We start from the raw sequence: 57,671 nt of genomic DNA, 5'->3' as shown, positions 1-57,671 counted from the left end.
CCCGGCTCTTCAATGTCGGTGATACTGGTTTCGAACAGAACGTAGTGGAGTGCTGACCTATGACGAGGGCGGTTCATGTCTCGTGGGCTCTCATGGAAGCGCACCATACATCGATTGACGTGGGCAGTGGCGTGCTCCCGAAGCGCTACCGGGCTGGGCCCCTGGCCGGCCCCTACCCCTTGCCTCCATCTCATCGACTGGTAGTAGCAAAGGAGGGTAACGAATGCTCCATGTAGGTGCCGCAGACAGATTCTGAAACCGCTCATGAGCATGCCTGTCTGAACTGAACCCGTGCCGTGCTCGTTGACGGCGTGGATGACAAAGCCCCACCGTCTCCGAACAGACAACGGAATCAGGTCGACCAACCCTCACGTCTCGCTGTACTGGTTTCACGTGAAACACCGGAGTGCTGTGGCGACCTGGGTCACCACGCTTTGTATCAAGCGAGCAATGGAGCCCCGTGCGCTTGGCCATCGGCGTTGCTGGATCTTCCACGCCCGGCACCTCATGCCCCGGTCCGGTAAACGGTTGGTGCGGAGGAGGAGTTCCAGGGCTGCGGCTTCTTAGCTGTGCCGATACTGACGTCTCCTCCAGCAGCTCGGCTGCCCTTTCCCGTTAGCTCGTTGTAGGCCGTACTCGAAGGCCATCTCGGCCTACCACTATCGAAGAAACGACTGCGGGGTGTCGTTTCACGTGGAACGTCAGACGGCCTATTTAATCGACGGTGACGAGGATGATTGGCACATCATCGGTGCTTCCGTGCTTGAGAGTGATGGCTCCGAAAACGCGTTGCCTCCATGGCAGTGCCGTTGCTGGGAAGCTACGAGACGGCCCCTACCCCTGTCACCCTGTATTTCGTGTTCGGTGGTTGACGTGGAGGTGGTTCTGCGAGACACCTCGTCTCTGGAGTAACCCGAGGCACTCACACCGTTGGACGGCCGGGGGTAGCGGGGCATGAAAGGTGCCGAACTACGGTCTGCCCAGGGAAGTGCAAAGACGAGATCAGGACACTGGCGTGCTCAACGTCGGTTTCACGTGAAACATGGGCGTTCTTGTTCCAGTCGGATCCGGTAGTGGTGCACTCCCGAAGGCTCGTAGGTCGAGCTCCCGCCCCCGTGTCCCCTTCCTCTTGGTGAGTGGTGGTTGAGGAGGACCGCGGATGCCTCATTGGTGTCGTTATCGGTACGCAGACGTCCGGAGCCGTGCTTGAGCATGACGATGTGTACCGGACCCTACGCCGAACTCTGCATGGAATGCCGGACGAGTCATGCCGTCGCTGCGCAAGCACGGCCTGAACGAGAACGGGGCGACGATGTCTCTCGTTTCGTCATCTCGGTTGAACCTGGGGGATCGCAGCTCAGTCTCTCATCGAGAGGGCTCATACGAAACGGCGCGAGTGGCCGCAGGTACGTGAGTGGTTGTCGAACTGCTTTCGAGGGTGCCTAGCTGGATATACCTGCGACGGGTTCTGGGGAGATTCGGTGATTGATCGCGGCGTGGCCATGCAGGATTGGTTTCACGTGAAACGGAGTAGGTCTGCTGTGAGGAGGTGCCGACTAGAGTCTCAGAACTGGCCCTCATCAGCACTCGTCAAGCATTCGCCTCGGCAGCGCTGCGCTTGCTCGATGCCACGGTGTCCTTCTGTCCCTCAACTATGAGCTCCACGTCTGAAGCGGGTCTGCCGGGTAGTGCAACGTGGGGCATGTTCCGAAACGCCTGGTCGAGGCATGTCCGGGACAGCAGAGGCTGGAAGGTTGGGATCACGACGATGAACGCGACTCAGGAGCTAAGTCAGTCCAGTAGCTGTTGGGGGCGTTGTCGCATGGCCCATCGGCGTTTTATCTCTCGACGGTGTTTCACGTGAAACAGGAGAAGTGCCATGTGATGCAGCAATCCCGGCTATCGAGCACATGGAGTAACTCAGTTCTGGACGTTCACCGGATTCGGACGCCCGGTCATCGCAATGCTGTCCTCGACATCCCCTCCCCTGGGGAGTGGAACGAGGGTTACTCACAAGAGTGGCGCAGACTCCTTACCCTCACGTATGACGGTGGCTCCACCCGGAAGAGGTGGAGCCACCGTTTCACGTGAAACCAGAGTCTATGGATGTACAAGCGGGTGTCGCACCAGTGAGTCATACAGCTGCTCCAGCTCACCCTCCGCCTGAGCGGCAATGGGAAGCAGGGAGGTCTCTGTCATGCCCGGAACGACATTGACGTCGATGAACCATGGCGTTCCCTCGTCATCGAGAATCAGGTCGGTTCGGGACAGATTTCCCAACCCCAGCGTTGTGTGGACGGTGACGGCCGTGTTCTTGACCATCTCGATGACCGATTCCTCCAACCGTGCGGGAACGAAGTACTCCGAGCGTCCCGGATTGTAACGTGCATCGAAGTCATACTGCCCTTCGGTGACCACCTCCACGGGCGGGAGTGCACGTGGCCCCTCGCCCGTATCGACGACGGATACGGCGAGCTCTGTTCCGGGAACATAACGCTCAATGAGAGCGCGCTCGTCGTAGGCGAAGCAGGCCACCATGGCGGAGCGCAGCTCATCCGCCGTCGCCGCATAGGAGACTCCGAGTCCGGAACCTCCCTGGTGAGGTTTCACCACAACAGGAAGGCCCAGATGACTCGCGACGACGGTCAGTACCTCCTGCGCACCGAGCTGACTGAAGTAGGAATGTGGAAGCGTCAATGAATCAGGAGTAATCACGCCTCCGGTTCGGACGCTCGCCTTAGCGGTCGGTTTAAAGGAGGCCCGCTGGCAGCCGTCGGAGTGCGTGCCGACGTACGGCAGACCCAGCGCGATGAGCACGTTCTGCAGCCCCCCGTCCTCCCCAGGACCGCCGTGGACCAGGGGCCAAACGACGTCGGGACCGAAGGTCTTGAGCGATCCGATGCTGCGTGCGTCGATGTCCAGAACGAGGACGGTGTGCCCGAGGTGCTTGAGGACCTGGGCGACGCGGTGTCCGGAACGCAGCGAGATGTCACGCTCGTGGCTCAGGCCACCGGCAAGGACGGCGATACGGAGTGGAGACTGGTTCATCGTCAACCTCAGATCTGGTCAGGTGCGGGCGCGTGGACGCCTTCGGACGGACGGGGACTGTGAGTGGGACCGAACAGATTCAGCAGCTCGAGATCGCGGGTGACGACGCCGGACAGTCGCCGTACCCCCTCGCGGATCTCGACAGGCTCGGGGTAGCAGAAGGACAGACGCAGGTGGTCCTGTCCGGCCCGGCTACCGGCGTAGAAGGCGGTCCCGGAGACGTAGGCGACCAGGTTGGTGACCGCGCGCGGCAGCATGTCCTTGGCGTCAAGTCCCTCTGGGAGCCGCACCCACACGTAGAAACCACCCTCGGGGACGTTCCACCGGCACATCGGCAGGAACTCCTCCAGCGCCGCCACCATGGCATCGCGGCGTCCCCGGTACATGGCGCGGAAGTCCACGATCTGCTGCTTCCAGTCGAACTGGTCGAGGTACATGGAGATCGAGAACTGACCCACTGAGGACGGGCACAGGATGGCGGCCTCGGAGGCCAGCTTCATCTTCTCCCGCACCGCCGGCGGCGCCACCGCCCACCCCACGCGGTACCCGGGGGCGAAGATCTTGGAGAAGGAACCGAGGTAGACGACGTCGTCGGGCGCGAGGGTCTTGAGAGCCGTGTAGGTCTGACCCTCGAAGCCCAGCAGCCCGTAGGGATTGTCCTCCACGATGAGGACGTGGTGGCGCCGGCAGATCTCGATGACCCGCGGACGGCGCTCCTCCGTGAGCGTCACCCCGGCGGGGTTGTGGAAGTTGGGCAGGCAGTAGAAGAACTTGATACGACGCCCCTCGCGCTCGAGGCGGACGATCATCTCCTCCAGCGCCTCAGGGATGACGCCGTCGGCGTCGATGGGGACCTGCTGCACATCGGCCTGGTACGTCGCGAAGATCGACAGGGATCCGACGTACGTGGGCGCCTCGGTCAGGACGACGTCGCCGGGGTCGACGAAGAGCTCGGTGATGATGTCGACGGCCTGCTGGGACCCGGTGGTGACGATGACGTCCTCCGGATCGGCCTCGATACCCTCCAGGGCCATGACCTCGGTGATCTGCTCCCGCAGCCGAGGAAGCCCCTGACCGTTCCCGTACTGCAGCGCCTTGCCGCCGTTCTTGCGGATCATCTGCGCCGTGGCCTCGGCCAGCCGCTCCAGCGGGAGGTCTTTGAGGTTCGGCATCCCACCGGCGAGCGAGACCACCTCCGGACGCGAGGCGACGGCGAACAGCGAGCGCGTCTCCGAGGCGCGCAGACCATGAGCCCTGGCGGCATAGCTGTCCAGCCACGGATCGAGTCGGTTGCCCTTCACTTGGTTGTTGTCCTCACTCACCTGCGGTCCTTCCGTGGTCGCCACTGCTGCGTCCGTGGATCCAAGTCTGCCACGCCGCAGCGGTGCGCAGGACGCGGCCAGGCCAGGAGGAATCCGCGGTGTTTCACGTGAAACACGAACTCTCCGGGCTGGGCTCTCACGGATGCGACCGGGGTACAACAGAACGTGCCGCGCATCGCGGGCACGATGCGCGGCACGGCGATGTGCTGGGGCACGTTCAGGAGCTCAAGGCGTGCTTCTCGATGAGGGCGCGCAAAGGAGCCTCCTCGTTGTCGATCGTCTCCACCTTCTGTGGTCGGGCGAGCAGATCGGCGACGACGTCGGGGGTCTCCGGTTCGGTGCCGAGTGCCTCGGCCACGGTCTGCGGGAACTTCGCGGCCTTGGCCGTCTCCATGACGAGCGTGGGGAAGCCCGGTTCCATGGTGCGCAGAGCCACCGTGACGCCGTCGGCCGTATGCGGGTCGATGAGACGACCGGTGCGGTCCTTGACGGTGCGGATGGCTTCCAGACGGTCGGCGTGCGACGAGGTTCCCGCCACGAAGCCGAACTCCTCTCCCAGGCGCGTGAGCTGGTCGCGCAGGTCAAGGGTGCCGGTGGACTCCAGCTCGGCCCAGCGCTGCACGAAGGCCTCCGGCCCCAGCAGGGCCCAGATGAAGCGTTCCAGGTTCGAGGCCTTCGAGATGTCCATGGACGGGCTCGATGTGGCCAGTGTGTCCGCGGCCGAGCGCGGCCGGTAGACACCGGTGGTGAAGAACTCCTCGAGTACGTTGTTCTCGTTGGTGGCCAGGATGAGTCGGCGAATCGGAACTCCCATGGACCGGGCCAGGAAGCCGGCGTAGATGTTGCCGAAGTTGCCCGAGGGTACGCACACGTCGATCCGGTGACCCGCGCGGGCTCCCTCCTCCACCGCGTCGGTCACCCGCAGCCAGGACCAGACGTAGTAGACGGCCTGCGCGGCGATCCGGCCGATGTTGATGGAGTTGACGGCACCCAGGTGGTGGGCCGCCTTGAAGTCCGCGTCGTTGCTCAGGGCCTTGACCAGTCCCTGGCAGTCGTCGAAGACGCCCCGCACTGCGATGTTGTGGATATTGGCGTCCTGGAGGGTGTACATCTGGGCCCGCTGCACCGGGCTCATCCGTCCGGCTGGCGAGAGCATGAAGACGCTGACGCCCTCCTGCCCCCGGAAGGCGTGCTCGGCGGCCGATCCGGTGTCACCGGAGGTGGCGCCCAGGATGTTGAGGACCCGGCCCTGCCTGGCCAGCACGTAGGGAATCGCCTGCCCCAGGAACTGCATCGCCAGGTCCTTGAAGGCCATTGTCGGCCCCTCGGACAGGCCCACGAGGACCAGTCCGTCGGCGACGTCGTCGAGCCCGATCACCGGGACGACCGGCTGCGGGAACCGCGCCTGCCCGTAGGCGGCCCGGGTCAGTGCGGCCAGGTCCTCCCGGGGAATGTCGGTGGCGAACAGGCCGATGACCTCGGTGGCCAGCTCGGCGTAGTTCAGGGACCTCCAGGCCTCCAGCTGCTCCGGGCTGAGGGACGGCAGACGATCCGGTACCGCCAGGCCGCCGTCGGGCGCCAGACCCGCCAGAAGAACGTCCGTGAACCCGGCGGGCTCCATCTGGCCGCGGGTGGAGATGTACTGGGTGTGCTGCATGTACTGCCTTCTTGCCGTGTCGCATGCCGTGGTGCCACTGCGATTCCGGAGTGATTCTACGGGGCCGCGGCCTCAGGTGACAGACGAGCCCGACTGGGCGCGAGAGGACATCAGACAACTCGCCGCGACGCCGGTCCCTCCGCCACCCCGCGAGGGATGGGGACGAGACCGGCGTCGCGGTAGCTGGTGACGGCCGGCGGCCGTGCGGCCTCAGGCCAGGACCTTCTCCACCTCGGCCTTGAAGGAGGCCTTCGGGCGAGAGCCGCTGAACTGGTGGAAGACCTCGCCGTCGCGCACGACCGCGAAGGTGGGGATGGAGCGCACGCCGTAGGAGCGGGCCGTGGCCGGGTTGGCGTCCACGTCCACCTTGACGAACTTGACCTTGTCACCGAGGTCGGCGGCGACCTCGTCCACGATCGGCGCCATCTGGCGGCAGGGGCCGCACCACTCGGCCCAGAAGTCGATGACGACGGGGACGTCGGACTTGAGGACCTCCTCCTCGAAGGTGGCGTCGGTGACGGCGAGTGCCTCGGACATGGTTCTTCTCCTCGAACGTTGTGGATGGGTGAGTCAGGATCGGCACACAGCAGCAGGTTCTCCGACGACGCCGGAGCCCGCCCGCTCTGCGCTGGGTTGAGGGGGCGCGGCGGGTCAGGCCTGCGCAGTGGTGAGGTAGTGCTCGGCGTCCAGGGCGGCCCGGCAGCCGGAGCCGGCCGCTGTGATCGCCTGCTGGTAGGTGGGGTCGGCGACGTCACCGCAGGCGAAGACCCCGGGGATGCGGGTGCGCTGCGAGGGGACCTCGACCTTGATGTAGCCGGCCTCGTCGAGCTCGAGGGCGTCGGCGACGAGCTCGCTGCGCGGTACCTGGCCGATGGCGACGAACAGGCCCGTGGCCTCAAGTCGACGGCGCTCCCCGGTGACGGTGTCCTCCAGGGTGACACCGCTCAGCGAGTCCTCGCCGTGAAGCTCGACGACGCGGGAGTTCCAGGCGAAGGAGATCTTCGGGTCCTCCTGGGCGCGCTTGGCCATGACGGCCGAGGCGCGCAGCTCGTCGCGGCGGTGCACCACCGTGACGGAGCGGGCGAAGCGGGTCAGGAAGGTGGCCTCCTCCATGGCGGAGTCCCCACCGCCGACGACGACGATGTCCTGGTCCTTGAAGAAGAACCCGTCGCAGGTGGCGCAGTAGGACACACCGTGACCGGAGAGGCGCTCCTCCCCGTCGATGCCCAGGTGCCGGTACTCCGAGCCGGTGGAGATGATGACCGTGCGGGCCTCGTAGGTGGCCTCGGAGGTGATGATGCGCTTGACGTCGCCCTCCAGGTCGAGGGCGGTGACGTCCTCGTAGCGGATCTCTGCGCCGAAGCGCTCGGCCTGCTCCTGCATCTGGTTCATGAGCTCGGGGCCCATGATTCCCTCGATGAAGCCGGGGTAGTTCTCCACCTCGGTCGTGTTCATCAGGGCGCCACCGGCGGTCACCGAGCCGGCCAGGATGACCGGGTTGAGCTGGGCGCGGGCCGCGTAGATCGCTGCCGTGTAGCCGGCGGGGCCGGAGCCCACAATGACGACGTCGTGAATCATGACTCTCCTGATGAACGGGCGGTGACCGCGGTGGGCGGTCGCCTAGTGCAACTAGTAATCAATATAGCCTGTTCCCAGGGAGGCTCTTATTTGACTGTGACCTCCGTCGCAGTCGCCTTGTAGGGGAACTCGCCGGGCTCGTTGTTCCTAGGAAGCTGGGTCACCCTCAGGACGATGGTGTCGACCTCCTGGGGCTTGTCGATCTTGAAGGCAGTGCTTCCCGCGGTGAAGGCGCCCTGGGCGAGCGCCGTGCCGCCACCGGCGTTATCGACGTTGGTGGCACGGACCTCGACCTGCCCGCCCTCATTGGTCCCCTGGAGGTCGATCTCCGAGACCTTGGCAGGGGTCTTGAGCTTGATCTCGATATCGATCGGCTGGGTCAGGTCCGCACTGCTGGTGTTGTGTGAGAACCAGGGACGGCTCGTGTCTCCGTCATTGAGGTACCTCTGGTTGTTGGCCGCCTGCGAGCTCGGGTTGTTGACCACGGTGACACTGGCGATCTCGGGTGTGGCCGCAGGTGCCTCGGTGGTGGGAGTCGGTTGCTGCTGCTGTCCACCCCCGTTGCCGGCCTCCTGGGCGCTGGCGGAGGGAACGGTGTCCGCGGCCGCGCGGTCCTTGTCCGCGAAGGGGATGCCGATCGTCTGGTACACGATGTAGCTGGCCGCCGCCAGGGAGACGATGACGATGAGGACGAGTGTGACCAGGATGCTGTTGGTGGTGCGCCGCTCCTGGCGAGCGACCTCGGGGTCGACCTCCTCCTCGTCGTCCTCGAATGCCGGGAAGCTGCCGGTGAAGGGCTCGGCCGGAACCGGCGCGGGCCCCGGGACCGTCTCGGAGGCGGTCGACAGGACGTTCGGGATCGGGTTGGTCGGCCCGGTGACCTGGACATAGGTGTCGTTAACCGTCGGGTCCTGCACAGCCGGAGAGCCGTGCGGGTCGAAGGCCGGTGCCTCTGCGGAGACGGCGGGCGTCTCCATGACGGAGGTCTGTTCCGCAGGCCCACCGGCGGCCGGCAGTGACGGCGCCTGGCCGGGCTGCGCGGGCGCCGACTGGCCCGTGGAGGGGGCGACCGTGGCGCCCTTGCCTGCGCCACTGCGCCGCAGCCGGTCCAGGACCCCGCGAGCCGCACTGGCCACACCGGCCCCGGCGGCGCTGACGGCGGCCGCCGTGCCCGCGTTAGCGTCGACGGAACCTCCGCCGGTGGCGCCGGCGGCCGACGACTCGCGCCGAGGCGGCGGAATCGGCGTCGAGCCGGACTCGTGGTAGCCGGCAACCGGGTCCCAGGTACCCAGTGACCGCGCGACCTCCGCGGCGGAGATCGGGGGCTGGCTGCTCCAGGTGCGTTCGCACAGCTCGTCCAGGATCGGGTCGATTCCCGCAACGAGCGTGGAGGGCTTGACCGGGACACCGCCCAGACGCGGTGCTGAGGGGATGCCGGGACGCTTGCCCGGCCACCGCCCGGTCAGGCCGTAGTAGAGGATCTCCACCAGCGCTCGGGCATCGGTACGGTCGGCGGCCGACGGGTCGTGGCCGGCCACCCGGCTCTCCAGGTCCAGGGCGGCGGCCTCGATCCCCAGGCCGCTGACCTTGACCCTACCGTCGGGAAGAACGCGGATGGACTCGGGAGACAGGTTGAGATGGTGCAGGCCCCTGCGGGCACCGGCGTCCAGCGCCTGCGCGGTCTCACCGATGATCGCGCGCGCCTGCGCCGGGAGCATGCCCCGGGAGACCAGGGAGGAGAAGGTACGTCCGGTCAGCGGCTCGGTGACGATGACGGAGGGCTCGGCGCGCTCGACGTCGTAGACCTGCTGAAGACGCTGGTCCTCGACCAGTACCGCCCTGCTGGCGGACTCCAGGACGTTGTCACGGTGAAGCGTCGCATCGGTGAGGACCAGGATCGTCACGTCTCGATCCAGGATCGTGTCAACGCCACGATGCCTGACAATGCGGGGCAGCGTGGTGGACAGCGTTCCCAGGAGTCCGTAGCGACCACTGCCGATCGGCGTCGCCTCCGACATGCGTCTCCTTCCTTGAGATGGTTGTCCATCTGAACCAGTTGACCCCATCGTAACTGTCTGAGGGCTCCAAACCGGGGTGATGTGGCTCGTGTGGGCAGAGGCGTGGGACGGGTAGGGGGAGGACTGCCCTGTGGACACCCGGGAAGGGGGAATACTGGCGGGCAGCGAGGGCGGGATACTCCCGGGTGTGTTGGCCGGGATGTGACCCGGGGCCTGAGAGCGCTGGGAGGCGTCAGCCGCATAGTCGGCGCTCGTGGGCGGCGGCGGTGCTGCCGCCTGCGGGGGCGCCGGTGGTGGAGGCGCCAGCGGGTAGACCGGCTGCCCGTCCCGGGTGTAGCCCGCGGGGGCCTGGGAGGACCGGTCACCGGTGGGCTGGTGCCCCATTTGACCCGGCTGTCCCCAGGGGTGGGTCCGCACCTGCGGGGGCGGCGGCGGTGCGGATGGTGCCGCCTGGGTATCGCCGGAGGTGTAGCCAACAGCACCCTGTGCGGCCGGGCCCGGCGAAAAACCCGACGGGTCGGAGGCCGGCTGAGCCGGCTGAGCCGGCGGGGGTGGGGGCGGTGCCGGGGTCTGGACGGCGGGCATCTGAGCGGTCGTGTGCGTCGTCGGCTCCGGAGGCGACAACCAGGTCGCGGCCGCCAGGACCGCTCTCCCGGGCGCGCCGGGCAGGCGACGACCGATCGTCGACAGGATCCGTGAGAAGGGACGGAAGGCGACGGCGATCTCCTCGATCCCGACGACGCGCCCCATGAGCAGGTAGACCAGCGACATGACGGCCGCGACGATGCAGATGTGCCCGAAGGCCGCGAGCATCTTGGCCAGGGAGGAGTCGGCGTCGACATTGCCCATGACCAGGTTGAGGACGATCCCGGCGACGACGGCGGGCGCCACGGCGATGACCAGGCGCAGGTGGGTGGTGATGATCCTGCGGCCGTCGAGACCGGGCAGGTGGGAGCGCAGCATGGGGATGACGACCAGGCAGCCCCCGATCTGGCTGAGCGTATTGGCCGCGCCGGCCCAGGCCATCCAGTGGTTGGCCGGGGCCATGAAGTAGGCCATGACGCACAGGACGACCGGGACGACGCCGACGACGACATCGGCCAGGAGCAGCCGCTTGGTGTCCGAGTAGGCCAGCATGACCCGCTGGGTCCCGAACCAGATGCCCTGCGGGACGATGCCCAGCGCCAGGGTGATGAGCATGGGGGCGCTGGCCTGGGCCTCGGGCAGGGTGATCGAGGGGGTGAACAGCTGGAGGGCCGGGACGGCCAGCACGCAGATGCCCGCGGTGGCCAGCACCGTGAACACGCCCGCCGAGCGCAGTCCCAGGGAGAGGTCCTCGCGCACGCCGACGGCGTCCCCGGCGGCGGCCTTCTCACTCATGCGGGTGAACAGGGCGGTGATGATGGAGGTGACCACCAGCGACTGCGGCAGCATATAGATGAGGTAGCCGTTGAGCCACATGGTCGTCGAGGGCACGATGACGTTCGCGTACTCGGGCTGCTCCGAGGCCGTCACCGCGTAGGAGCCCAGGTTGGAGGTGATCCAGTTGCTCATGCTGGCCACGCCGACACCGGCCAGGGCCCACAGGGCGACCTTGACCGTCTTGCCCAGCCCCAGGCCCCGCACCCCGAAGATGATGCGCGGCCGGAAGCCGGTGCGCACCAGGGGTATGTAGAGAATCAGTGCCTGGACCGCGATGCCCAGGGTCGTCGTCGCCCCGATGAGCGTGATCCGGGGAATGTCCCAGACCTCAGGTCCCTGGCCCGCCGTGTGACGACCGTAGATATGGAGGTAGGCCAGGATCGAGGTGATCGAGATGATGTTGTTGAGCACCGGGGACCACATGTAGGGCCCGAAGCTCGAGCGCGCGTTGAGCACCTGTCCCCACAGCGCGTACAGGCCGTAGAAGAAAACCTGCGGCATGAACCAGAACGCGAAGGCGAAGGACAGTGTTCGCCACTGCCCCTGAGCCAGGGAGTTGGCGTTGATGGTGAAGATGAGGGGTGCGGCCGCGGTCGCGATGCAGGTGACCACCAGCATGAGCGTGGCCGCAGCGGTCAGCAGGCGGTTGACGATCTCCTCGCCGTTGCGCCGTCGCAGCGCCTGGACGATCTGCGGCACCAGAATGGCGTTGAGGATGCCGCCGATCATCATGTTGTACAGGTGCGTGGGCAGGTTGTTGGCCGTGTTGAAGGCGTCGGCGGCTCCCGAGCCGGTGGCGCCGAGGGCCATGACGATGAGGGCGTTGCGCACCATGCCCAGGACTCGGGAGACCAGCGTCCCCGAGGCCATGATGGCCGAGGACCGCGCCAAGGACGCCTGACTGCGCCCCTGGGAGGTCGAACGCCTGGCTCGTGCGTGCTTGATCATGCTCATGCCGTCTCCTGTGCAGCCGGGACCACCGCGGTGCGGCGGCCTCGTCGTACTGTCCTCACGGTACCGATCACCACGATGGTGACCAGGACGCCGACGATGATTCCGGTGCCCCGGCTCTCCCAGTCGGCGCGGACCCTCATGTGGACGGTGGTGGGCGTGCCCACGGTGGTGCCGTCCGCGGCGAGCACCTGGACCGTCAGGCCGACGTCGCCCGAGCCGACGGCCTGGATCGGCACCGTGACCTTGGCCTGCTGGTGGGCCGGCACGGTCACGGTGGTGGTGTGGGGGACCCGGAGGCGCTTGTTGTCCGAGACCAGGTAGACCTGGACCGTGACGTCCTGGTCCAGGGAGGAGGTGATCCTCACCGGCAGCTGAGCCTCAGAGCTGATGAGGTTGATGGTCGACGACGGCACCGCGGCCAGCGAGGAGGTGACGCCCGCCCCGGCCGCCTCGGCAGCCGGAACCTGAGCACTACGGGTCGCGGGGTCGGCCCGCCAGGACGCTGAGGAGACGACGGACTCCAGGTCCGTGTAGTCGCCCAGCAGTGCAGCCGGCTCGGAGAGCACCGAGGAGACCGACTCAAGGGTGCTGGCCGTGCCGGCGGCGGCGGCGAGGGTCGCGGTGGGCAGCTCGTCGTCGTCGATCACCCTGTCCGGCGGCTCGGAGCGATCAACCTGCGAGCTCCCCTCATCGACGGCCTCGACCTCGGCCCGGGCGCGATCCTGCAGGGCGCTGAGGGTTTGGGACTGGGTCCAGGAGGTCGAGCGCAGGGCGCTCACGCGCTCCTGCAGGGCGGAGGGATCCGCGGTGGAGGCGGCCTGGCGGGGCATCGCCACGACGATGTCACGCTCCAGCGCCGGGGCCTGACGGCTCAGGATCGCACTGTCACTGCGCAGCAGCTGGCGGGTGTCGAGCTCTGCGGCCCGAGTGGTCTGAGTGGTCTGGGAGGTTGGGGCGTCCTGGTCGGGGGCACCGGCCTGGGAGGTCTTGTCACCGGCGAGCGTCTCCGACAGGGACTGCTCGGGCAGCAGGACCGCACGGTCCCCCAGAGCACCGAGTCCGGAGGGGGTGTAGGTGAGCTCGTCGGCCACCGGCAAGGAGCCGGGTGAGGCGATGACGGTGGACGCCGAGGCCGGCAGCGCATCGATGGTGGCCGAGTCCATGACGCTGGAGGCCAACCAGGCCAGCGACGTCGGTGCCCCGGCCTTGACGATGGCCGACTCCTGGGTGCGCTGGGCGGCGGTCTCGATGAGACCCGTCTGCTGCAGGTGCGCCAGCGCCGCGGTATCGGAGTCGCCCCACGGCAGGGCCACCAGGCTGCCGGTGCCGATGGCCCGCACGAGGGCGGCGGAGAGCTGAGTGACGTCGTCGGACGTGCGGGAGGTACCCGGTGACGGCGTCGCGCTCGCCGACGGTGATGCCGTTGACGCCGGTGACGGCGAGGACGGCGAGGACGCCGAGAACGTCGAGGACGGCGCGGGAGAGGCGGAGGATGAGGGCGACGCCGATGAGGACGACGACGGGCCCGCGGCTGCCGAGGGCCCCGCCGTGGATGCCGCGGAGGAATCCGCACCCTGAGGCGCCGGCGAGGATCCGTCCGGTGACGAGGGTTGGGATCCGCTGTTACGGGCGGCCTCCTCCAGACCGGCCTGCGTGACGCCCAGGGCCTCGACCAGTGCGGGGTCGACCGCAACGACGACGCCGTCGCCGGCCATACCCAGCAGACCGACGACCCGGCTGTGGACGCGGGTGAGGGCCTCCTCGCGCTCCTGGGTGCGCGGACCGGCGAGAACCGCCATCTCCTGGGCGGAGGCGGTGACCGGGATGAAGGTGGTCAGGCGGACCGGCGCGACGGAGGCGCCGCTGTCCCACACCAGGATGCTGCGGTCCTGGGCCAGGGAGCCGCCCTGCGACTCCAGCCTGACGGTGATGCCGCGCGGCCCCCACTGGTCGGCGCTGGTCAGCGGCAGCTCGTCGGCCGGGACGGTGATGGAGAACTGGGTGACCTCGCCGGGCTGGAGGTCACGGCCCAGCGGGACCGTGAACGGGTCCGACAGTCCCGACTCGTCGGTTCCGGACAGCCACCTCCCCAGGCTCTGGCTCGTGACCTCGGTGGATCGCTGGACCCTGGTCACCAGGTCCGCCCCGGAGACGACCTGGCTGGTCGCGTTGGTGATGGTTCCGGTCAGGACCAGGTCCTGGTCGCTGTGCAGCACCTCGGGGGCCAGGGCGTCGATGCTCATCGTCACCTGGTTGGCGGCCGCCTCGGTGCTCGGCGTCCGTGAGTCCTCCTCGCCCTGCCCAGAGGAGCCCGTCCTCCCGGTCTGCGTCGCCGAGGCCGATGGTGAGGCAGACGCGGAGGGCGCCGTCGTCGCGGACGGCTTCGTCGAGGCCACGGGTGAGATGTTGGCCGAGACCCCGTTGGCTCGTGCGGTCAGGATCCTGTCGGGGGCCTGGTCCGCCCGGGCCGCCGGCAGGGCGCTCAGCGGCAGGGCCACCAGGCCCACCACGCCCAGCAGGGCGGCAATGGTCACCATCGCCCTGCCCCGCAGCCGGGAGCCCAGCGTGGTGACCACCTTCGCGCACAGGTCGGTGGCGCCGGTCATCCATCCCCCACCAGGATGTCCCAGGCCGCGGCCACGATACGGCGCTCGTTGGGGTAGGCCAGGCGGTGGGAGACGTCGTCGAGGGCGACCCACTCGACGTCCTCGGCCTCATGGTCCGGGTCGTTCTCCGTGGTCAGGGTGCCGCTGACGGCCTCCAGCAGAAAGTGGTGCACCACCTTGTGGACGCGGTGCTCGTGACCGGCGAACCAGTAGTCGATCGTCGCCAGGTGCCGAAGAACCCGGCCGGTGATCCCGGTCTCCTCCATGATCTCGCGGACCGCGGCCTGCTCAGGGGTCTCGCTGCCCTCGAGGTGCCCCTTGGGCAGGCACCACTCCAGGCGGCCCCCGCGGTTGCGCCGGGCGATGACCGCGGTGAAGGCCTGACCGTTCTGAACATCAACGACCAGGCCGCCGGCACTGGTCTCGTTGACGATCGGCAGAGCGCGTGCACTCGCCCGATGAGCCGGGTTTCCGGCGCGGGGCGTGCGAGTGCGTGGCGAGGGCATAGGGACACTCTAGGGCGTCCGGGCCGCTGGATGTCTCTGGCTAAGTACGTCGTCGCACACAACTGCGGCGCCTGTGGGCGGCCTTCGGCACGACTGCGAGACGGTCCTCACGACAGCACCGGCGACGTCGACGGCGGCGGCGCGCTCGCCCGGGTTCATGGCAGGCTTGGGCCGATGACTGCGCATCCCGCTCCCGCCGATCCCACTGATTCCATGGACGCCTCCGCTCAGAGCCGCGGCCTGACGCCGCGGGCCCGAGCGGCCCTTGAGGGACTGCCCCCCGCCCTGGCCGCCCTGGGGCACGCCTTCGTGCGCGCCGGCCACGAGATCGCCCTCGTCGGCGGGCCCGTGCGGGACGCCTTCCTCGGCGTCGCCCCCCACGACCTGGACCTGACCACCTCGGCGCGCCCCGAGCAGACCGAGAGGATCCTGGCCGCCTGGGGAGAGACCACCTGGGACATGGGCCGGGCCTTCGGCACCATCGGCGCGCGCAAGGGCAGCACCATCGTGGAGGTGACCACCTACCGCACCGAGGCCTACGAGGTCGGCTCGCGCAAGCCCCAGGTCACCTACGGAGACACCCTCACCGGGGACCTCACCCGCCGCGACTTCACCGTCAACGCCATGGCGCTGCGCCTGCCCGACCTCGAGCTCGTCGACCCCTGCGGCGGCCTGGCCGACCTGACCGCGGGGGTCCTGCGCACCCCCGTCAGCGCCGAGCAGTCCTTCGACGACGACCCCCTGCGCATCATGCGGGCCGCCCGTTTCACGGCCCAGCTCGGCTTCGACGTCGAGATGGACGTCATGACCGCCATGGAGGACATGGCCCCCCGCCTGGAGATCGTCTCCGCCGAGCGCGTGCGTGCCGAGCTCGAGCGGCTGCTGGTCAGCCCCTGGCCCCGGCGCGGGCTGGAGCTGCTGGTCCACACCGGTGTGGCCGACGTCGTCCTGCCCGAGCTGAGCGCCCTGCGCGAGACCGTCGACGAGCACAAGCGCCACAAGGACGTCTACGAGCACACCCTGACCGTCCTGGACCAGGCCATCGACCTGGAGACCGGGCCCGACGGCCCCGTCCCCGGCCCCGACCTGGTGCTGCGCCTGGCCGCGATCCTCCACGACATCGGCAAGCCGGCCACCCGCCGCTTCCTGCCCGACGGCACCGTCACCTTCCACGGCCACGACCACGTCGGCGCCCGGATGACGGCCAAGCGCCTGCGGGCGCTGCGCTTCGACAAGCAGACCATCAAGGACGTCTCGCGGCTGGTCGAGCTCCACCTGCGCTTCCACGGGTACGCCGACGCCGCCTGGTCGGACTCGGCCGTGCGCCGCTACGCCACCGACGCCGGCCGGCTCCTGGAGCGCCTCCACCGGCTCACCCGGGCCGATGTCACCACCCGCAACCGCCGCAAGGCCGCCATGCTGGACCGCGCCTACGACGACCTCGAGGAGCGCATCGAGGCCCTGCGCGCCGCCGAGGAGCTGGCCGCCATCCGCCCCGACCTCGACGGCGGCCAGATCATGGCCGAGCTCGGCGTGCCCCCCGGGCCGGTCGTCGGCGAGGCCTACCGTTTCCTCATGGACCTGCGCATGGAGAAGGGACCGATCGGCGAGGACCTGGCCCGCCAGGCACTGCGCTCCTGGTGGGCGGCCCGGCAGAAGAGCTGAGGGCGGTGAGCTGATGACGCCGGCGCGCACCCGGAACGCGACTGAAGGGCCGGGACCGGCCCGGAGGGGACCCGAGAAAATGCTTGAACCGTCAAGAGAGCTGAGAGTCGGCGTCGTCGGCATCGGGGCCCGCTGCTACCTGGCCGCGCTCGCGGACTCCTCGCCGGTGTCGGCCCGGCTCGTCGCCGCGGCCGACACCGCGCCCGACGCCGCCGCACGCGCCGAACGGCTCCTGCCCGAGGGCGTGACCGTGGTGGCCGACCACCGAATGCTGCTGGAGCACGGGATCGACGCCGTCGTCCTGACCACCCCCGACGACACGCACGAGGAACTGGCCCGCTTCTTCCTTCAGGCCGGCGTCCCGGTCTACCTGGAGAAGCCCCTGGCCATCACCATCGAGGGCGCCGACCGCATCCTTCAGGAGGCCCGGCGCACCGGCACCCGCCTCTACGTGGGCCACAACATGCGCCACATGGAGGTGGTGCGGCTGCTGCGCTCGATCATCGACTCCGGGCGGATCGGCGAGCTCAAGGCCATCTGGTGCCGCCACTTCGTGGGCAACGGCGGCGACTACTACTTCCGCGACTGGCACGCCGAGCGCCGTCACGTCACCGGCCTGCTGCTGCAGAAGGCCGCCCACGACATCGACGTCATGAGCTGGCTGGCCGCCTCCGAGCCGGCCCGCGTCGTCGGCATGGGCGGGCTCATGGTCTACGGCGACGCCGGGCGCCGGGAGCCGGGAACGAGCGCCGGAACCGTCATGCAGGACTGGTTCAGCCTCGAGAACTGGCCGGCCGACGAGGTCGGCGGTCTCAACCCGGTCATCGACGTCGAGGACCACTCCATGCTCATGATGACCATGCGCAACGGGGTGATGACCTCCTACCAGCAGTGCCACTTCACCCCCGACTACTGGCGCAGCTACACCGTCATCGGCACCCGCGGTCGGGCCGAGAACCTCGGCGACAGCGCCGGCGACGTCGTCAAGGTGTGGACCGAGCGCACGGAGCACTACGCCGAGCGCGCCACCGAGGAGTACGTCATCGCCGAGGAGGGCACCGGGCACGACAGTGCCGACCAGCTCGCCATCGACGAGTTCCTGCGCTTCGTGCGCGACGGCGGGGTCACCGACGCCTCACCGGTCTCCGCGCGCGAGGCCGTCGCCGCCGGGGTGCTGGCCACGCGGTCCCTGCGCTCGGGCTCGGTCCCCTTCGACGTGCCCGAGCTCGACGCGGACCTGGCGGCCTACTTCCACCGCGGCCAGCGGGAGCCGCAGTAGCGGGCGGGAGCGGGCTGGGGCGGCTCCGCGGGCTCCCCGGGAGGCGCCATGAGCCGCATAACAACTTCGTCACGGCAGGCGTGCCAGGGTGGGATAAGTGGCGCTGTCACTGGAGAAAGTCCAGAAGCAGGTGTTGATCGTGAAGGTCGGTCGGATCACGGGACGATCACGTACAGTGCGATCCGGGCGAGGCCGGGATCGCACGCGCACCCGCCCGCAGGCAGGACAGGCAGGATTCGAGGAGAGCGCATGATTCACCACATCACCCTGACCGGGCGGAGCATCGCCCTGGCCTGCGACGGCACGGTGACCACCCAGCACGGGGCCGGCGGCGCCACCGGCGCGGTCTACGTCGAAGCCTCGCACCTGACCCTCCTGCACGACATGCGCGACGGCGAGTTCTACCGCACCGGCCAGAACTCCTGGTCGCCGTCGGGCTGGCGCAGCCTGAGCGAGGCGCCGATGCGCATCGCGAACCAGCAGCGCCGTCGGACCGCCGACGACGACCCCTGGGACGACCCGGCCCGCCACCACTCGGCCTGGATGGCGGTCCTGGAGGACGCCTCCGGGGCGCTGCTCGTGGGCTGCCTGGACGGGCGCACGCCGCGGGTGCGTGCCGACACCGCGGTCCTGGAGGCCTTCACCGAGTCCGGCGACCCGGCGCGCTGGGTGATCCTGCCCGGCCCGGCCACCGCCGTCATGGCCCGCTACGCGCGCGAGCTCGGCGAGAGCCTGGGCAGCCGGCCCATCGAGCCGCAGAGCGTGTGGTGCTCCTGGTACTCCTACTACGAGGGCATCTCGCAGGAGGCGCTCGAGCGCGAGATCCCGCAGGTCGCCGAGCTGGGCTTCAAGACGCTCCAGATCGACGACGGCTGGGAGGTCGCCGTCGGCGACTGGGAGGCCGGCGAGAGCTTCGGCGACGGCATGGAGGCCGCCGCGATCCGGATCCGCGAGGCCGGCATGCAGCCGGGCCTGTGGGTGGCGCCCTTCATCGCCCTGCCGGGATCGCGGGCGGTGCGCGACTACCCGGAGATGTTCGTCCACAACGCCGACGGCGGACTGGCCGTGGCCGGCTCCAACTGGGGCGGGGACTACTACGCGCTGGACACCACCCACCCCACCGCCCAGACCTACGTGCGCAAGCTCATCGCCAAGATCGTCCACCGATGGGGCTTCAGCTACCTCAAGCTCGACTTCATCAACGCCGCCGCCATCTCCGGCTACCGCCACCGGCAGATCGACCGGGAGGAGGCCTACCGCACCGGGCTGCGCCTCGTGCGCGACACCGCCGGCGACGAGACCTTCCTGCTGGGCTCCGGGGCGCTCATCATGCCCTCCATCGGGCTGCTCGACGCGGTGCGGGTGGGGCCGGACGTGGCCCCCATGTGGGAGAACTACGCCTCCGACGATCTATCCGACGCCAAGGCCTACAACGCCCTGCACGCCGGCATCAACCGGCTCTGGCTGGGGCGGGTCATCGGGGTCGACCCCGATGTCGTCTTCTTCCGCCACCGCCGCAACCTCCTGGACGACACCCAGATGCAGTGGCTGCGCGACGTCGCCGAGGCCAGCCGCTACCGGTGCCTGTCGGACCAGATGACCTGGCTCGACGACGAGGAGAAGGAGGCGGTGCGCGCCTACCTGGCCGCCGAGGACGAGCCCCTGGAGATCCTGGGCCGCTACCGCTTCCGGCTGGGCGAGCGCGAGATCGACCTGACCGAGGCCATCGAGGGGGCGTCGTCGGCCTACCCGTTGTGAGGCGGGCCCAGGACCTGGTCTGCTGGGCTCGGCTGAAGCCAGGTGGGCTGCTTCAGCGACTGTTTGGTCGCCGTTTCATGATCGGTTTGGTCGTCTTTTCATGATCGGTTTGGTCAACTTGGTCGCGGGCGCCGTGGACGCACCTTGGAGCCCGCGGACGGGCCCCAAGGGTGCAGTCGCCGGGCCCTATGGTGCGTCAGCGGCGAGTTGAGCGCCGTCGGCGACCCCTGGCCGGGGGCTGACCGCACTGCACGAGGTTCCGGCTCCCGTGGAGTGCACCCGCATCCCGGCCAGTAGCACCGGACCTCGTGCAGTGCCCAAGGCGCCACCCAAGGCGCCGCGAGGCCACTGGTTCGGCCGGCCCGCCTACCTGGTCGGGGTGCGGCCCAGGGTGAGGTAGCCGGGGAGCGTCTGGTCCTGGCCGGCGCTGGAGAAGCGCAACGGCTGGCCCGACTCCAGCGGGTTGACCACACGCACCAGGATCGTGTTCTCACCGGCCGGGTCCGCCGGCAGCTGACCGGAGAAGGTCTGGGTCTTGCCCACCTCGATCTTGCGCAGGTCGCCGCTGAGCGTCGTGCGCCCGACCTCGGCACCGCTGGAGGTGTTAATGGCCACCGCCTCCACGCTCCAGTTGTAGTAGAAGGGGGCCACCCCGTTGTTGGCGATCTGCACCTCGACCTTGCCGTTGCGCATCCGCCAGCGCGCCACCGACAGGTCGTAGCCGGTCTCGGCGGAGGTCTGCACGGCGCGCTCGCGCTCGGCGCCGCTGAGCGTCGTCGTGAAGGCCCAGTTGTCCACCAGCCAGCTCGCGTGCGTGGCCTTGATGGAGGCGGCCATGTCCACCGTTCCTCCGTTGGAGCCCGAGGCCATGCAGCTGCCCGGGTTGCGCACCGAGCACTCCTGGATGCCCGGGTAGACCTCGCCGCCGATCGGGTACTGCTGCCAGGCCTGGTCCGCCTTCGCCTTCTTCAGCAGCGGCAGGAAGTGCCAGTCGGCGGTCTCCATGGTCGCGTAGCCGAAGGAGTCGTCGTGGTAGCCGACCCCGCGCTTGACCGTCTCCGCGGACGGGTATCGCGCCATCGTCGGCGTCACCTGGAAGGCGCCGTCCCAGGTGTCGATGAGGGTGTTCTGGTTCGCCGACGACGGCATCCAGTTCTCACCGGAGGGGTTCTCCCCGGAGACCCTGCCGTCCATCGGGAAGGTGTGCCCCTCGCCCCAGAAGCCCACAAGGCCGTGGGTGATGAAGGCCAGGCGCGGATCGCCGTCGTACTGCTGGCCCAGGGTGGAGATGAAGCCGGTGAGCATCGACATCATCTCGGGGTCGTTGTAGTCGGGGGCGAGCGACTGGCCCGGTGCGTTGCCGTTGACCGTGTACTCGTGGGTCGGGACCGCCTGGGAGCTCAGCAGATAGGCCGGCATGCCGCTGGTGCGGCCGGGGTAGTCGACGTAGAAGCGCAGCACCGCCTGGTGCCCGCGCGAGGCGATGGCGTTGAGGTGGGCCTCGAGCCTGTCCCACGAGTAGGAGCCGGGCCCGGTGACGACGTCGCTGACCGGCAGCGTCAGCCACTCCATCGTGTAGGGCGGGGCCGTCTCGGGCAGCCCCGGTGAGTAGGAGGCCTCCGACGGCGCGAAGGGCATCATGCCCTTGAGCGGGTTGGCCTCCGGTGTGGCTCCCGCCGAGACCTCGGTCCAGGCCCGGCTGCAGTTGCAGGCCCGGAACCCGGTGGCCAGGGACACGACGGCGATGAGCGCCACGATGAGGGCGCCCAGTCGCGGACGGCGGCCCTTGCGGAGCCGGTCGAGCATCTGACGGCTCAGGGGGCGTGGACGGGCTTCGCCTCGGCCGGGAGCGCGCGATCCTTGCGCGGCCCGGGGAGTGGAGGCTTCGGTGGTTGCTGAGGGGCTGTCGCCGTTCTGTGATTCGATCATGAGAACTTGTAGGTAGGGACCTGGGCGTGAAGGCAACCCTACCGGTCAGTCGGCAGACGACTCTGTGCTATCGCTGACAACGTTCAGAGTTGACAGCCCCGGGGCGCTGTGCTTCATCGCAGAGCGCTGGACTCGATCAACCTGATGCAGGGCTTCCGGGAGATATGCTACTCCGGCGTTCCGAGCGTCGTGGGTCACAGTCCTGCATATGTTTTGGCAGGTGGACCGCGGTTGAGAGGCCCCCGGGGCCGGGTGCGTGCGGTGGTCGCGAGCTGGTCGCACAGTAGTCGCACAGTGGTCGTGCGGTGGTCGTGCGGTGGTCGTGCGGTGGTCGTGCGGTGGTCGTGCGGTGGTCGTGCGGTGGTCGTGCGGTGGTCGTGCGGCGCCGTCGTCGGCAGGTGGGATGAGATTGCCGCTGCGCGCATAAGCGGCAATGATGACTCCGTGCGCGTCTTCAATTTCTCCGCCGGTCCCGCCCAGCTTCCCCTGCCCGTCCTCGAGCAGGCCGCCTCCGAGCTCACCAGCTGGGGCGGATCGGGAATGTCCGTCCTGGAGGTCTCTCACCGCGGGGCCGACTTCGTGGCCTGCGCGGCCGACGCCGAGGCCACCCTGCGCCGGCTCCTGTCCATCCCCGAGAGCCACCGCGTCCTCTTCCTCCAGGGCGGGGCCAGCGCCCAGTTCGCCGGCATCCCCCTCAACCTGACCGCCCCCGGCGACACGGTCGCCTACCTCAACACCGGCCAGTGGTCCGCCAAGGCCATCAAGCAGGCCGGCGCCTACGAGCTCGACGTCGTCGTGCCCGCCGACGAGGCGGCCTCCTCCTACACGACCACGCCCGAGCCCGGCTCCTTCACCGTGCCCGAGGCCGCCCGCTACCTGCACTACACGCCCAACGAGACCATCGGCGGCGTCGAGTTCGACTACGTGCCGGGCGCCGGCGACGTCCCGCTCGTGGCCGACTTCTCCTCCACGATCCTCTCGCGGCCCATCGACGTCAGCCGCTACGGCCTCATCTACGCCGGCGCCCAGAAGAACATGGGCCCCTCGGGCCTGGCCGTCGTCATCGTGCGCGAGGACCTGTTGGGCCGCGCCCGCCCGGTGACCCCCACCGTCCTGGACTACCAGAAGATGGCCGACGCCGACTCCATGCTCAACACGCCCCCCACCTTCGCGATCTACCTGCTGGGGCTCATCGGCCACTGGATCGAGGACGGCGGCGGCCTGGAGGCGATGGCCGAGCGCAACCGCGCCAAGGCCGAGCTCCTCTACGGCGCCATCGACGCCTCCGACTTCTACGCCAACCCGGTCGAGAAGCGCTCGCGGTCCTGGATGAACGTGCCCTTCACCCTGGCCGACCCCGCCCTCGACGCCGACTTCCTGGCCGGCGCCCAGGCCGCGGGCCTGACCAACCTCAAGGGCCACCGCTCCGTGGGCGGCATGCGCGCCTCCATCTACAACGCCATGCCGATCGAGGGCGTGCGCGCCCTCATCGACTACATGACCGACTTCGCCGCCCGGGCCTGAGCGCCCCTCAGCCCGCGGCCCCCTGAGCCGGAACCGGCCCCGTCCTGCCCGAACGCCCTGAAGAAAGTACCTCCGTGACCACCAGCAGCGCTGACCACAAGTTCCGCATCCGCACCCTCAACGCCATCTCCGGGGCTGGCCTGTCCCGCCTGCCCGACGAGCTCTACGAGGTCGGCGGAAGCGTTGAGAGCCCCGACGCCCTCCTGGTGCGCTCGGCCAAGCTCCACGACACCCCCATCGATGACTCCGTCCTGGCCGTGGCCCGCGCCGGTGCCGGCACCAACAACATCCCGGTGGACAGGCTGACCGAGCGCGGCGTGCCCGTGTTCAACACCCCCGGCGCCAACGCCAACGCCGTCAAGGAGCTGGTCATGGCGGGGCTGTTCATCGCCTCGCGCAACCTCATTCCGGCGGCCCGCTTCGCCCACACCCTCGAGGGCGACGACGCCGAGATCGCCAAGGCCGTCGAGGCCGGCAAGAAGCAGTTCGTCGGCTTCGAGCTGCCCGGCCGCACGCTCGGCGTCGTCGGGCTGGGGGCCATCGGCGTGCAGGTGGCCAACGCCGCCCTGGGGCTGGGGCTCAACGTCGTCGGCTTCGACCCGGGCATCTCCGTGGAGCACGCCTGGCACCTGAGCGCCGAGGTCGAGCGGGCCGACTCCATGGAGGAGGTCTTCCGCCGCGCCGACATCCTCACCGTCCACGTGCCCCTCATCCCCGCCACCCGCGGGCTGGTGAGCACCCAGCGCCTGGCCCTCATGAAGGAGACCGCGGTGCTGCTCAACTTCGCGCGCGCTGAGATCGTCGACACCGACGCCGTCGTGGCCGCCCTCGACGAGGGCACGCTGCGCGGCTACGTGTGCGACTTCCCCTCCACGCAGGTACACAAGCACCCCAAGTGCATCTCCCTGCCCCACCTGGGCGCCTCCACCAAGGAGGCCGAGCGCAACTGCGCCATCATGGCCGCCGACTCGCTGCGCGGCTTCCTCGAGGACGGCCAGGTGCACAACTCGGTCAACTTCCCCGAGGCCGTCATGAGCCGCCAGGAGGGCACGCACCGGTTCGTCATCGTCAACCGCAACGTGCCCAACATGGTCGGCCAGGTCTCCACGATCGTGGCCCAGCACGGGCAGAACATCGCCAACCTGCTCAACAAGTCCCGCGGCGAGCTGGCGGTGACGCTGGTCGACGTCGAGGGCGAGATCGAGCCCAAGGTCCTCGACGAGCTGCGCGCGATCGACGGCGTCCTGTCCGCCCGCGGTATCTGACCGGCCCTGCCTCACGGCCGGGGACGTTCGACGCCGGCGGGTGCGTGCGGCTCTGGCCGGGGACATGTGACGCGTACGGGGACAGGAATTCTGTCCCCGTACGCGTGGAATGTCCCCGCCCGCTGTGGGCCCGCACCCGGCCGGGTGGAATGTCCCCGCCCGCGCGCGATGCCCCCGTGAGCGGCGTGGCGTCAGAGGTTGTTGATCCAGGCCCGGCGGTGTCCGAACAGCGAGAGCGTGGGCTTGTAGAGGAGCACGTACTGGCCCCCGGCCGACACGTCGGTGCTGAAGCAGACGTCGCCGCTGACTGAGCCCCCCGCGATGAGCTTGGAGGCGGACAGGTGGTTGCTCGAGCCCATGAAGCCGGCGTTGCTGATCGCCCCGGCCGGGTCCTGCAACGTGAAGTCCAGGGCGTTGACATCCAGGGTGTTCTTGGAGGTGTTGGTGATCGTGATGGTGGAGCAGGCGGTCGGGCCCAGGGTGGCGTCACCCGCGGCCACGGGCGTGGCGGTCACCTGGACGCCGTCGTCGTCGATCGTGTCACCGGCATTGCCGACGACGTCGCTCGACTGCTTCCCGGGGAAGGTCAGGCCGGACTCGGCCGACTCGGTCTTGCCGGAATCCGCCTTGCCCGCGTCGTCGCCCTGAGCCGTCTGCTCCGGGGCCGGCGCGGGGGCGGCAGCCTGCCCCGCGGTCTCCTGGGAGACCGCGCCGGCGACGGACTGGGAGGCGGGCGTGGTGGTGGCGCTGGAGGCTCCCGAGCCCCCGCCACCGTTGAGCGCCGAGGCGACGATGCACACGCCGACGAAGGCACCGACACCGGTGAGGATCTTGTGGCGGGCGAACCAGGAGCGCTTCGGCTCGGCAAGGGGCATGCCCGCGGGCGGCATGGGGTACCCCGGAGCGGGAGTGCCGGCGGGTGAGGGAGGGACTGGGCTGGCAGGGTTGACGGGGCCGGTCATGATGGGTCCTTCGAGATATGGGAGGAAGGCACTGGGCGGGACGCCGCAGCGCCGGATGACTTGAGCTGACGCGATCAGCTGACGAGAACAACGATGGCTCCGGTCGGGCCCGGCGCACATCGACCGATGAGTCCGAGACGGCTGTCCAAAAGGGCACCGATCGCGCCTGTCCAAAAGGACGACGCGGCGGGCGCTCGATCGTTCGGAATCGTGTCCTATCGGGTGATCTCGCGTGTCGGTGCCCGGCCCTACAGTGAGCACATGTCAGTCCCCGGCTACCCGCCCGCCCCCGCATCCACCCCGCCCGTGCCGGGCTGGGGCGGTGGTTCCGGCGGTGGCCCCGATGCCGGTCGGGCCGCGCCCGCCCCCGGGACGTCGATCCCGCAGAGGCACCCTCCCTATCCCGCGTATTCCGGGTATACGGGGTACTCCGGGTACTCCGGGTATCCCCCGTACTCCACACCCCCCGCGTACGTCGCGTCTCCTGCCTCTCCCGCGTATGCCGCGTATCCCCCGCCTCCGGCCCCCGCTGCGGGCTCGGGCCCGCGGTACTACCAGGCCCCGATGCCAGCGCCCCCTGGCGGTGCTGCTCCTGTCGCCGCAGCAGTGCCTGCTGTGCCCGCCCCGGCACTGTCCCCGTCGCAACGCCGAGCCCTTGAGATCGCCCTCGCGGTCCTGCGCTCCGTGGGCCTGTTCGCCCTGTGCCTCCTGGGGTCGCTCACGTCACTGGGATCGCAGATCGGCCACGAGCAGGCTCTCAAGCAGACGGGCAACGTGCCGATCGAGATCACTTCGTTCCTGATAGGGCTGGTGCTCCTCGTGGCGGTCCTCCTGCGCCGGCGCTGGCCGGTGCCGATCACGGTCGCCTCGGCGCTCGCAGGTATGGCGCTCTACCTGGACACGACGGTGGGACTCATCGCCTTCACCACCGTGGTGCGCCGGGCCCGCTCCCTGCGGGACCCCATGCCCTGGGCCACGGGGGCGCTGCTCGCCGTCGGCACCCTCGTGGCACTCGCCCGCGACGCGAGCCACGGCTCCACCGGGAACTCGATGATCGGCGTTGTCACCTCAGGATCCTCTGACTCGCATGACCCGCACGTCATCACCCACGTGCCGGCAGAGCTGGTGCTCTTCCTCGCCGTGGTGGCCATGGCCCTGCCGGTCGCCGTCGGGCTGTGGCTGCGCGCGCGTGACGGGGAGAAGGAGGCGCGACGCCGCGCCCAGGAGGCCGCCGACGCCTCGGCCCGCGCCGAGCGCGCTGCCGAGGAGCAGGCCCAGACCTCGACCCGCCTGGCGGACACCGTCAGCCTGCAGTCCGAGCGCGAGCGGGTGGCCCGCGAGGTGCACGACGGACTCGGCCACCGCCTCTCACTCCTTGCCCTCCACGCCGCCGCCCTGGAGCAAGGGGTGCTGTCGACGTCGGACTCCTCAGGCGCCTCATCCCCCGCGGAGGCCTCGGATGAGGACGATCCCCGGGCCGCCGCCCAGCGCGTGCGGGAGGAGGCCCAGGGCGCCATGCGGGACCTGCGCTCCCTGCTGGCCGTCCTGCGCGAACCGGTGGGTGCCGCCGAGCCCGCCCCGCGCCTGGAGGACCTCAAGGAGGTCGTGGACGGAGTGCTCGCCGCCAGCCAGCCGCTGAGCTCGTCGATCTACCTCGATCGTGCCGCCGAGGCCGACGAGGTGCTCTCCCGCGCCGTCTACCGGATCGTCCAGGAGTCACTGACCAACGCCCGCAAGCACTCGCCCGGCATGAGTGTCCGGTTGCGCGTCGAGGGCGGGCCGGACACCGGCATCGACATCACCTGCTCCAACCGGATCCCCCGGCAGGAGGCGGCTTCCGGGCAGGACGCTCAGCGCCCCGGGGCCTGCGAGGAACTCCCGGCCGACGACGTCGGCGCAGGATCCGGCACCGGAACCGACCTGCCGCCCGGCGATGCCCGGGGCGGCTCGGGCCTGAGAGGCATGGCCCGGCGGGCGGAGATCTGCGGGGGCACCTTCCATGCCGGCCCCGACGGCCGCGGCAGGTTCGTGGTGAGCGCGCACCTGCCCTGGCGCTCCGCCGCCTCGCCCCATGAGGGCCGCTGACCGGCTCGGGTCCTAGAGGATGGTCTCGGAAGATATCGGCGAGGGTGCTGGGCGGGCGGCCGGAAGAATCGGTGTGCGCCTGGGCCGTTGGGACGGTGATCGTGTCGGTGGAGGCACCTAGGCTGGGCCCGTGCCCGACCCCTTCGCCGCCCCGGCGCCCTCAACATCCCAGCCCAGCTCCCCGGTTCGCGTCATCCTCGTCGACGACGATCCGCTCACCCGCGCCGCCATCAAGCCGCTCCTGCGGCCGCGTGAGGACTACACGGTGGTCGCCGAGGCCGGTGACGGCCGTCAGGCGATCGACGTCGTCGGCCGCGTCGAGGCGGATATCGTGCTCATGGACCTGGGCATGCCCGTCATGGACGGGATCGAGGCCACGCGCCGGATCTGTGCGGCGCCGCGCCACCCCCACGTCGTGGCGCTGACCACCTGGGACGTCGACGACGCCGTCGTGCGGGTCATCGAGGCCGGCGCCGTGGGCTACCTGCTCAAGTACTCGGCCTCCGAGGAGCTCGACGCCGGGTTGCGCCGGGTCATGGCCGGTGAGTCGGTCCTGTCCCCCGGGGCGCTGGCCGAGCTGCTGCGGTACGTGCGCTCCCAGCCGGCGGCCGCGGCGCCGGTGATGGCGGCCTATGACGCCCGCGCCGAGGAGCGTCAGCGCGCCGTGGCGCAGGCCCGGCAGGCCGCCGCCGGGCTCAGCCGGCGCGAGCTCGACGTCATCGCGGCGGCCGCCGAGGGACTGACCACCGAGGAGATCGCCGGTCGGCTCTACATCTCGGCCTCCACCGTCAAGACCCACCTGCACAGCGCCCAGGACCGGGTGGGCGCGCGCAACCGGGTGCACCTGGCGGTCCTCGCCGAGCGCGCCGGCCTGCTGGGGTGACAGGAATGTGGCCGGCCCTTGAGACGTGTGACGTCTCAAGGGCCGGCCACATGAGCGATGAGGACGAGTCCGTGCGCGGAACGCTCAAGGCTTCAGTTGTTGTTGTCGTTGTTGTTGTTGCCTCCGCCACCGGGATTGGGCTGCTGGTTGTTGTTACCTCCACCGTCCTTACCCGTGGAGACCGTGAGGTTGACGCTTGAGCCGGCGGGAACCTGAGCGCCGGCTCTCGGGTCAGTACCGATGACTTTGCCGGAGTCCACGTTGTTAGACGACTGCTGGACCTGGGTTCCGACGGTCAGGCCGACCTTCTGCAGCTCCTTCGTCGCGTCCTCGACCGTCTTCCCATTGAGGTTCGAGGGGACGGTGACCATCGCACTCGGCGTTGGCGTGGCCGCCGCCCCGCTGGAGAAGTGCACGGTGACCGTGCCTCCTGCGGTGGTGCTGGATCCTGCGGCCGGGTCGGAGGAGACGGCCCTGCCCTGCTCGACGTCGGTGGAGGTGACGTCGTCGCCGCGCTTGAACTTCAGGCCGGCGTCCTCGATGGTCTTCTTCGCCGTGGCCTCGTCCTGGCCGGTGACGTCGGGGACGGAGGCGTTACCGGTGGAGAGCACCAGGTCCACCGTGGTTCCGCGCTCGACGGAGGTTCCCGCCAGCGGGCTGGTGTAGATGACCCGGTCCTTCTGGATCGTGGCGGAGTCCTCCAGGGTGGTGTTGCCGCCCTCCAGTCCGGCGTCCTTGAGGGCCTTGCGGGCGTCCTCCTGGGTCTTGCCCTCCAGGTCCGGAACCTTGACCATCGCCGAGCCGGTGGAGAAGTGGACGGTGACGGTGGCGCCAGCCTCGACCTTCGTACCCTTCTCGGGGTCGGAGGAGACGGCCAGGCCCTCGCTGACGGTGTCGTTGGCGACCTCGTCCTTGGCGAACTTCAGGCCGGCGTCCTCGATGGTCTTCTTCGCCGAGTCCTCGTCCTGACCACTGACGTCGGGGACGTCGATGGTGCTGACGGTGGCGCTCGGCGTCGGGTTCGGCCGAGTGTCGAAGGCTCCGGAGGCCCACCGGCCGGCGACGACGGCCAGGGCGACGAACAGGAGGAACACGAGGATCCAGATCCAGGCGTGACTCCTGGACTTCTTCTCAGGCTCCTCACTCTCCTTCGCCGCGGGCGTCTGCGAGGGCTCGGAGGGTACCTGGGCGAAGGCGGAGGTGGGCTGAACCGGCTCGGCGGCCGGTGAGTTCATGACCGAGGTGGCCGGGGACCAGGAGTCGGCGGCAGGCGCGGCCACCGACATGCCCTGGGCGGCCGCCTGGAGGTCGGCGCGCATGTGGGCGGCGTCCTGGTAGCGGTCGTCACGGCTCTTGGCCAGGGACTTCAGGATGACCCGGTCCAGGGACTCGGGGACATCGGCGGCCAGCGAGGACGGTCGCTTGGGGATCTCCCGCACGTGCTGGTAGGCGATGGCCACCGCGGAGTCGCCCTGGAAGGGGGGCTGGCCGGTGAGGAGCTCGTAGAGGAGGCAACCGGTGGAGTACAGGTCCGAGCGGGCGTCCACGGACTCGCCGCGGGCCTGCTCCGGTGAGAGGTACTGGGCGGTGCCCACCACCGTGTGGGTCTGGGTCACCGTGGAGGCGGAGTCCTCAATGGCCCGCGCGATGCCGAAGTCCATGACCTTCACCGCGCCGGTGGAGGTCAGCATGATGTTTCCGGGCTTGATGTCGCGGTGGACGATCCCCACCCGGTGGGAGTACTCCAGGGCGTCCAGGACGCCGGAGACGATCTCCACCGCCTCCGGGATGGGGACGGCCTCGCCCTCACTGAGGAGCTCGCGCACGGTGTGCCCCTCGACGTACTCCATGACGATGTAGGGGACGGTGCGGCTGGCGCCGCCGGGCTGAAGGAGCTCCTCCTCGCCGGAGTCGTAGACGGCGACGACGGCGGGATGGTTGAGCGCCGCCGCGGACTGGGCCTCGCGGCGGAAACGGGCCTGGAAGGTGGGGTCGCCGGCGATGTCCGATCGCAGCAGCTTGATGGCCACGACCCGCGACAGGCGGGTGTCGTAGCCGAGGTGCACCTCTGCCATACCACCACGTCCGATGAGGTCGCGGATCTCGTAACGGCCCGCGAGGACCTGGGGGAACTGACTGGTCACAGTACCTCCTTGACAGGGATGCTCAGCATCAAGGCTGGCATGACCTGATGCGCATGGGCAAGCGTACCCGTGCTGTGCAGGGTGATGGCGGCCAGGACCGGGATGATGACTCTCAGGGTCATCAGGTTGAGGCCGAGGAAGGAACGTCCGGAGGCGTGCCGGGCGGTGCGCGACGGCGTCGGCACCTCGGCCGCGTGGCGGCCGGGGCGCACGGTGGCCGGCTGCGGCAGCTCGCGGGTCCGCGGGCCGCGGCGGCCGGTGGACTCCCAGCTGAGCGCCTCGCGGGGGTCCCAGGCGTCCGTGGGCAGGTTCACGACCGCCCGGTCCAGGGCACGGGCCACCTCGCGCGCCGAGTGCGGCCGGTCGGCCGGCTTCTTGGCGAGCAGCTTGAGGACGATCGCCTGGACCTGCGGCGGAACGGCGTCGGGAAGTGCGGGCACCTCCTCGTTGACGTGGGCGAAGGCGATGTCCACCTGGGTGGCGCCGCTGAAGGGACGGCGTCCCACCAGGGCCTCGTAGGCGATGATGCCCAGCCCGTAGAGGTCCCCGGCCGGGGTGGCCATGTTGCCCATGGCCTGCTCGGGGGCGAGGTACTGGGCGGTGCCCATGACCATGCCGGAGGCCGTCAGCGGACGCTGGTTGATGCCGGTGGAGATGCCGAAGTCGGTGAGCTTGGCCAGGCCCTCGCGGTTGATGAGGATGTTGGAGGGCTTGACGTCGCGGTGGACGACGCCGGAGTCGTGGACGACCTGGAGGGCGCGGGCCACCTGCGCCAGGATCGGCAGGATCTCGGCCGGCGACAGGGTGCCCTTCTCGGTGATGATGTCGGACAGGGCACGGCCCTGCACGAGCTCCATGATGAGCCAGCCGGTGCCGTCCTTCTCCCCGGAGTCCAGGACGACGGCGAGGTTGGGGTGGCGCAGGCCCTGGGAGTTCTTGGCCTCCGCGCGCAGGCGGGACAGGAAGATCTCGTCCCCGGTCAGCTCGGGCCGCAGGATCTTGGCGGCCACGGCCCGGCCCGAGCGCAGGTCGGTGGCGCGCCACACCTGGCCCATGCCGCCCAGGGCGATCTGCTCCACCAGCTCGTAGCGGCCCTGGAGCTGGAGTCCGACAACGGGCTTCACTGGTCCACCGCCGCATCGATGACCTGGGCGGCAATGGGGCCGGCGACCTTGCCGCCGGTGGCGCTGTCCTCGGTCTCGGCATTGCCGTCGAGCACGACGGCGAGCGCGATCTGGGGCTTGTTGATGTCCGTTCCGGCGAAGCCCACGAACCAGGTGGTGGGGCCGGTGTCGGAACCGGTCTCCGCGGTGCCGGTCTTGCCGGCCACCTGGACCCCGGCGACCTGGGCGCTGGTGCCCGTGCCCTCGGCGACGGCGGTCTGCATGAGGGAGGACAGGGACTTGGCGGTGGCGGAGTCGATCGGGGTGCGGGCCACCTTCTTGGAGGTGGTGCTGACCTCGTTGAGGTCGGGGTCGAGGGTGCGTGAGACCAGGTAGGGGGTCATCTGCTCGCCGTTGTTGGCCACGGTGGCGGCCACCATCGCCATCATGAGGGGGGTGGCCTTCACCGAGGCCTGACCGATGCCGGCCATCGCCGTCTGCGCCTGCGAGTCGTTGTCGGGGTAGACCGAGGGGGTCACCTTCAACGGGACGGAGAGATCGGAGCCGAAGCCCCAGTTACCGGCCTCCTTGGAGAGCTCCTCCTCGCCGACGTCCATGGCCAGCTGGGCGAAGGGCGTGTTGCAGGACTCGGCGAAGGCGTGGGAGAAGCTGGTCCGCCCGCCGCCGCAGGACTCCCCGCCGTAGTTCTCCAGGGAGTGGTTGGTGCCCGGCAGGGTGATGGTGTCGGGGGCGTCGACCTCGGACTCCGGCGAGACCTTGCCGGTGCGCAGGGCCGCGGCGGTGGTGATGATCTTGAAGGTGGAACCCGGCGGGTAGAGATTGCCGGCGATGGCCCGGTTGTCCAGCGGCCGGGAGGAGTCCTCGCTGAGGGTGGTGTTGGCCTCGTTGGCGGCGTTCCCGTCGCGGGTGGCGAAGGCCGAGGGGTCGTAGGAGGGCGAGGAGACCATGGCGAGGATGGCGCCGTTGCCGGGGTCCATGGCGACGACGGCGCCCTCGCGTCCGGCCAGGGCGTCGTAGGCGGCCTGCTGGATCTCGGGCCTGATGGTCAGCTCAACGGCGCCGCCCCTCTGGGAGTCACCGGTGATGAGGGTCTTGATCCGGGAGGAGAACAGGGAGGGGTCGTCCCCGTTGAGCACCGAGTTGCCCGCTTGCTCCATACCGGTCATGGAGGCGAAGGCGGGCGAGAAGTAGCCGGTGACCGGGGCGTAGAGCGGCCCGTTGGCGTAGACCCGCTGATAGTTCTCGGAGCCCTGGCCGTCGTCGGACTTCTCGGTGCTGGCGATGGTGGTGCCGCCGGCGACCAGGATCGGGCCGCGGTCGGTGCCGAACTCCCGGTTGACGGTGCGGCGGTTACGCGGATCGGAGTTGAGGGCGCCGTTGGCGGACAGCGGTTCCCAGATGGCGGGGCGGGCCAGCCCCTGGACGCTGGTGACGGACAGGGACAGCGCGGTGAACATGACCAGCACCAGGAAGGCGACCTGACGAATCTGTCGGTTCATGGTTGCTGCCTCCTGTCGCTGTCATGAGTGAAACCCGGGGCGCGTGATGAGCGCAGTGTCTCCCCGTCCGGTGCGGTGCGCGGCGGAGGCGGCGCCTCCGGGCTGACGGTAACGGTGGGAGAGGCGTCATCCACCGGGTTGCCGGGGGCCGGTGGCGGGGACGGCGGCGAGTAGTCCCCGGCACCGACCGGTGCGGCTCCGTAGTCGCCGCCATAGCCGTCCTGAGGGAGGCCGGCGGGGGACTCGTCGTCGGCCTCCTCGATCATCGCGTCCTCGGCTCCGGCGTCCTGGACCTGACGGCGCAGGGAGACCGGCAGCTCGGCCGTGTCGATGATCCGCGGTGCGTGGGTGGCCGGGCGCCGGGCGGCGTCGGACAGGCGCAGCAGAATGGCCAGGATGACCCAGTTGGCGATGAGCGAGGAGCCGCCGTAGGCCAGGAAGGGCAGGGTGAGCCCGGTCAGCGGGATGAGCCGGGTGACGCCGCCGATGACCACGAAGATCTGCAGGGCGATGGCGAAGGACAGGCCCACGGCCAGGAGCTTGCCGAAGCCGTCGCGCAGCGAGACGGCGGTGCGCAGCCCCCTCTGGATGAGAACGAGGTAGAGCATGAGGATGGCCAGCGTGCCGGTCAGCCCCAGCTCCTCACCCAGGGAGGCGAAGATGAAGTCGGAGTTGGCGAAGGTGACGAGAGTCGGTGAGCCCTTGCCCCAGCCGGCCCCCATGAGCCCGCCGGTGGACATGCCGAACATTCCCGTCAGCAGCTGCCAGGAGCCGCCTGCGCCGCTGTACACCGCCTCGTCAGTGGCATGGAGCCAGCCGTTGATGCGCTGCTGGACGTGGTGGAGGTGCGTGGCGGCGAACCACGCCGCGGGAAGGAACAGGGACGCGCCGATGAGCAGCCAGGAGGGGCGGTCGGTGGCCACGTACAGGACGACGACGAACAGTCCGAACAGCAGGACCGAGGAGCCCAGGTCCTTCTGAAGGACCAGCACGCAGATGCTCACGCCCCACACGATGAACAGGGGTCCCAGGTGCCGGGCGCGCGGCAGGCTCATCCACAGGACCTTGCGGCCCACCAGGGCCAGGTTGTCGCGATTGGCCACCAGGTAGGAGGCGAAGAAGATCGCCAGCAGCACCTTGGACAGCTCGGCCGGCTGGAAGCTCATGGGACCGATCCGGATCCAGATCCGGGCCCCGTTGATGCTCTGGCCGATGAACGGCAGGAAGGGCAGGACGAGGAAGACCAGGCCGGACCACATGGCCCAGCGGTCCCAGCGTCGCAGGCGCCGGTAGTCGCGCAGCAGGAAGAGCACGGCGCAGAAGAGGATGACGCCCAGCAGCGTCCAGACCAGCTGCTTGGAACCGACGTAGAACTGCCACTGCTCGTTGGCCTCGTAGGCCAGGTCCAGGCGCTGGATCATGGCCAGGCCGATCCCGTTGAGCGCGACCGCCGCCGGCAGGAGGACCGGGTCGGCCCACGGGGCGGTGTAGCGCACCCACAGGTGCATGAAGACGGTCAGGCCGAGGAAGGAGCCTCCCAGCATGATGGTCTGCGCGGGGGAGGAGCCGGTGCGGTTGAGGGCGGTGAGCACGAAGCCGCCCAGGCCGAGGACCAGGGCGACGCCGAGCAGCGCCGCCTCCGCCCACCGGCCCGAGTGTCTCGCGGTGCCGGCGGGCTGGATCGTCGCGACGCCCGCAGGGGCGCCCATGGGGCCTGGAGCAGCAGTCATCTCATCCCTCCTGCCCGGCCTGATCGGGCTGAGCCGGCTCGGCGGGTGCCTCCGGCGCGGGAGCGGGCGTGGGAGTCGTGGCGGGGGAGGGCGAGGCCGTGGAGCCTGAGGGGTCCTGCTGGGAGCCGGTCGGCTTGAGGTAGGAGCGCACCGTCTTGTCGACGTAGGTCTGCGCGTCGCTCATCGACCTCTGGGTGACGGTGGCCTCCAGGCGCTCGCGGATGTTGTCGTCGAGCCTCTCCACCGGCAGGTCCGCGTAGGCCTTGACCGAGTGGCTCAGCTTGAGGGGGCCGATGGACTGGGGGATCCCCTGGTAGATGGCGACCTGGCCGTCATAGGTGGAGACGTAATAGCGGGTTTGGGTCCAGCGGTAGAACAGGGCGCTGGCACCGACGAGAGTGGCCAGCAGCACGATGCTTCCCACGAGGATCCGACGGCGATGACGGCGTCGGGCCTTCTCCTGGGTGGCTGCCTCGGCGGCAATGGCGTCGTCGACGTCGGAGGAGTCCTTCGTGGAGCCGGGCTGCTCCTCCAGGGTGGCCATGAGGGCCGCGGCCTTGGCGGCGGGGCTGGCGCCCTCGGTGTCCTTGGCCTCGGTCTCCCCACCGGCCTCGCGGTGGGCCGCCGCCGCACGCTCCTGGGCCAGGCGCTCGGTGGCGGCGCTGCCCACCACCTGGGGGACGGTCTGCGGCTCGGGGTCGTCCTTGACGACGTCGAAGACGACGGCGGTGACGTTGTCCGGTCCGCCGGCGCGCAGCGCCAGGTCGACGAGCTGGTCGGCGGCCTGACCGGGGTCGGCGACGCCGGCCAGCACCTCACCGATGGTCTCGGCGGTCACCGGGCCGCTCAGGCCGTCGGAGCACAGCAGCCAGCGGTCGCCGGGAACGGCCTCGCGGATCGACTCGTCGAGCTGCACCTCGCCCTCGGTGTCCCCCAGGACGCGCAGGAGGACGGAGCGCTGGGGGTGCTGGCGGGCCTGGTCGCGGGTGAGTCGCCCGGTCTCCACGAGGTACTCCACGAAGGTGTGGTCGGTGGTGACCTGGGTGAGGGTGCCGTCTCGCAGCATGTAGGCGCGCGAGTCGCCCACGTGGACCATGGCGAGCTTGTTGCCGCTGCGCATGACGCCGATGCAGGTGGTGCCCAGTCCGGCGAGGTCGGGGTCCTGTGAGGACAGGGTGACGAGCTCGGTGTGCGCGGCCTGGACGGCGTCGCGCATGAGGCCCAGCAGCTCGCCGGCCTGGTGGGAGTCGGCGTCCAGCGGCATGAGGTGCTCGATGGCGACCGCCGAGGCGATGTCTCCGCCCGCGGGCCCGCCCATCCCGTCGCACAGGAGGCACAGGTGGGGGCCGGCGTAGCCCGAGTCCTGGTTGGACTGGCGGACCAGGCCGACGTCGGAGCGCGCGGCGAAGCGCAGGGAGATGGTCATGAGCGCAGCTCCAGCGTCGTTTGGCCGATTCTGACAGGAATGTTCATGGGGAGCTCCACGGCGCCGTGCACGGGGCGGCCGTCCATCATGGTTCCGTTGGTGGAGCCGAGGTCCTCCAGCCACCAGGCGCCGTCCTTGGGGAAGACGCGGGCGTGGCGCGACGAGGCGTAGGAGTCGTCCAGGACCAGGGTGCACGAGGGTGAGCGGCCGATGATGATCGACGAGGGGCTCAGGGGTACGGTCGAGCCGGCCAGGGGGCCCTCGGTGATGACCAGGCGGGTGGCGCTACGGCGTCGGCCTCGCGGGGGAGGACCGGCCGGCTGCTCGGAGGCATTCGCGGAGCGCCGACGCGTTGGGGCGGCGGCGGGGGAGTCGGCCATGTCGCGTCGCATGACGCGCACGATGAGGTACAGGAAGAACCACAGCAGGACCAGATAGCCCAGCCGCAGGATCGTGAAGGCGAGTGCGCTCAACCGTTGACTCCGCTGTTCTGGGTGCCGTCCCAGAACAGGATCTGGGTGCGGCCGATGGTGAGGGTGTTGCCGTCCACGAGCGTGACGGCGTCGACCCGCTGGCCCTCGACGAAGGTGCCGTTGGTTGAGCCCAGGTCGCTGGCGATGGCGTTGCCGTGCGTCAGACGGATCTCCAGGTGGCGGCGTGAGACGCCGGAGTCGTCGACGATGATGTCCGCCTCCGAGCCGCGCCCGATGACGGTGACCGGGCCGGTGAGCAGGTAGCGCTGGCCGTTGATGTCGACGATCGGGTGCGCCGGGGTGGCGGTCGCTGAGGCGGCTGGGGCCGCGGCGCCGCGCCGTGTGGAGGACTCGATCTCGATGGCCGGGGCGTTGGGGTTGTTGTTGACCAGGAAGGAGACCTCGACCGGTCCGACGAAGGAGTAGCCCTGGTCCGCGGCGTGCGAGGTGGCGACCTCCTCCATCTGGCGCACCATCTCGTCCTGGCCCCAGGCCGTGATGCGCTCGATGCTCGGCGGGGTGAGGTGGATGCGGAAGATGTTGGGAACCACTGAGCGATCGCGTGCGAAGGACGCGGCGCGCTTGTCCATGGTCTCGCGGAGCTTCGAGGCGATCTCGATGGGCTCGATGTCGTCCGAGAAGCGGGACATGGCGCGGTTCGTGACGTTCTCGACGCCCTTCTCGAACTTGTCCAGGAATCCCATGGACAGTACCTCCCCCAATGTGGTGTGGCGGCCCCCGGGATGGAGCCGGGAGGCGGGACTGTCCCGCCTCGCTATGGGCCTGCACGGACCTGCATGCAGGCCGATACCGTTCCCATCGTAACGGTAGCGAAGTCATCGCAGGGAAGACGGCCGCCTCTGTGTGAGGTAATTGTGTCGTGAGCGGTCTCACGGCTGAATGGGGGTCTGAGGATTGGACGACGGCCGGGGTGACGGGCTAGTCTCATGCTCGCTTCTCGCGCGAGTGGCGGAATTGGTAGACGCGCACGGTTCAGGTCCGTGTGATCTTACGATCATGGGGGTTCGAGTCCCCCCCCGCGCACAGAACGGAAAGGCCCGGGCCGTAAGGTCCGGGCCTTTCACTGTCCGCTCACTGTCCGCGGTGCGGTGAATGCGGGTGAGCCGTCGGCCTCCGTGAGACCGCGCCGTTGCGCTGAGGGAGGGGACTCAGCCCGAGGCGGTCCGGGGGTGCGGGCGGCGCAGCAGGTACCAGGCGGCCAGTGCCCCGGCCCAGGCGCCGACGGCGTTCTGACCGACATTGGCCAGCGAGGGCCGCCGCTCCAGCATCGGCAGGAGGCTCTGGAGCACCTCGGCGCTCAGCCCGACGACGCAGCCCACCAGCGCCCACGCCCACCAGGGGATGTCCCGCCAGCCCGCGACGGCGCAGAAGGTGGCCGGCGCCAGCATCACCAGGTTGAGGACGACGTCCTTGCCCTCCGAGCTGAGGAAGGCCGGCCCCAGCGAGTCCTTGAGCTCGGCCACCTCGCGGCCGGAGGGCCACACGACCGTCACGCAGGTGACGACCAGGAGGATGACCGCCGCGCCACGGGCGATCCGCTCGTGGGAGGTGCTGTGCGGGGCCTCGGGGGGTTGCTGGGTGGGCACGTTCACGACGCTACCGCCCGTCCTCCGAGGTCTTCGGAAGGCGGGCGGTAACGATCGGAGCACAGGAGTGTGCTCCAGGACTCAGCAGCAGCTGGCGTTGATCTCCGTCTCGGCCTGCTTGGACCGGGCGCGCCAGAACTCGCGCTCGCTCATGGGGCCGTGCCCCGAGCCGTGCCCTGAATCGTGCTTCGAGCCGTGGGCGTCGTCGGGGCGGTGCGGGCAGGCGGCGTGCTCGCGGGCGTAGCGCTCCAGGTAGCGGTCGTAGGCCGACTCCCCGGTCAGGTCCCGCCACAGGCCGCGGGCCCGGGCCAGGGCCTCGCGCACCCGACGACGGGTGCCCGGCCGTCCCGTTTCCGGTCCCGCTTCCCGTCCCGTCTCCTGACCCGCCGGCTGCGCCGTCGGAGAGGTCCGCGTCATGACTTCTCCGCGTGGGCCCTGTGGGGGATGAGGGCCGGGTCACCGACCTGCTCGTACTCCCGGGAGACCTTCTTCATGAGCGAGGAGGCGATCATCGTCTCGGGCGCGTAGAAGTTGGACTCCTGGTAGGGGTCCTCCGACGTCGTCGTGTCGCGGTTGCGGATCGTCTGGATGATGCGGATGAGGGCGCAGACCATGACGAAGGCGACCATGACCAGGAAGACGATCGACAGCGTCCCCTGGATCATCGTGTTGCGTACGATCGCCCGGGTCTCCTCGATCTTGGCCGGGTCGGTCAGCGTGGGCAGCAGGGCCTTGGCGTTGCGGTACTGCTGGAAGTAGCCCACGAGGGGGTCGGTGGAGAAGATCTTCTGCCACGACGCCGTGAAGGTGACGGCCGTGTCGAACACCAGCGGGATCGCGGGGATCCACACCCACTTCGTGTAGCCCTTGCGCACCACCATGACGGTGACCACCAGCAGGGCGACGGCTGCGATGAGCTGGTTGGCGATGCCGAACAGCGGGTACAGCGTCTGGATGCCGCCGCGCGGGTCGGTGACGCCCATGAGGAGCAGGGCTCCCCAGGAGGCGACGACGACGGCCGTGGTTCCCCAGGCGCCCACGTGCCAGGACGGGTCCTTGAACCTGGGGAAGGCGTTGCCCAGTGCGTCGGAGAGCTGGAAGCGGGCCACGCGGGTGACGGCGTCGACCGCCGAGAGGATGAATAGGGCCTCGAACATGATGGCGAAGTGGTACCAGAAGCCCATCATGGCGCGCCCGCCGCCGATCTGGTGGAGGATGTGGGCGATGCCCACCGACAGGGTGGGGGCGCCGCCGGTGCGTGAGACGACGTTGGGCTCGCCGACGTCGCTGGCCAGGCGCTCCAGGGCCTCGGCGCCGGTGTAGGTCTTGGGGTTGCCCTGATCGTCCCAGGAGTCCCACTCGGGGTTGAGCCTGCGGCCCTGGGCGTCGGTGACGCCGAGCCCCGCCACGGCGGCCTCGGCGAGCCTCTCGCAGTGGTGCTCGGGGTCGTTGGCGGTGTTGCAGGGGGCGGAGGCGGCTACCTCGGGGCCGGCGATCTTGTTCATGGTCGCCGTCGAGGTGTTCATGGAGAAGTAGATGCCCGGGCTCAGCGAGACCGCGGCCGCCAGCGCCATGATCGCCACGAAGGACTCCATGAGCATGCCGCCGTAGCCGATCATGCGGACCTGGGTCTCCTTCTCCACCATCTTGGGGCTGGTGCCCGAGGAGACCATGGCGTGCATCCCGGACAGGGCGCCGCAGGCGATGGTGATGAACAGGAAGGGGAAGAGGGTGCCGGCGAAGACCGGGCCGTCGGTGTTGAAGGCGAACTCGGTGACGGCGGACATCTCCACCAGGGGGCGCACGATGATGATGCCCAGGGCCAGGATCGTGATGGTGCCGACCTTCATGAAGGTCGACAGGTAGTCGCGCGGGGTGAGCAGGACCCACACGGGCAGGACGGCGGCCAGGAAGCCGTAGATGATCATGGCCCACACCAGGGCGGTGGGGGACAGGTGCAGGTAGTGGCCGAAGGAGGACTCGGCCACCCAGCGCCCGCCGATGATGACGGCGATGAGCAGGCCGAAGCCGACGAAGGAGACCTGGGTGATCTTTCCGGGCTGGACGAAGCGCAGCCACAGGCCCATCCCGATGGCGATCGGGATGGTCATGCCCACCGAGAAGACGCCCCAGGGGGAGGCGGCCAGGGCGTTGACGCAGACCATGGCCAGGACGGCCAGGACGATCATGAGCATGACGAAGACGACGACGGTGGCCACGATGCCGCCGATCTTGCCGATCTCGTCGGTGGCCATCTGGCCCAGCGAGCGCCCGCCGCGGCGCATCGAGAAGAACAGGACGAGCATGTCCTGGACCGCGCCGGCCACGAGCACGCCGATGATGATCCACAGGGTTCCGGGCAGGTAGCCCATCTGGGCCGCCAGGACCGGGCCGACCAGCGGGCCGGCGCCGGCGATGGCCGCGAAGTGGTGGCCGTAGAGGACGACGCGGTGGGTGGGGTCGAAGTCGCGCCCGTTGTTGATGCGCTCGGCCGGGGTGGCGTTGGTGTCGTCGGGGCGCATGATGCGACGCTGGATGTAGAGGGCGTAGAAGCGGTACCCGATCGCGTAGGTGCACACGGCGGTGACCACGAACCAGATGGTGTTGACGTGCTCGCCGCGCACGATCGCCAGCATCCACCAGCCCAGGACGCCCAGGGCGGTGATGACCACCCAGATGGCGATCCGTGCAGGTGTCCATCGATTGTCAGGACGTATGCCGACCGGGACGCCGTCGGCGTTGCGGATGATCCGTTTCTCCTCCTGCTCCGTGTAGGTGGGCAGGGAGGCTTCTTTCTGGGGCATCGGGATTCCGTTCTCGTCGTCGAGAAAAGGTGTGCGTCATCGTCTCCGGTGACGGCTCCCAGGGTATTCCTCCTAGTCACAGAAAGGAAGCAATGAAGGGGCCCGACGACGAAAAGCTGGCTCCGCGCCCTGACATCCATCCTATTTATCCCACCTATTGGAGATTGCTTCCGCCGGCTACTCGCCGGTTACCCGTTGGCGCTGTGCACGACGTCGCCCAGGGCCCGGCGCGGGCTGGGCCGCGCGGTGCGCTCGGGGAAGCCGATGCGGAAGGCGAGCAGGCTCTGGGACGCTGCGACGCCCGTGATGGCGGCCCACCGCTGCGAGAACCGGTCCTGCCGGCCCTGCGCGGCGTCGCGCGCGATCCGCTCGGAGACCTGGTTCATGTGGTGCAGCCCGAGCCCGGCGGCCGTCGCGGCCAGGTGGACGTGCTGGAGCAGACGGCCGCCATCGAGGCGGCTGCGGGAATCGGAGACGTCGTCGACACGGATGATCCCGTAGGCGCGGGCCGTGGCCGTGTGGACCTCGCGGGTGCTCTTGACCCAGAAGGAGTCGGAGGACTCGCGCGACTGGGCGGGCAGGATCTTGGCCGCAGCCAGCATGGCGTCGCTCAGGCCCTGGCAGTCCAGGGTCAGCCCGTCGCGGTGGGCGTCGATCTGCGAGCGGTCATTGCGCATCCAGGCGAAGGAGTCCGCCGACATCTCGGCGTCGTCGGCGATCGCCCGGGTGGCCTCCACGTACAGGTCGCCCAGGGCCGCCACGGCGGAGGCCTCGGTCACCCAGGCGATCCGGGCGCCCAGTGGGGCGGCATCGGTCAGCGAGTCGAGCGTGGCCCGCTCCGGGGTGCGGGCGGTGAAGGGACCGCGGTACGTGTGGCGCCGCGGGATCGCCGCGGCCAGCTCCTGCTCCCGAGAGGTCGGCGAGCCGGCGTCGGTGATGGAGATGCGAGCGACGTGGTCGGACTGCTCGGAGCCGCCGCCGGGCCAGGGCTCAACCTGTGCCTGTTTGCCCCGGGCGCGGGCGGCGACCTCGATGGAGTAGAGGGCGCAGCCGAAGCCGGCGGTGCGCTCGCGGCCGTCCGGGTCGCACAGCGGCGTGACGCGGCCGGGATCGGCGTGCAGGTCGATGCGGCCGGTGGAAGCGTCGGGGCCGTCGGCGTTGTCGATGGAGAAGAGCCAGGGCTGGATGTTGTGCGGGTTGGCCGCCAGTGTGGCGGCCGCGACGATCCCCTGCAGGCCGGGACTGGCCGGCGTCCACTGCCGCCAGAGCTCATAGGGCGCTCCGCGGCCGGCGTTCCAGACACCGTTGGTGGCCCCGCGTACGGCGATTCCGGTCGCTCCGGTGGCCAGGGCCGCACCGCCGATGCCGGCGGCCTTGAGCGCTGTGCGCCGGGAGAGGCGACGATCTTCGCGCGGCTGCTGGTCGGAGTGCTCGGGGACCGCGTCGGAGGCGCCGAGCCGGGTGCTGTCGGTGCTGGGGGCGGCCTGGTCGGCGGGGTTGGTCGGTGGAGTCATGCTCGGTCTCCGTCGTCGGCATTGGCGGGCAGGTGCAGGGTGCGGCGACCGGTCTCGGTCAGGTGCGGCTCGATGATGGCGCGGCCGTAGCGCTGGGAGTCGACCCGGGCGTCGTCGACGGCCTCGGCGAAGGGCTGGGCGGTCTCGGAGACGAGCCAGAGCATGCTGACGAGGTCGCGAATGGTGGTCGGTGCGGCCGGCGGTCGCAGGAGCCCGGCGTCGATGATGCGCTCGACGATGCCGACGAGCTCGTCGCGACGAGCGGTGTAGCTGCGGCGGTAGGCCTCGGCCAGGGCCGGGTCGGTGTGGAGCAGGGGGAAGAGGTCGCGCAGGAAGAAGGCGTAGGCCGGATCGGGCTGCTGAGTCTGGGTGGCGCGGTCCCAGAGCGTGCGCAGGGCGCCGGCCGGCTCGCCCACCTGCTCGGCGGGGATACGCATGCGCTCGGACCAGTCGTCGAACAGGGCGCGGACGATCTCCGCCTTGGAGCGGAACCAGTAGTACAGGTTCCCCGGGCTGATACCGGCCCTCGCGGCGATCTGGTTGGTGGTGACCGGATCGATGCCGTGCTGGGCGAACAGGTGGCGGGCGGCGTCCAGGATCTCGGTGCGTCGTCGGGCGGTGCGTTGGGGGGATCGCGGGGGCCTCGGGGGGTCGGGAGCTGCGGAAGGTCGAGGGGCGTCGTCAGTCATGGCGTCACTGTAGACCTTGTTAGAGTAAAAACTCTAACAAGTGTCGAGGAGTGTCCCACTGGTATCCATATGGGTGGGTGCCTGCAGTTCCCATACGGATCGCGACGTGCCACAATGAGAGGGAGCCACCCGGTGGCGACCGGATGGCTCCCGAAGGGGCATCAGCCCTTGAGGAGCTGAATCAAGCTGACAAGAGCTCCGACGGCGGCTGCGAGGGCGCTAACCATCTCGCACCACGTCGGGGCTCTGTACTGTCCGGCGTCCTTCGGTGCTGTGTGCCGAGGGCGGTACCTTCTGCACATCCCCTTCACCTCCTCTCGGTGGGTCGACACCCTGCTGAATCAAGCAGGTGTCAGGGGTGACCCGCCGTGGAAGGCGTCTTTACTATGGCACGCCCCGGCGACACGTATCCGTGTCCGGGTCAGACCTGGCTCCGGGCTTAGCGGGTGGGGCAGGCGGCTACCCTGGCGTCGTGTCCGTGCTCCAGCCCGTCCTCGACGTCCTCGCGCAGGCGCCGATCCTCACCGTCTTCCTCGTCATCGGCCTGGGGACCGCCGTCGGGCAGATCCCGCTCGGGCCGATCCGCTTTGGGGCCGCCGGGGCGCTCTTCGTGGGACTGGCGGTCGGGGCCCTCGACCCCCGCCTGGGCGCGAACCTCACCCTGCTGCGCAGCCTGGGCCTGGCGCTGTTCTGCTACACCGTGGGCCTGGCCGCCGGCAACACCTTCTTCCGCGACCTGCGCAGACAGCTGCCGCTCATGGCCCTGTGCGTCCTCGCCCTCGTCCTGGCCGGCGGGGCCGGCGGCCTCTTCTCCCGCCTGACCGGCGTGAGCCCGGCCATGGACTCCGGCGCCTACGCCGGCGCGCTGACCTCACCGGTGCTCGATGCCGCCATCGAGGCGGCCGGAACCCAGGAGCCCGCCGTCGGCTACGCCCTGGCCTATCCCGTGGGCGTCGCCGTCGCCATCCTCATCGTGGCCGGGGTCGTGGGCCGGTCCTGGCCCGGGCGGCGCGACCCGCGCCCCGCCAGCGCCGACGGCATCACCGCCACCAGCGTCTACCTGCTCCAGCACGTGGCCCTCGGCGAGATGGAGGCCTTCAAGGAGGGGCGCATCCGCATCTCCTACCTCGAGCGCGACGGGCACACCCGCGTCGTCGCCCCCGGCGAGGAGCTGCTGCCCGGGGACAAGGTCGTCATCGTCGGGGCGCCGGCCGCCGTCGAGGCCGCCGTGCACGACCTGGGCACCGGGCTCAACAAGTGCCTGGCCCAGGACCGCAGCGTCGTCGACTTCCGGCGCCTGACCGTCTCCTCGATGCGCGTGGCCGGACGCACCATCGCCGAGGTGGACATGCCCGGGCGCTTCCAGGGCGTCATCACCCGCGTCAAGCGCGGTGACCTGGACCTGCTGGCCCGCGAGGACCTCGTCCTGGAGCTCGGTGACCGGGTGCTGGCGGTCGTGCCCAGCGACGAGCTGGAGAGGGCCGCCGACTGGTTCGGCGACTCCGAGCGCTCCATCGCCCAGATCGACGCCTTCTCCGTGGGCGTCGGCATGGCACTGGGCGTGCTGGTGGGACTGGTCGCGATCCCGCTGCCCGGCGGTATCACCCTGCGGCTCGGGGTGGCGGCCGGGCCGCTCGTCGTCGGCATGGTCCTGGGGCGGGTGGGGCGCACCGGTCCCTTCCTGTGGGGGCTGCCGCACGCCGCCAACGCCACCATCCGCCAGCTGGGGCTGCTGTTCTTCCTGGCCGCTATCGGCCTGGCCTCCGGGCCCGACTTCGCGGCCTCGGCCTTCTCGACGACGGGGCTCAAGGTGGGGGTGCTCGCCGCGCTCATCGTGGCGGTCAACGCGATCGTCCTGCTGGCCGGGGCACGCTGGGCCGGGGTGTCCGCGCAGCGCGCCGCCGGGGGCCTGGCCGGGCTCGTCGGTCAGCCCGCGATCCTCGCCTTCGCCCTGTCCAAGCGCGACGACGAGCGCATCGAGGCCGGCTACGCCACGCTGTTCGCCCTGGCCATCGTCGTCAAGATCGTCATGGTCCAAGTGCTCGTGGCCGTCTAGTCCCCAGCCACAAACTTCAACAAAAAATTCATACGCGACACGGCTCCGCGTCGCGTATGAATTTTTTGTCGAAGTTGAGGCCGACGTCGTCGGGACAGCGGGGCTCAGGCGGCGGCGTCGCGCTCGGCGAAGACCTCACGAGCCACGAAGGTGGCGTTGAGCGCTCGCGGGAAGCCGGCGTAGACCGAGGCGTGCAGGATCGCCTCGATGACCTCCTCACGGGTCAGGCCCACGTTGAGGGCGGCCCCGATGTGGATCCGCAGCTGCGGCTCGCAGCCGCCCAGGGCCGTGAGCACGCCGATGGTGACGAGCTGGCGGCTGCGCGGGTCCAGGCCGGGGCGGGCGTAGACGTCCCCGAAGCCGAAGGCCGCGATGTGGTGGCCGAGCGCCGGGCTGATGTCGGCCAGGGAGTCGATGACGGCCTGGGCCGCCTCGCCGTCGACCGCGCGGGCGACCTCCAGGCCGCGCTCGCGCCGGGTCAGGTTCTCGGGGCTGTCGACGTCGTACTGGGGGTGGACGGGCGCAGTGGTCATGATGGGTTCTCCTTGCTGGTGTCAGCGTTGATGATGTTGGTGGTGATGGGTTTGGTTGCCGGAGGTGCTGCGGAGCCGGTCTACGGAGCCCGCCGCCGGGGCCCGCTGACGACGCCGGCGCCGGGACGGCTGCCGGAGCCCTGCCGAGTCATGGGGCCTGGCGGGTGCCGGGTGCGTCGTCGTCGGCATCCTTCGCGGCCGCCTGCTCCTCCAGCTGGCGGGTGTAGCCGGCGATCTTGTACTCGGTGGCCTCCAGCGCGAGCCGCAGCTCGTCGATTCGGCCGCGCAGCGCCTCGCGGTGCTCGGTGAGCATGGCCAGGCGCTCGGGCACCGTGTCCCGACCGGCCTCGACCATGTCGACATAGCGCCGCAGGTCGTGGATCGTCATGCCCGAGGTCCGCATCCGGGTGAGGAAGGCCAGGCGGCGCACGGCCGCGGCGTCGTAGCGACGGTGCCCGGAGGTGGAGCGCCCCACACGCACGAGCCCGATCCGCTCGTAGTAGCGCAGGGTGTGGGCGCTGACGCCCAGGCGGTCGGCGGTGGTCGCGATGTCCCATCCGGCCGCATCGGGCCAGGGGTCCGGTCCGACGTCGTCGCTGGGCGGGACGGAGGCGAGCCGGAGCGCCTGGCGGAGCCGGGCGCCGTCGGACTCGCTGTTCGGAGGGCTCGTGGTGGTCATGACGTCGACCGTAGGGCTTCGAGCGCGCTCGAAGGCAAGAGCTGCCGAAGTGGCGGCCCGGGCGACGCCGCGGGGTTAGCCTGGCCGCATGCTTCTCGCCTTCTCCGTGTCCCCGACCACCACTGATGCGCCCGACGGCTCGGTCTCCGAGGCGGTGGCCCGGGCCGTGCGCGTGGTGCGCGACTCCGGCCTGCCCCATGAGACGACGTCGATGTTCACCACGATCGAGGGCGAGTGGGACGAGTGCATGGACGTGGTCAAGCGGGCCTGCGAGGCGGTCGCCGAGGTGAGCCCGCGCGTGGCGCTCGTCCTCAAGGCCGACATCCGCCCCGGCTGGACCGGCCAGATGACCGCGAAGGTCGAGCGCGTCGAGGCCCGCCTGCGACAGGTCGACCGAGCCGACTGAGTGGCGCCAAGGCAGGCTGATCCTTCTTCAGATGGCTGGCCCAGTCGGGTTCAGGGGCGAAGCTCGTGCAGTGGGAATGTGATCGTGCCATCCGGCAGGGTCGCCTTGAAACCTGTCCCGGTGATCACTGCCTTGAATGCGGGAGGTGCCATGTCGATCTGGGCGATGGCTGAGGCCAGGCTCTGGGCTCCGCGCTGTACCTGCCCGCCACCGATCTTGACCTCAATGGCGGCCCAGGTTCCATTGGGCATGGTGATGACCGCGTCGATCTCGTGTCCGTTGGAGTCGCGATAGTGGTAGAGGTGTCCTCCCAAGGCCTCGGTGTAGACCAGCAGGTCATGGATGACCGCGGACTCGAACAGAAAACCGAGCGTCTCGAGATCTGCGCCGAGGCGGGCGGCGTCGGCATGCAATGCGGCCGCGGCCAGCGCCGGGTCGGCCAGGTGGTACTTGGGTGAACGACGCAGGCGGGCCTTGGAGCGCAGGGAGACCGCCCAGGGCTGGATCGTCTCAAGGATGAAGACGCGCTCCAACAGTTCGAGCAGCTTGGCGACAGTGGCCTCCGACGGTGCGGGTAGCGTTCGCGATATGTCCTGACGCAGGGTCGACTGGGAGACGTCGCTTGCGGTGGAGCGGGCTAGTGACGTGATGAGCTGCTCGATGACTGCGGGCTCGGAGCGCAGGTTCGCAAGTCGGTTGAGGTCTGTGGTTGCGATGTCCTTGATGTAGCTCTCCATGCTGCGTGCCCCGATGTCTGATGGAGCGTTCAGCAGACCGGGGAATCCGGGGCGCAGGATGCCGCGGATGATCTCGTCGAGCGGAGCCGTGGACATGGACGACGACGGGCGGGCCCCGTCGAGCAGCGCGTGCAGCGAGACGCCGTCGTCGTTGAGACGGTTGTCCTTCTCCGCCCAGGTCATGGTGCGCTGACGGACTCGGATGAACCGTGTCGCACCGGTGTGCCGGATGGGGTCGGCGGCCGGTACGGCCGAGCCGGTGAGGATGAAGCGCCCGTGCTCGGCGGAGAAGTCGACCTCTCTGCGTGCGAGGTTCCAGATCTGGGGAATGAGCTGCCACTCGTCAAGGAGGCGCGGGCTGGCTCCGGCCAGTAGTACGCGCGGGTCGATCTCGGCAGCCGTTTGTGCCTCGGGGGTGTCGAGCAGGGCGTAGGAGGACGCGTGCGCCAACCCCGTCATCGTCTTGCCGCAGCCGCGAGGGCCTTCGAGGATGGCCGCCCCGGTCGACTCCAGGACGCGGGTCATCAGTGGATCGATGGCGCGCGGCAGGTAGCTGGTTCCCGTGACCTCAGCGGTGTCCATGACGTCAGTCTAGGTGAAGTGAGGAACTTGCAGGGAGTCTAGTAGGGAATTTGCAGGTGCTGTAGTGAGGAGTTTGCAGGACTTGAAGTGGGGGATCTGCAGAATCGAGGCCGTCAGTTGCCCGACGTCGGCCTTCGTTCCGCGGGAGGGCGAAGGGCGGTGACGCGCAGGGCGGTCAGGCCAGCAGGTCCTCCCACCAGGCGCTGAAGGTGGGGCAGCGCGCGAGGATGGCGCCGAGCCCCGCCTCGGCGATGAGGAGAGGGCCGGTGACGGTCTTCATGTAGCGGGGGTCAGCCGCTTCCAGGCGCTTGGACGGGGCGGTGCCGGGACCGCTGTTGACCTGTTCGGGTCCGCCGGCGGAGACGATGGCCTGTCGTAAGTCGGTCAGCCCCTGACGTGGAAGCAGGCCATCACCCTGTCCGGCGTCGATGGCTGCGAGAACAAGAGCCTCGATCTCATGGAGGACGACGAGCGGACGGAACCGTGGGTCGGGGTACTCGCCTCGAAGGGCATCGATCAGCGCCGGCTGCCGACCAGAGCTGGAGTCGCCGGTGTGACTCGCTGGGTCGGTGTTCCTGCCGGGAGCGCCCCGAGGGTACTGGTAGTAGTCGAGCAGCAGGCCGACGCGGTACCAGTGGGATGCCTTGAGCAGGGCGCGGATCCTCGCGTCGTAGTGCTTCCAGTGCCCGCCGCCTCGGTGCGCGCCGGTAGGGGTGGATGAGGTGGTGACGACGACCGGGGTCAGACAGATTCCGCGAGACGAGGCGGCGTCGCACAGCACATTGTTGACGACTACCTCCTCCGTCTGCCCCTCAACGAGGACGGCCACCTGTTTCATGGGTTGATGTCTTCGCGAGCGGGACGGCCTCCGAGAAGATTCATCTCCCACAGTGAGCCGGTGGAGTAGTCCTCCAGGAAGCCCTCCAGGGCCTCACGGTCGGGGCGGGTGGCCTGCGTGGAGCCGTCGACCCGGTCCAGGACGACGATCTCTTCCAGGTCGAAGTGGGACAGCAGCGGCACTGACTGGGTGGCCAGGATGACCTTGCGCCCGTTCCGCCCCGCGACGCGGGCCATCTCCGCAAGGAGCCCGATGGCCGACGGGTGGAGCCCGAGCTCCGGCTCGTCCAGAACCACGGTGGCGGGCAGGTCCGGCCCCAGGAGAAGCGTGGCCAGGCAGATGAAGCGCAGCGTTCCGTCACTGGCCTCGCGGGCGAGGAAGGTGCGGTCAAGCCCTCGTTGCTTCCAACGTAACCGGATCCGTTCCGATGGATCTGGTCTGAGCACGAAGTCGTCGAAAAAAGGGGCTGCGCGTTGAACGGCGGAGACGATCTGCCGGTAGTTCTCGGGATACTCCTGACGAACCCTGAGAAGGTAGGCGGCGATATTCTCGGCGTCCGACCGCAGAGCCAGATCGTCTCCGACCGTGGACCATCCCTTGACCGGAGCATTGTCGGATACGTCGTCGAAGTGGAAGACGCGGCAGCCTTCGAGGATAGGGCGCACGTACCTGGCGAAATTCCTGAGTTTTCCTGGGTTCTGGGACTCGACAATACGACGTACCCGGCTTTGAGTGCCGAAACCAAGATCTTCGTCGTAAGGGCGCTGCCACTGGCGTCCTGCCTGAAAAAGCAGCTGTTCATGAAGCTCCGCCTGTCCGGAGCCGCTTATCTCGTCTGGCGTGAGCGCCACCTGATAGCCATTTCGTTTGTCCTCGGCGTTGAACTCGGACAAAAGTGTGATGAGAATGCGCTCGGCTGTTCCCTCATCGTCTTGGAAGAAAAGGTTGCTCACGCCTCCGTGCCGACGCAGGTACTCCTGGAAGGAGTCGTCCCAAATCCGCGAGACCAGCTCAAGTGCGCTGACCAGATTCGACTTGCCGGAGCCGTTGGCGCCGATGAGCACGGTGACATCCGTGGTCAGGTCCAGCTCGACGTGACGAATCGACCTGAATCCCTCGACGGTAAGGCGGCCCAGCACGGCAGTCATACGCCGAGCCTAGCCAACAAGGGCTGTGTGCGCTAACGACCCGTCTCAAAGGGGAGATGGCCGGTGGCCCCGGCGCTGGGAGTTGATTTCGGGAGCTGCGGTGGCCTGAGCTGACCTGAGCCGTGCGGAGGCAGGGTGCCCTGACCCGCGAATGGGCCGAGTCGAGATGGTTGGCGCGCGAGGTGTCTAGAAAGAGGCTCAGGCCAGGAGCGCCAGGACGACCGCGGCGCTGCGGGCGGCGGCCTCCTCGGCGGCGATGTGGAAGTCCTGGCCCGCCTCGGGGCCGCACAGGTCGGACACGCCGCGCACCGAGAGGAACGGGACTCCGGCGCTCGCGGCCACCTGCGCCAGCGCCGTCGACTCCATGTCCGTGCTCAGCGCGGCGGGGAAGACCTCGCGGGTGTCGGCCACGTTCGCGGCCGTGACGAAGGAGTTGCCGGCCAGCATCTGACCCACGCGCAGTCGGGCCGTTCCCGATGACTCCGTGGCGCCGCGCAGGGCCGCCGGGCCCACCTGCTCCAGGCGCGCCAGAAGGTCCGGATCCCCGGAGAAGGTCTCCGGCTGGCCCGGGGTCTGCCCGCGGACGTAGCCGAAGGCGGTGGCGTCGGCGTCGGTGTAGGCCAGGTTCGCCGAGGCGCACACGTCCCCGACCTCGACCTGTCGGCCGAGCCCGCCGGTGGTTCCCGCCGAGACGATGGCGCTGGGGTGGGTCTGAGCCAGGACCGCAGCCAGGGCGCCGGCGGCCGCCACCAGACCGATCCCGCTGCGCAGCAGGATGAGCTCGCGCTCGACGCCGGGCAGCTGGAGGGACCATGCCTGCGCGGGGCCGAGGAGGATCGGCGGGTTGGCCCCGGCGCGCTCGGGCAGGGCGTTCAGGAAGGGCTGGGCCTCCTCGGCCATGGCGCAGGAGACGATGACGGGTGCAGCACTGGTGCGACTCACGCGCCGAGCCTACAGAGCGCGCCCAAGGCCTGAAAGTGTCCGAATGGGACGACCTTGACAACCGCTGGCGCCAGGTATCTAAAGGTAATAAAGCGTTGACCCGCGCCGCCCGTTGGCACGGGTGCTCATTGGCGGGGACGTTCTGCGCGGCCGGGTGCCCACCGACCTCCGACGGGGACATCTCACGCGGACGGGGACGAAAATCCTGCACCCGTACGCGTGAGATGTCCCCGCCCGCACGGAACGGTCCCCGCCGGCGTCGAATGTCCCCGGCTGCGCGAGGTGGCCAGTCGGCCAGGCGGTCAGTCGATGCCCTCGGCGCCCTCGTCCTTGCGGGACGCCGTGGCGGCGGTGACGGCCGCGGCCGGATTGATGGGCAGCGCCCGGCGCGACTGGTCGCGGCGCAGCAGGAAGTTGCCCAGCCGGATCGGCCAGGCCACGTGGTTGATCCGCGGCCAGCGCAGCATCACGTAGTCGACGGCGTCGTCCACCTCCAGGCGCCGCGTCGAGTTGCCGACCCGCACCCACAGCGCCGCCCCGTCGCGCCCCTTGACCGGCTTGAGGTAAACCGGCAGTGGGGACGGTGGAGCGGTGACCCGGCACACCTCGGCGGTCCCGTCCGGCGTGGGCGCGAAGTCCACCTGCGGCAGCGCCGCCGCGTTCGTCCCCATGCGCGTGCGCTACATGCCGCGCAGCCACAGCTCGAAGCGGTCGGCGTCGGGCTGCTTGAGAGTGGAGTAGTCCGGGCCCAGGCCGATGAGGGAGCCGGTGTCGTCCACCCCGAGCAGGAGCGTGCCGCCCGCGGAGTTCATGAAGGCCGCCACCGTCTTGGCCACCACCTCCTCCATCGCCTCATCGCGCTTGTCCGTGCGCAGGTTCCACCGGGCCGAGGACTTGAACTCCAGGCGGTCGGACTCGCCCATCTGGGCGACCTCCGCGATCGGCAGGAGCGTGCGGCGATGCTGGAGCCGCGCCAGCGCCGCGGAGGTCACGATGAGCACAAGGCCTGCCACGCCGCAGGAGGTCACCAGCATCTTGACTGAGAACAGGTCGTCCTCCTCGAAGAGCCAGCCCGACAGCAGCAGCCCCAGCCACAGCCCGATGAGCGCGATGAGAGTGGCCGCCGCGTCCGAGACGGAGACCCGCCCGCGCAGCAGATAGCGCGTCACCCTCCCCACCAGGTAGGCCAGCAGGAGCAGCAGCGGCTGAGCGATGACCCACCAGATGAGGACGGGGTTGGCGGGATTGGTGATGGTGACGGTCTCGATGCTCTCCACGGACTTCAGGGCTCTCTACGGGTCGGTGCCTCGCGGTTTAGGCAGGGCGGCGGGTGGATGCAGGCGGGTGCGCCTCAGGATACGGTCGGCGTCGGACCGGACCCGACGGCGAGGTCCGACGACGGGGTCGGCACCGGTCCCTGACTTTGCCGGTACCGGGGTTGCCGGGTCGTTAGGGCCGTGTCGGATGTCGACCGAAGCCAGGCGGGGACATGTCACGCGTGCGGGGACGGGATTCCTGTCCCCGCACGCGTAGACCGCACCTGGCGGCGTCGAATGTCCCCGGCGACCAGGAGGGCGGCCGACGTAGCCCGCCTGCTCAGGCCATGACCCGCGTCCACTCCTCGCGCGCGGCCAGGAACCCCCGCACCGCCTCCTGGGCGGCGGTCAGCGAGTGGTTCGCCCCCCAGCCGCACTGGACCTCGTTGGCCGCCGGAACCTCCTGGGCCTCGAGGATGTCGCCGAAGGCGGCCTCCAGCAGCGGCAGGAACTCCTCGGTCTCCACCCCCAGCATCAGGGCGTAGAAGCCGGTCTGGCAGCCCATGGGGGAGAAGTCGATGAGCCGGTCGGTGTGATTGCGCATGAGCTCGGCGCTCAGGTGCTCGATGGAGTGCACGGCCTCCATCTCCAGGTGCTCGCGGTTGGGCTGGCAGAAACGCACGTCGTACTTGACGAGCACGTCCCCGCCGGGCAGCTCCTTGCGGTCGGCCACGCGCACGTAGGGCGCGGCCACCTTGGTGTGGTCCAGGTTGAAGGACTCGACGTTCATCCTCGGCGTGCTCTGCTCACTCGTGTCGCTCATGGGTCCAGCCTACGGCGCGGGTTCGGGGCAGGATGGGGTCATGACTTCACTGGCGCGCATCGTCGCGGGGGCCGACGCCGCCCCCACCCTAGTCCTTCTCCACGGAATCACAGGTTCGGCCGTCTCCCTGGCCGAGGCCATCGACCACTGGGTGGGAGGCGGTTACCGGGTGGTCGCGGTCGACGCCCGCGGGCACGGCCTGTCCCCGCGCTGGGAGCCGGCCCAGCTCGAACGGGCCGGGGAGGTGCTCGTGGAGGACCTCATCGCCGTCCTGGAGGGCCTGGCCACCGACTCGCGCGGTCGGGCCGCCCTGGGGCTGGCGGCGCCGCCCGCTCCGGTCGTCATCGGCCACTCGATGGGCGCGGCCACCGCCATGGTCGCCGCCGGGCGCCGCCCCGACCTGGTCACCGGCGTCGTCCTGGAGGACCCGGCCCGCTTCGGCACCCGCAGCCCGTGCGAGCTCCTGGCCCGCGGCGCCGCCCGGGAACGGGCCCGCGCCGCCGAGGTCGCCGACCTGCCCGCCGCCGTCGGCCGTGCCCTGGAGACCATGCCCGACGTCGAGGCCCTCCCGGGCGTGTGGGCCTCCCAGCGCACCGACCCGGGCCTGCTGCTGGCCGGCGTCGTCACCCCCGAGGTCCGCTGGGAGGAGGCGATGGCGGCGCTCGACGTCCCCGCGCTGCTCCTGACCGGCGACCGGCCCGGCAGCGCGCGCGTGGGCCGCGAGGGTCTGGCCACCGCCGCCGGCAACCCCCGGATCACCCCGGTCCTCGTCCCCGACGCCGGCCACCAGGTGCGCCGCAGCGACCCGGAGGCCTTCTACCGCACCGTCGACGCCTGGCTCACCGAGGTCCTGCCTGTGGGCTGAGCGTAGGCCGGCCATAGGTCCTGCTGCGAGAGCAGATGAGGCATCGGCGTGTTCGTAGGGTAGCTCGCGCGGTCGTACCCTCTACCGCTCCGACCGCGCGACCTATGGTACGACCGCGACGGGGCACACGTGGTCGGCCGCGGGAGAGACGGAGAACTCCGGCGGCGCGCAGGGGCCGCGCCGCCGCTCAGCCGCGCGCCCGTGGGAGGATGCGGGCATGGCAGCTGTGTCGGAAAAAGCCCGGAAGGCCTCCGTCCCCGTCCCCGGGGAGCGCACGCAGGGGGAGACCATCGCCTACCTCCTGGCGGCGCTGACGATCGGATCGGTCGGGCTCTACCTCATCAAGGACCTCTTCGCCCCGGCCTTCTTCGCCCTGACCCTCGTGGTGACGGTCCGGCCGCTGGTGTCCTGGATGACGCGCCGTCACGTGCCGCGCGTGCTCGCGGCGACGGCGGCGATCCTGCTCATCTTCGCCTTCGTCGTCCTACTGTTCGCGGCTCTGGCCGTCGCGGTCGCCCAGCTCGTCGACACCCTCCCGCAGTACGCCCCCAAGTTCCAGGCGATCTGGCAGCAGGCCGAGGCCCGGCTCAACAGTATGGGCGTCGACCAGTCCACGGTGCTCAGGCAGGTCACCGACGTCCTGGACACCTCCCGGCTCGTCATGGTGGCGCAGACGATCCTGGGGCAGCTGACCTCGGCCGGCGCGATGCTCGGCGTCATGGCGATGGTGGTCGTCTTCCTCATGTTCGACACCGCCAAGATCGAGATCCGCACGGCTGCTCTGAACGTCCTCAAGCCGGGGATGGCCACCGCCCTCGTCTCCTTCTGCGAGGCGGTGCGCTCCTACTGGATGGTCTCGACGGTCTTCGGTCTCATCGTGGCCGTCATCAACGTCCTGACCCTGTGGTACCTGGACGTGCCGATGGCGGTCACCTGGGGCGTGGTCTCCTTCATCACCAACTACATCCCGAACATCGGGTTCGTCCTGGGCGTGGTGCCGCCGGCGATCCTGGGGCTGGTGGACTCCGGCCCCTGGACGGCGCTGTGGGTGGTCCTGTCCTACGTGGCGGCCAACTTCGTCATCCAGTCCCTCATCCAGCCCAAGTTCACCGGGGACGCGGTGGGGCTCAACACGACGACGACGTTCCTGTGCCTGCTGTTCTGGTCCACCGTCATCGGGGCGCTGGGGACGATCCTGGCGGTGCCGCTGACCCTGTTCGTCAAGGCCCTCCTCATCGACTCCGACCCGCGCTCGCGCTGGGTGGGCATCTTCCTGTCCGCCGGAGACTCGCCCGTACGCGACCCCGATGAGCTCGACGAGGACGTGCTCGACGAGCTCGACCTCGACGGCGACGGCGTCGGAGCGGATGACCCCGACCACGGCCGCCCCGCCGTCGAGCAGGGCGCCGAGAAGGCCGGCGACTCCAAGAAGGAGGCCGCGAAGAAGGCCGACGACGCCGGCAACGCTGACGGCCCCGCGCCTACCGGCAGCCACCGACGCACCCAGGAGGACTGACCGCCGCAGGACCCACCGGTCGCCGTCGGCGAATCGGCGACTGCGTTCCTCCACGAGGACTGCGTTCTCCCGCAGATGACTGAGGTCCGTCCCCAGTCATCTGCGAGAGAACGCAGTCCCGGCGGGAGAAGTACGTCCTCGATCCCGGCCGGCGCACTAGCGGGTCGATCCGGTCTCTTCCCAGGCTCGAAGGGCTTCCACGATGATCTCAGCGCTTGTTCTGCTGGTGGGACTCATAGCGGGACCGCCTCGGAGATGATCCGATCTCGCATGGTTGGGCGGATATTGGTGTCGGGCACCGGGTCGACGTCGGTGCCGAGGATCGTCCCCGGCTCGATCTCCAGCCCGGCCAGATCCATGAGTCCGAAAGGCTGGTCCATGTGGAAGAGCAGGTCGACGTCGGACTCCTCGGACTCAGCCCTCGGCGCGGCCCTGGCGCCAGTAGCCCATGAAGGCCACCGAGCGCCGGTCGATGCCGCGCTCACTGACCAGGTGGCGGCGCATCGTGCGTACCGCGGCCGCCTCCCCGGCGAGCCAGGCGTACAGGCTCGTGCGCTTGAGCGCGTCCCCGCCCTTGGCGTGGCGCGGCACGTCCCACAGCAGCTCGCGGTCGACGTCGATCTCCTCCACCTCCTGGGGCACCCCCACCGGGCACAGCTCCGCCGCGGCCCGGCGCACGCCCTCGATGAGCACCTCCCCGTGCGCACGCCCCCCGCGCCCGGCCACCCGCACCTCGATCCCGGGATGCTCGGGCAGGTAGGCGGCATCGGCCTTTCCGGGCATCTCGACGACGGCGATGCCCTGGGCGCCGGCCGGCAGGTCCTCCAGGATCCGGGCGATCGCCGGCGCCGCTGTCTCATCCCCGCCCAGGAGGAAGCGCTCGGTCACCCGCGGCGGCACGAAGTCCACGCCCCCGGACTCACCGTCCCACTGGCGGTTCGGGCCCAGCAGCACCGCCGGGGTGCCGGGCTTAGCGGTGTGGATCCAGCGCGAGGCCGGCCCCAGCGGATCGTGCACCACCATGTCCACATCCACCTCGGCCCGGGTGCCGGTCGCGCCGCCGGGAACCGGGGCGTCGTAGCGCACCGAGCGGGTCGTGTAGGTGCGGATCGGGCACCGGTGCTCCTCGGGCAGTCTCAGCAGCCGGCCGTACCAGTCCTCGCCGTCGGGCAGCTGCTCGTAGCCCGACGACGGCGCCGGCAGCACCAGCTTGATCCGCTGGTCCCAGCCCGGGTCGGCGAAGTGCGCCAGCTCCTCCCCGACGAAGGTGAAGCGCCGCATGGAGGGCGTCATGTCACGGATCGCCGCCACGGTGTGGGCTGCTGGGTGTTTTTCGGACACTGCTTGTTTGGTGTTTCAGGCTGCCTTGGTTAGGCCCAGGAATTCTTGCTCGACCTCGTTAGGTGTGCGGTATCCCAGGGCTGAGTGAAGGCGCACATGATTGTATCTCAGCTCGATCCACGAGGCAATATCGTTGATCGCCTTCTGTCTCGTGGGGTACACCATTCTATGCACTCTCTCATTCTTGAGCGTGGCATTGAAGGATTCCGCCCACGCATTGTCCCAACACACCCCCGTACGACCCACGGACGGCCGGATACCATAGGACTTCAGGTGGTCCAGAAACTTCTGAGACGTGTACTGACTGCCCCGGTCGGAGTGAAAGACTGTCGCACCTTTCTCAACCGGACAGCGCCTGACCGCCATATCGATGGCCTCACACACCAGCGAGGTGCGCACATGGCTCGGCCATCGCATACCCCACGACCTTCTTGGTGCAGCAGTCCAGAACCGTAGCAAGATAGACGAACCCGGCCCA

42 protein-coding genes, 1 tRNA gene and 2 pseudogenes are annotated in these 57,671 nt (G+C 69.6%); 12 read left to right on the top strand and 33 right to left on the bottom strand.

The annotated features are described in order from the left end of the window. Positions 1–2,100 precede the first annotated feature (2,100 nt). The 8 genes and pseudogenes from HCR68_RS04720 to HCR68_RS04685 form a co-directional block, all read right to left on the bottom strand. The gene (locus HCR68_RS04720) at positions 2,101–3,048 is read right to left on the bottom strand and encodes an ATP-grasp domain-containing protein (protein ID WP_167146857.1); all 948 of its coding nucleotides are present in this window, start codon (positions 3,046–3,048) and stop codon (positions 2,101–2,103) included. Positions 3,049–3,056: 8 nt separating this feature from the next. Then, positions 3,057–4,370 (bottom strand): PLP-dependent aminotransferase family protein, encoded by a 1,314-nt coding sequence (locus HCR68_RS04715; RefSeq protein WP_167146854.1) that lies wholly within the window; start codon positions 4,368–4,370, stop codon positions 3,057–3,059. Between the two features lie 217 nt (positions 4,371–4,587). Next, positions 4,588–6,027, bottom strand: a complete 1,440-nt coding sequence (gene thrC / locus HCR68_RS04710) for a threonine synthase (RefSeq protein WP_167146852.1) — start codon at positions 6,025–6,027, stop codon at positions 4,588–4,590. A 210-nt stretch (positions 6,028–6,237) separates the two neighbouring features. Next, a pseudogene (trxA, locus tag HCR68_RS04705) lies at positions 6,238–6,570 on the bottom strand (thioredoxin); the annotation flags it as partial. A gap of 108 nt (positions 6,571–6,678) precedes the next feature. Then, positions 6,679–7,605 (bottom strand): thioredoxin-disulfide reductase, encoded by a 927-nt coding sequence (trxB, locus tag HCR68_RS04700; protein WP_167146844.1) that lies wholly within the window; start codon positions 7,603–7,605, stop codon positions 6,679–6,681. Positions 7,606–7,691: 86 nt separating this feature from the next. Then, on the bottom strand, positions 7,692–11,999 hold the full coding sequence (locus tag HCR68_RS04695) for a murein biosynthesis integral membrane protein MurJ (RefSeq protein ID WP_167146841.1): 4,308 nt from the start codon (positions 11,997–11,999) through the stop codon (positions 7,692–7,694). Continuing rightward, the gene (locus HCR68_RS04690) at positions 11,996–14,605 is read right to left on the bottom strand and encodes a DUF6049 family protein (protein ID WP_167146838.1); all 2,610 of its coding nucleotides are present in this window, start codon (positions 14,603–14,605) and stop codon (positions 11,996–11,998) included. The genes HCR68_RS04695 and HCR68_RS04690 overlap by 4 nt, the downstream gene beginning before the upstream one ends. Beyond that, on the bottom strand, positions 14,602–15,111 hold the full coding sequence (locus HCR68_RS04685) for an NUDIX hydrolase (protein WP_126414675.1): 510 nt from the start codon (positions 15,109–15,111) through the stop codon (positions 14,602–14,604). The genes HCR68_RS04690 and HCR68_RS04685 overlap by 4 nt, the downstream gene beginning before the upstream one ends. Positions 15,112–15,285: 174 nt before the next feature. Here HCR68_RS04685 and HCR68_RS04680 point away from each other — a divergent pair, with 174 nt between their 5' ends. From HCR68_RS04680 to HCR68_RS04670, 3 genes are all read left to right on the top strand, one after another. Beyond that, the gene (locus HCR68_RS04680; RefSeq protein WP_167146835.1) at positions 15,286–16,776 is read left to right on the top strand and encodes a CCA tRNA nucleotidyltransferase; all 1,491 of its coding nucleotides are present in this window, start codon (positions 15,286–15,288) and stop codon (positions 16,774–16,776) included. 79 nt (positions 16,777–16,855) lie between these two features. After that, positions 16,856–18,055 carry a Gfo/Idh/MocA family oxidoreductase gene (locus tag HCR68_RS04675; protein WP_167146832.1) on the top strand — a complete coding sequence of 400 codons (1,200 nt, stop codon included), beginning with the start codon at positions 16,856–16,858 and terminating at the stop codon, positions 18,053–18,055. A gap of 249 nt (positions 18,056–18,304) precedes the next feature. Next, complete coding sequence (locus tag HCR68_RS04670; RefSeq protein WP_167146829.1) at positions 18,305–19,813, top strand: glycoside hydrolase family 36 protein; 1,509 nt, start codon at positions 18,305–18,307, stop codon at positions 19,811–19,813. A 366-nt stretch (positions 19,814–20,179) separates the two neighbouring features. Here HCR68_RS04670 and HCR68_RS04665 read toward each other — a convergent pair whose 3' ends face one another. Next, the gene (locus HCR68_RS04665; protein ID WP_243858936.1) at positions 20,180–21,619 is read right to left on the bottom strand and encodes a DUF4832 domain-containing protein; all 1,440 of its coding nucleotides are present in this window, start codon (positions 21,617–21,619) and stop codon (positions 20,180–20,182) included. A gap of 567 nt (positions 21,620–22,186) precedes the next feature. On the opposite strand from HCR68_RS04665, the gene serC reads away from it, so the two are divergent. Continuing rightward, a complete protein-coding gene (gene serC / locus HCR68_RS04660) occupies positions 22,187–23,266 on the top strand; it encodes a 3-phosphoserine/phosphohydroxythreonine transaminase (RefSeq protein ID WP_167146823.1) in 1,080 nt (359 codons plus the stop codon). Positions 23,267–23,340: 74 nt separating this feature from the next. Beyond that, positions 23,341–24,531, top strand: a complete 1,191-nt coding sequence (locus HCR68_RS04655) for a phosphoglycerate dehydrogenase (RefSeq protein ID WP_167146820.1) — start codon at positions 23,341–23,343, stop codon at positions 24,529–24,531. Positions 24,532–24,722: 191 nt separating this feature from the next. On the opposite strand, the gene HCR68_RS04650 is transcribed toward HCR68_RS04655, so the two are convergent. After that, positions 24,723–25,493: a DUF4352 domain-containing protein gene (locus HCR68_RS04650; protein WP_243858935.1), complete on the bottom strand. Its 771-nt coding sequence runs from the start codon at positions 25,491–25,493 to the stop codon at positions 24,723–24,725. 564 nt (positions 25,494–26,057) lie between these two features. Between HCR68_RS04650 and HCR68_RS04645 the strand changes: the two genes are divergently transcribed. Both HCR68_RS04645 and HCR68_RS04640 read left to right on the top strand, forming a co-directional pair. Beyond that, positions 26,058–27,578 carry a sensor histidine kinase gene (locus tag HCR68_RS04645; RefSeq protein WP_167146817.1) on the top strand — a complete coding sequence of 507 codons (1,521 nt, stop codon included), beginning with the start codon at positions 26,058–26,060 and terminating at the stop codon, positions 27,576–27,578. A gap of 130 nt (positions 27,579–27,708) precedes the next feature. Next, positions 27,709–28,461 (top strand): response regulator transcription factor, encoded by a 753-nt coding sequence (locus HCR68_RS04640; RefSeq protein WP_167146814.1) that lies wholly within the window; start codon positions 27,709–27,711, stop codon positions 28,459–28,461. Between the two features lie 92 nt (positions 28,462–28,553). On the opposite strand, the gene pknB is transcribed toward HCR68_RS04640, so the two are convergent. From pknB to HCR68_RS04605, 7 genes are read right to left on the bottom strand one after another with little or no spacing between them, the layout of a single operon-like run. Then, positions 28,554–30,605, bottom strand: a complete 2,052-nt coding sequence (gene pknB / locus HCR68_RS04635; RefSeq protein ID WP_167146812.1) for a Stk1 family PASTA domain-containing Ser/Thr kinase — start codon at positions 30,603–30,605, stop codon at positions 28,554–28,556. Next, positions 30,602–31,729 carry a serine/threonine-protein kinase gene (locus HCR68_RS04630; RefSeq protein ID WP_167146809.1) on the bottom strand — a complete coding sequence of 376 codons (1,128 nt, stop codon included), beginning with the start codon at positions 31,727–31,729 and terminating at the stop codon, positions 30,602–30,604. The genes pknB and HCR68_RS04630 overlap by 4 nt, the downstream gene beginning before the upstream one ends. Beyond that, the gene (locus HCR68_RS04625; RefSeq protein WP_167146807.1) at positions 31,726–33,228 is read right to left on the bottom strand and encodes a penicillin-binding protein 2; all 1,503 of its coding nucleotides are present in this window, start codon (positions 33,226–33,228) and stop codon (positions 31,726–31,728) included. Before HCR68_RS04625 ends, HCR68_RS04630 begins: the two co-directional genes overlap by 4 nt. Next, positions 33,225–34,958 carry an FtsW/RodA/SpoVE family cell cycle protein gene (locus HCR68_RS04620; RefSeq protein ID WP_167146804.1) on the bottom strand — a complete coding sequence of 578 codons (1,734 nt, stop codon included), beginning with the start codon at positions 34,956–34,958 and terminating at the stop codon, positions 33,225–33,227. Before HCR68_RS04620 ends, HCR68_RS04625 begins: the two co-directional genes overlap by 4 nt. A gap of 1 nt (position 34,959) precedes the next feature. Then, positions 34,960–36,384, bottom strand: coding sequence for a protein phosphatase 2C domain-containing protein (locus HCR68_RS04615; RefSeq protein WP_167146801.1), 1,425 nt, complete (start codon positions 36,382–36,384; stop codon positions 34,960–34,962). Continuing rightward, a complete protein-coding gene (locus HCR68_RS04610) occupies positions 36,381–36,857 on the bottom strand; it encodes an FHA domain-containing protein (protein WP_167146799.1) in 477 nt (158 codons plus the stop codon). Before HCR68_RS04610 ends, HCR68_RS04615 begins: the two co-directional genes overlap by 4 nt. Next, positions 36,854–37,561, bottom strand: coding sequence for a DUF3662 and FHA domain-containing protein (locus tag HCR68_RS04605; protein WP_003788601.1), 708 nt, complete (start codon positions 37,559–37,561; stop codon positions 36,854–36,856). The genes HCR68_RS04610 and HCR68_RS04605 overlap by 4 nt, the downstream gene beginning before the upstream one ends. A gap of 256 nt (positions 37,562–37,817) precedes the next feature. On the opposite strand from HCR68_RS04605, the gene HCR68_RS04600 reads away from it, so the two are divergent. Next, positions 37,818–37,901: transfer RNA gene (locus tag HCR68_RS04600), tRNA-Leu, on the top strand. A 125-nt stretch (positions 37,902–38,026) separates the two neighbouring features. Here HCR68_RS04600 and HCR68_RS04595 read toward each other — a convergent pair. From HCR68_RS04595 to HCR68_RS04575, 5 genes are all read right to left on the bottom strand, one after another. Continuing rightward, positions 38,027–38,464 (bottom strand): VanZ family protein, encoded by a 438-nt coding sequence (locus tag HCR68_RS04595; protein WP_167146796.1) that lies wholly within the window; start codon positions 38,462–38,464, stop codon positions 38,027–38,029. A gap of 81 nt (positions 38,465–38,545) precedes the next feature. Beyond that, complete coding sequence (locus HCR68_RS04590; RefSeq protein WP_167146793.1) at positions 38,546–38,881, bottom strand: YbdD/YjiX family protein; 336 nt, start codon at positions 38,879–38,881, stop codon at positions 38,546–38,548. Beyond that, on the bottom strand, positions 38,878–41,268 hold the full coding sequence (locus HCR68_RS04585; protein WP_167146790.1) for a carbon starvation CstA family protein: 2,391 nt from the start codon (positions 41,266–41,268) through the stop codon (positions 38,878–38,880). Before HCR68_RS04585 ends, HCR68_RS04590 begins: the two co-directional genes overlap by 4 nt. Before the next feature lie 188 nt (positions 41,269–41,456). Beyond that, positions 41,457–42,782: a twin-arginine translocation signal domain-containing protein gene (locus tag HCR68_RS14165; RefSeq protein WP_243858934.1), complete on the bottom strand. Its 1,326-nt coding sequence runs from the start codon at positions 42,780–42,782 to the stop codon at positions 41,457–41,459. Further along, positions 42,779–43,471 (bottom strand): TetR/AcrR family transcriptional regulator, encoded by a 693-nt coding sequence (locus HCR68_RS04575; RefSeq protein ID WP_167146787.1) that lies wholly within the window; start codon positions 43,469–43,471, stop codon positions 42,779–42,781. The genes HCR68_RS14165 and HCR68_RS04575 overlap by 4 nt, the downstream gene beginning before the upstream one ends. 472 nt (positions 43,472–43,943) lie before the next feature. On the opposite strand from HCR68_RS04575, the gene HCR68_RS04570 reads away from it, so the two are divergent. Then, the gene (locus HCR68_RS04570) at positions 43,944–45,527 is read left to right on the top strand and encodes a TrkA C-terminal domain-containing protein (RefSeq protein ID WP_167146784.1); all 1,584 of its coding nucleotides are present in this window, start codon (positions 43,944–43,946) and stop codon (positions 45,525–45,527) included. A 104-nt stretch (positions 45,528–45,631) separates the two neighbouring features. Here HCR68_RS04570 and HCR68_RS04565 read toward each other — a convergent pair whose 3' ends face one another. Both HCR68_RS04565 and HCR68_RS04560 read right to left on the bottom strand, forming a co-directional pair. After that, complete coding sequence (locus HCR68_RS04565; RefSeq protein ID WP_167146781.1) at positions 45,632–46,060, bottom strand: carboxymuconolactone decarboxylase family protein; 429 nt, start codon at positions 46,058–46,060, stop codon at positions 45,632–45,634. Between the two features lie 148 nt (positions 46,061–46,208). After that, complete coding sequence (locus HCR68_RS04560; RefSeq protein ID WP_167146778.1) at positions 46,209–46,739, bottom strand: MerR family transcriptional regulator; 531 nt, start codon at positions 46,737–46,739, stop codon at positions 46,209–46,211. A gap of 88 nt (positions 46,740–46,827) precedes the next feature. Between HCR68_RS04560 and HCR68_RS04555 the strand changes: the two genes are divergently transcribed. Continuing rightward, on the top strand, positions 46,828–47,145 hold the full coding sequence (locus HCR68_RS04555) for a thiamine-binding protein (protein ID WP_167146775.1): 318 nt from the start codon (positions 46,828–46,830) through the stop codon (positions 47,143–47,145). 50 nt (positions 47,146–47,195) lie between these two features. On the opposite strand, the gene HCR68_RS04550 is transcribed toward HCR68_RS04555, so the two are convergent. The 6 genes and pseudogenes from HCR68_RS04550 to HCR68_RS04525 form a co-directional block, all read right to left on the bottom strand. Further along, entirely contained in the window at positions 47,196–48,464 is a 1,269-nt protein-coding gene (locus HCR68_RS04550; RefSeq protein ID WP_167146772.1) for a DUF4143 domain-containing protein, read from the bottom strand. A gap of 175 nt (positions 48,465–48,639) precedes the next feature. Beyond that, the gene (locus HCR68_RS04545) at positions 48,640–49,302 is read right to left on the bottom strand and encodes a DUF4276 family protein (RefSeq protein ID WP_167146769.1); all 663 of its coding nucleotides are present in this window, start codon (positions 49,300–49,302) and stop codon (positions 48,640–48,642) included. Next, complete coding sequence (locus HCR68_RS04540; protein WP_167146766.1) at positions 49,299–50,450, bottom strand: AAA family ATPase; 1,152 nt, start codon at positions 50,448–50,450, stop codon at positions 49,299–49,301. Before HCR68_RS04540 ends, HCR68_RS04545 begins: the two co-directional genes overlap by 4 nt. Before the next feature lie 198 nt (positions 50,451–50,648). Next, entirely contained in the window at positions 50,649–51,392 is a 744-nt protein-coding gene (gene mtnN, locus HCR68_RS04535) for a 5'-methylthioadenosine/S-adenosylhomocysteine nucleosidase (RefSeq protein WP_167146763.1), read from the bottom strand. 302 nt (positions 51,393–51,694) lie between these two features. Further along, positions 51,695–52,669, bottom strand: a pseudogene (locus HCR68_RS04530) (ATP-binding protein). Positions 52,670–52,988: 319 nt separating this feature from the next. Continuing rightward, positions 52,989–53,471, bottom strand: a complete 483-nt coding sequence (locus HCR68_RS04525; RefSeq protein ID WP_167146760.1) for an S-ribosylhomocysteine lyase — start codon at positions 53,469–53,471, stop codon at positions 52,989–52,991. 40 nt (positions 53,472–53,511) lie between these two features. Here HCR68_RS04525 and HCR68_RS04520 point away from each other — a divergent pair, with 40 nt between their 5' ends. Next, positions 53,512–54,336, top strand: a complete 825-nt coding sequence (locus HCR68_RS04520) for an alpha/beta fold hydrolase (RefSeq protein ID WP_167146757.1) — start codon at positions 53,512–53,514, stop codon at positions 54,334–54,336. A gap of 217 nt (positions 54,337–54,553) precedes the next feature. After that, a complete protein-coding gene (locus tag HCR68_RS04515; RefSeq protein ID WP_167146755.1) occupies positions 54,554–55,852 on the top strand; it encodes an AI-2E family transporter in 1,299 nt (432 codons plus the stop codon). A gap of 233 nt (positions 55,853–56,085) precedes the next feature. On the opposite strand, the gene HCR68_RS04510 is transcribed toward HCR68_RS04515, so the two are convergent. Genes HCR68_RS04510 through HCR68_RS04500 form a run of 3 tightly spaced genes read right to left on the bottom strand, consistent with a single transcriptional unit; the run spans position 56,086 to position 57,652 of the window. After that, positions 56,086–56,232: a hypothetical protein gene (locus tag HCR68_RS04510; protein ID WP_243858933.1), complete on the bottom strand. Its 147-nt coding sequence runs from the start codon at positions 56,230–56,232 to the stop codon at positions 56,086–56,088. Between the two features lie 34 nt (positions 56,233–56,266). Next, positions 56,267–57,193: a siderophore-interacting protein gene (locus HCR68_RS04505; protein WP_347878299.1), complete on the bottom strand. Its 927-nt coding sequence runs from the start codon at positions 57,191–57,193 to the stop codon at positions 56,267–56,269. A 15-nt stretch (positions 57,194–57,208) separates the two neighbouring features. After that, a complete protein-coding gene (locus tag HCR68_RS04500; protein WP_279586969.1) occupies positions 57,209–57,652 on the bottom strand; it encodes an integrase core domain-containing protein in 444 nt (147 codons plus the stop codon). Positions 57,653–57,671 lie beyond the last annotated feature (19 nt).

This window comes from Actinomyces sp. ZJ308 (genome assembly GCF_011752065.1).
In the GTDB taxonomy this organism is placed as follows: domain Bacteria; phylum Actinomycetota; class Actinomycetes; order Actinomycetales; family Actinomycetaceae; genus Actinomyces.
Note: the sequence above shows the minus strand (reverse complement) of the source record. Positions and strands in the feature narration are given on the sequence as shown.

Coding starts and splice junctions, on each gene's coding strand:
- HCR68_RS04695 (WP_167146841.1), bottom strand. CDS start 11,999: ATGAGCATGATCAAGCACGCACGAGCCAGGCGTTCGACCTCCCAGGGG.
- HCR68_RS04590 (WP_167146793.1), bottom strand. CDS start 38,881: ATGACGCGGACCTCTCCGACGGCGCAGCCGGCGGGTCAGGAGACGGGA.
- HCR68_RS04575 (WP_167146787.1), bottom strand. CDS start 43,471: ATGACTGACGACGCCCCTCGACCTTCCGCAGCTCCCGACCCCCCGAGG.
- HCR68_RS04615 (WP_167146801.1), bottom strand. CDS start 36,384: ATGACCATCTCCCTGCGCTTCGCCGCGCGCTCCGACGTCGGCCTGGTC.
- HCR68_RS04605 (WP_003788601.1), bottom strand. CDS start 37,561: ATGGGATTCCTGGACAAGTTCGAGAAGGGCGTCGAGAACGTCACGAAC.
- HCR68_RS04520 (WP_167146757.1), top strand. CDS start 53,512: ATGACTTCACTGGCGCGCATCGTCGCGGGGGCCGACGCCGCCCCCACC.
- HCR68_RS04525 (WP_167146760.1), bottom strand. CDS start 53,471: ATGAGCGACACGAGTGAGCAGAGCACGCCGAGGATGAACGTCGAGTCC.
- HCR68_RS04550 (WP_167146772.1), bottom strand. CDS start 48,464: ATGGACACCGCTGAGGTCACGGGAACCAGCTACCTGCCGCGCGCCATC.
- HCR68_RS04515 (WP_167146755.1), top strand. CDS start 54,554: ATGGCAGCTGTGTCGGAAAAAGCCCGGAAGGCCTCCGTCCCCGTCCCC.
- HCR68_RS04585 (WP_167146790.1), bottom strand. CDS start 41,268: ATGCCCCAGAAAGAAGCCTCCCTGCCCACCTACACGGAGCAGGAGGAG.
- HCR68_RS04620 (WP_167146804.1), bottom strand. CDS start 34,958: ATGACTGCTGCTCCAGGCCCCATGGGCGCCCCTGCGGGCGTCGCGACG.
- HCR68_RS04720 (WP_167146857.1), bottom strand. CDS start 3,048: ATGAACCAGTCTCCACTCCGTATCGCCGTCCTTGCCGGTGGCCTGAGC.
- HCR68_RS04510 (WP_243858933.1), bottom strand. CDS start 56,232: ATGGACCAGCCTTTCGGACTCATGGATCTGGCCGGGCTGGAGATCGAG.
- trxB (WP_167146844.1), bottom strand. CDS start 7,605: ATGATTCACGACGTCGTCATTGTGGGCTCCGGCCCCGCCGGCTACACG.
- HCR68_RS04670 (WP_167146829.1), top strand. CDS start 18,305: ATGATTCACCACATCACCCTGACCGGGCGGAGCATCGCCCTGGCCTGC.
- HCR68_RS04685 (WP_126414675.1), bottom strand. CDS start 15,111: ATGCCCTCGCCACGCACTCGCACGCCCCGCGCCGGAAACCCGGCTCAT.
- HCR68_RS14165 (WP_243858934.1), bottom strand. CDS start 42,782: ATGACTCCACCGACCAACCCCGCCGACCAGGCCGCCCCCAGCACCGAC.
- HCR68_RS04650 (WP_243858935.1), bottom strand. CDS start 25,493: ATGACCGGCCCCGTCAACCCTGCCAGCCCAGTCCCTCCCTCACCCGCC.
- HCR68_RS04645 (WP_167146817.1), top strand. CDS start 26,058: ATGCCAGCGCCCCCTGGCGGTGCTGCTCCTGTCGCCGCAGCAGTGCCT.
- HCR68_RS04555 (WP_167146775.1), top strand. CDS start 46,828: ATGCTTCTCGCCTTCTCCGTGTCCCCGACCACCACTGATGCGCCCGAC.
- thrC (WP_167146852.1), bottom strand. CDS start 6,027: ATGCAGCACACCCAGTACATCTCCACCCGCGGCCAGATGGAGCCCGCC.
- HCR68_RS04540 (WP_167146766.1), bottom strand. CDS start 50,450: ATGACTGCCGTGCTGGGCCGCCTTACCGTCGAGGGATTCAGGTCGATT.
- HCR68_RS04690 (WP_167146838.1), bottom strand. CDS start 14,605: ATGACCGGCGCCACCGACCTGTGCGCGAAGGTGGTCACCACGCTGGGC.
- HCR68_RS04665 (WP_243858936.1), bottom strand. CDS start 21,619: ATGCTCGACCGGCTCCGCAAGGGCCGCCGTCCGCGACTGGGCGCCCTC.
- HCR68_RS04680 (WP_167146835.1), top strand. CDS start 15,286: ATGACTGCGCATCCCGCTCCCGCCGATCCCACTGATTCCATGGACGCC.
- HCR68_RS04625 (WP_167146807.1), bottom strand. CDS start 33,228: ATGAACCGACAGATTCGTCAGGTCGCCTTCCTGGTGCTGGTCATGTTC.
- HCR68_RS04560 (WP_167146778.1), bottom strand. CDS start 46,739: ATGACCACCACGAGCCCTCCGAACAGCGAGTCCGACGGCGCCCGGCTC.
- HCR68_RS04675 (WP_167146832.1), top strand. CDS start 16,856: ATGCTTGAACCGTCAAGAGAGCTGAGAGTCGGCGTCGTCGGCATCGGG.
- HCR68_RS04565 (WP_167146781.1), bottom strand. CDS start 46,060: ATGACCACTGCGCCCGTCCACCCCCAGTACGACGTCGACAGCCCCGAG.
- HCR68_RS04545 (WP_167146769.1), bottom strand. CDS start 49,302: ATGAAACAGGTGGCCGTCCTCGTTGAGGGGCAGACGGAGGAGGTAGTC.